The organism is Roseibium sp., from assembly GCF_965229775.1.
Classification (GTDB): Bacteria; Pseudomonadota; Alphaproteobacteria; order Rhizobiales; family Stappiaceae; genus Roseibium.
Window position 1 is genome coordinate 1,475,133 of record NZ_OZ245929.1, and the last position, 57,671, is coordinate 1,532,803.

Below are 57,671 nucleotides of genomic sequence, written 5' to 3' on the forward strand. Positions count from 1 at the left end.
AAACACGCACGAGACGGCGGACCGGCCGCCCGGGACGTGAACCGGTGGCCGTCGAACGCATGCTGCGCCGGGATTCAATTGCCGTCCTGACCGCCACTTCCCACCCTTCTGCCTTTAAGGACCACCAGTTGCTCGGGATGCCGGAGCGCAATATACGGCCCGTCTCTCTCTTGCAAGACACCTCTGACCTCAACACTGTGCCCTTCAAGATCATCGACCATATGGCCGGACCGGCCAAGGGCCGCGTTGAACGTGTTTTCTTCGGAGGACTTGAACGTCACCGTAAGATCGGTTTTCCAGTATCTGCCGAAGTTGAGATAGCGGGTGCTCGCCGTTTTTCCAAGCGAAACTATGCGCCCGCGGGCAATGACGTAGCGCCCGGCGTGACCGGCAAACGTGTCCGGTTCCCATGAGGAAAAGAGTGTCGCACCGGCAACATCTCTCCAATGACCGGACCGTGCGCGCCTTGCCGTGTGTTCGGCGGCGCGCAAACGGTCGGCACACGCTCCGGACGCAGCGCCAGGAGCGAAGAGAGCCTCGCCATGTTCAAGGATCTCCGCCTGAAGCAGCCGCGTTTCATCCCGGTCCCGGCGCACGATCCAGGCGGGCACAAGCCCCCAGCGATCGGGTCCGGCGACGGGCACCGCCAGATAGCTGGCTGCGCCTGTCGTGAGATCGGCCAGGGCTGGCGCGCGGCGCGCGCCGTCCGTCAGGGGGCGCAGGTCGACGGCCAGGTAACGCGCACCGTCAACGCCTTCAAACGTCCCGTCCGAAGCCGCGGCCACCAGAGGCACGCCGCTGGCAATGTCCCCTGCACAGGCGACGAGAATTTCATCGGCATTGCTGGTTCTCTCCGCGCCGGAAGACACGGCCTGCGCCGCGGACGGGCCTCCACCGCAGATAATGCCGGACACCGCCAGGCAAAGACAGCCAGCCACCTGCCTGCCGGTTCTGGTGACCCTGCCTGCTGCGACCGGCCGGGGCAATCGCGAAGCCGCTGCCGAAGCGTCAGGGGCCGTTTCCCCTCGCGGCCGTCCAGTCCGCAAATCGCGCATGCGCCTGTGTTGTTTCTGGAACGCTATTGGCCACAATCCCTTCTGACATCGGGCACAGTCTGCACCCTGCAACGCCTTGCTCCTGTTGCTAAGCACCGAATAAGGCAAGCCCGAGACAAGGACGTGAAACGGCGCCTGCATGCGGCCGTTAACCTGCCTTGTGCGCAACAATGCCGACTTTCGCCCCGGACCATCTCCGGGCTCGCAAAGTCTGTCAAATCATGCTAATCGACCCTCTACCGGCCCCGTAGCTCAGCAGGATAGAGCATCAGATTCCTAATCTGAGGGTCACAGGTTCGAATCCTGTCGGGGTCACCACCAGTTCTGATGTTGTTAAAGAAATTACCCAAGCTTGTATGGGTGTGCGGAAGGTGTGTGAAACTTCTCTTGTGTGGCGCGCAAGTTGGTTTGGCAAATATTCAAAATTTTGTTTGGCTTTCTACTTTCTTCCATTTCCCACGCACATTTCGGTAGCAACAAATTTGGCGCTATCCGATTTAAGTTTCTTGAAAACCACGACTTGTTCGGTGAACAAGTCAACGCATTTCTCGAACTCAGTTGGTCTCAGATAGAGCGCCCCTGCAACCAGTGTAGCACCGGTCAGGATTGAAACCGGAACCAGAAATCTAGTCATTCGATGTTCCCATGGTTTAGCTGCCTCCTAAAAATTTGAGGATCGTATCAAGGATTTTTTCGATACTATCTTTCAAAGCTTCAGCATGATCCTTCAGAGTCTCAGCGGCTTCAGAATCCGTGAGAACTTTTGGAAGAACACTTTTACTAATAGACGCAATATACCCACCGATAGATTTCAACGCAGATCGCCAGATCGGTAAACTTTTCTCTCTCGTTTTGATATTCGGATTGTCTGCCTTCTCCAAACCTTCAGCGATATCTCGATTGTCTTTGTCTATTTCTTCTATCGCCCGATCAGTCAATATGTCCTGGGTATTTGGATCTAGTACAAGTTGTTCAATCTGTATCGACAGTTGGCGCATAATATCAATGTCGGACTCCGATATCCTGATCTCCGGGGCTTGTGGCTTGGGCGTTTTGGCATCCGAGAATTTCTCCAGGAATTTTCGTAACTTCCGAATTGTCATAATGAGAACGGTCAATTCGTCATCGAAACCACGCCATGCTCCCTTATCATCATCATCACGTCTTCGTTGCAGCAATTCGATCAGCCGCTCCCAGGTGTACCAGTTCTCATCTTTCTCTCTGGCACTAAGCAAAGCGCTGTTCGTCGTTGTCAAAACCATCCTGTTGGTCTGAGGTGAATATTCACCCCATAGACCGGGAAGGCTTTCACAATGACGAGCAATTTCCTCGAATATTTTCTGTAATTCCGATGGATCATTGACTTCCGGAATTCCTCCTGGAGGAGTATCGGTAACATCAATCTTTTCACCAGCAAGTATCGCACTGCGCGGACCCGTCGCAGCCAATTGCGATATTATATCTTCCCGAGAAGGAGACCATTCCGACCAATGCTCTGGATGCACCAGATCTTCCGGCAAGAGGACTCCGGTATCACCGTCCATCGTATTGAGCTGTTTCTGGGTGAATTGGATGGCACCGGAGAGGTCAGTTCTGATGTCATCAGAGTCCCCCCTCACCGTCCTAACATTCGCTTCCTTCAGATCCGCACTCCTCAGATCCGCCCACGCCAGATCCGCCCACGCCAGATCCGCGTTCCTCAAATTCGCTTCCCTCAGAAGTGCTCCCTCCAGATTCGCTACTGTCAGATACGCTCCCCTCAGATCCGCTCTCCTCAGATCCGCACTCATCAGATCCACTCGATACAGTTTCGCTTCACTTAGATCCGCACTCATCAGATTCGCTCGATACAGTTTCGCTTCCCTCAGATCCGCCCACGCCAGATTCGCTTTACTTAAATCCGCTCCACTCAGATCCGCTTTCTCCAGTTGCGCTCCCCTCAGTTGCGCTCTCGTCAGATCCGCTCCCCTCAGATCCGCTTTCTCCAGTTTCGCTTCCTTCAGATCCGCACTCGTCAGATCCGCTTTCTCCAGTTTCGCTACTGTCAGATCCGCTCCCCTCAGATTCGCACTCATCAGATCCGCTCGATACAGTTTCGCTTCCCTCAGATCCGCCCACGCCAGATTCGCTTTACTTAAATCCGCCCTCTCCAACCTCGATTTGCTTAGGTTCGCCCCCTTCAGGTTCGCTCTCGTCAGATCCGCTCCACTCAGATCCGGTACAAAAGGATCTTCTTCACGGCGGCGGTTCCACGATTCCACGCCTTCGCGCAGCCACTTTAGATGTTCGGGATTTGCCATTGTGGTCTCAATTATGGTGGAGGGAAATTTGCCTAAAGAGTGTGAGCATCCATCTCGTCTGCGAATGCAGTTTCAGGGGTTTTAACAGTCCGCCGATGCTGCGAAATTCGAACTGCCGTTTGATGCTTTCGGGGAGTTCTTGAGGGCCGCCTTCATGAAGTATGGTGCGATGATGACGAGGCTGGAGCACTTGCTCACGCTGTCGGCGAAAGTCCGGAAAACCTCTTTCCCGGTTTTGACGTCATCAATCGCAATATCGAGAAAGTGGAGATAGCCTTCTGTCCTGGTACTCCCTGAGACGCAGCCCGGCAGCAAAAGCGAAACAGCAAGAAAATGAAAAGTCGGGTCAAGTCAGCACTCCGGATCGTGAAACAGGTCTGTCCCATTATTGCTAACCGCCAACAGCGTCAGCCATTACCCCCGTTTGCGAATCCGAAGTCTCCCGCACTTTCTTTAAAGCTGCCAAATTGAGCTAGACAACCTTATGGCGAGTCGCTCATAAAGCCCTTGCAACTCACGATGAAGCGGGCGCGTTGGTTGCCTGATGCTGCCGGGACGGGCACAGGTTTTGGCGATCAGGCTCGCCGTCCGGACTTCGGTCCGGACCTTTCGTCAAGGTGGCCTACGTAGGAGACGGGTAATGCTGAGCAAGGAAATATTGCAGATACTACGCGTTGAAACCCGAGATGCGTCCTCCCTCGACGCGAACGCCCTTGCAAAGAACTCAGTTGCGCATGTGCTTAACGCGCTCAATTCGGTCGATGCTGATGAAGCCTGCCGAATTGCAAGCAAACATGTGAATGTAAAGTGTCAAAGGCTTGCCATACTACTCATCCGCTATCCATATCCAAACGATGCGCAAAAGCGTGTAATGGAGGACCATCGTTCCGAGGCGCTGGCAGCGATCGATAAGCTAGAGTCTGAATTCGAGCGATGCGGCCCGTCCGGCAAGGTCACTGCACTCGGTATAGACTGACACTTGCTCACTCCTTCGTCTCCACTTCAATCAGGGTGCTCCAGCCTTCTTCCGGAACAACCTTGTGCGTAACGGCCGAGGCGATCCAGAGGTTGCTTTCGATTGTCGCTTCGAAGCCGGACAAAGTCTGATGACCTTCGGAAACTCAGCGTGGATAGATAATCACCGCTCTTCGAACACCATTGCACCGAGGTCTGCTTTATCTGCGGCCTTTAGAGCAAGTTTCCGGCGATTTGCACTTCTGGTATAGATTTCGGTCGCCCTGGGGTCCTTGTGCCGGAGGATCGCCATGATTTTGATCAGTCCCACCTGAGTGCTCCGATTTGATTGATAGTGCATGACTGCGCTTTGGTCTATCCGGATGAGGGTTTCTGGTGCCGGCAGTCGGTAGCCCAAGGCGCTATGTGGCGCTTGGTATTGTGATGTTTCCTCCATTGTTCAATCAGGATTTGTGCTTCCTTCAGGCTATGGAAGGTTTCTCCGCCAAGCAGTTCATCCCGAAAGCGGGCGTTGAAGCTCTCGCAGTATCCGATTTCGACAGCCTTCAAACGCGAGTTCGGCATCCCTCCCGGTATCTGGCGGAAAGACCGCCTCAACGGTGCCATGCACGAGGTAGGAAGCGCCTAGTGCGGTGAATTTGAAGTTCGCATCATTGCTGCAGCAGTCTGCGAAGCGAACTTTAAATTCGTAAACCGCACGGGGCCTTGCCCCCGTCTGCGGAAAGGGCATCCGGCACCGGCCCGAACAGCAGGGCGGCGGCAAGGCAGGACTTCGCAAGTGTGGCACACAGGCCATTGAAACAGTCCATTTTCCCTCTCCTGCTTTATTCATGTTCCATGCCTATACTGCTGTTGTCAGCCGCCCTTCACCCCGGCGACATTGACGTAAAGCGCATAGACCGAGTGGCTCGCAGCCATGAAGAGGCGGCTGTTCGCGCGCCCGCCGAAACACAGGTTTGCACAGCGCTCGGGAAGTGCGATGCGTCCGATCGGCGTGCCGTCCGGTGAAAAGATCATGACCCCGTCAAGATCCGCCGATCCCATTCCCCAGCCGCACCACAGGTTGCCTTCGACATCGACGCGGAAGCCGTCCGGCGTCCCGGGCCCGGCATCGATCAGGATACGTTTGCCCGAGATCGACCTGCCATCCGCCGCAACATCATACTCGAGAATTTTCCGGCTCGGCACGCCGCGGGATTCGACGATGTAGAGCTTGCTCTCATCCGGCGAAAAAGCCAGCCCGTTGGGTCCGAGGATATCATCGGCGACAATCGACGCCTCCCCTGTCTCCGGATCGAGGCGGTAAACATTCTGGCCGAGTTCGGGTTCCGACCTGTGACCTTCGTAATTGCCCAGGATGCCGAAGGGAGGATCGGAGAACCACACTGATCCATCCGATTTCACGACGACATCGTTGGGAGAATTCAGGCGCTTGCCCTCGAAACGGTCGATCAGGACCGTGACCGTGCCGTCATATTCCGTGCGCGTGACCCGCCGGCCACCATGCTCGCACGTGATCAGGCGTCCCTGTCGGTCCCGTGTCTGGCCGTTGGCGAATGTCGACGGCTCGCGATAGGCCGACACCGCCCCGGTGACCTCGTCCCAGCGCAGGATCCGGTTGTTCGGGATATCGCTCCACAGAAGGTAGCGGCCATCGCCGAACCACACAGGCCCTTCATTCCAGCGGCAGCCCGTGGCAAGCCTCTCGACACCGGCAAGCGGCAGTTTCAGTGCGTCGAAACGCGGGTCCAGCGAAATGACGGAGGGATCGGGGTAGCGCGTCGACGGCGTCCAGCCGCCCCCCTGGTTGTTGTCGTTTGACATTCTTTCACACACTCTCGCGCGACGGATGGATCACTTTGCTCAGGTCATCGGCCCCCGGTTGAGCGGAACCGGCCGTTCCTGAGCCACTGACATTCTGCGCAGGACTTGCCACCGCCCGCAACCACGGAGCCTCAAGCGCGTGTTCGGAGAAGCGCATCGGCGCCGCCGCGCGTATCCGGTTCAGTCGCCGGCAAGCTTGAAGCGGCGCGCGACCTGATATATTGGTATATAAAAAAAAGTTTCATATACGGATCACTTGGGAGCCAGACGTCATGAAACCGCTGGAAGGATTGCGTGTCCTCGATTTCGCTCAGTTCCTGGCTGGTCCGATGGCAGCGCTCCGGCTCGCGGACCTTGGGGCGGAGGTAGTCAAGATCGAGCGGCCCGGCGTCGGCGACCTGTGCAGATCGCTGGTGATCTCCGATCAGAAGGTCGGCCCGGACAGCCTGCTGTTTCATACGATCAACAGGAACAAGGCGAGCGTTGCCGCCGACCTGAAGAATCCGGAAGACCTCGCCGGGATCAAGGATCTCCTGAGCACCGCGGATGTGATGATCCACAATTTCCGGCCGGGCGTGATGGAACGGATCGGCCTGGGATGGGAAGATGTCCGCAAAAGCAATCCCAAGCTTGTCTACGGTGCCGTCACCGGTTACGGCACGACCGGCCCCTGGGTCAAGAAACCCGGGCAGGATCTTCTCGTCCAGTCGCTGAGCGGCATGGCATGGCTGTCGGGAAACAGCGACGATCCGCCGGTGCCCGCCGGCTTTGCGGTTCTCGACATCACCTGCGGCAATCACCTGGTCCAGGGCATCATGGCAGCCCTGCTCCGGCGCGAAAAGACCGGCAGGGGCGGTCTTGTCGAGGTCGACCTGATGTCCTCGGCAATCGACATGCAGTTCGAGCTCTTCACGGCCTTCCTCAATGGTGACGGGGCCATGTCGGAACGCAGCGCCGTCGCCAACGCGAACGCTTCCGTCGGTGCGCCTTACGGGATCTACGCCTGCAAGGACGGTTACATCGCCATTGCCATGGCCCCCATCGCGAAACTGGCGGAGCTTCTGGAGTGCCCGGCCCTGGTGCCCTTCTCCGATCCCGGCCGCGCCTTTTCGCAACGGGACGAAATCAAGTCCGTGCTCCGCGATTTTCTGCGAGAGGGCGATGTCGGCGACTGGCTGGAGAGGCTGGAGCCTGCCGACATCTGGTGCGCCCGCGTGCTCGACTGGCCGGAGCTGATCGAAACGGAAGGCTTCGTGGCGCTTGATGCCGTTCAGACCGTCACGGCCCCCGACGGCACAGCGATCAGAACGACCCGCTGCCCGATCCGCATGGACGGACAGGTGATGACATCAAGTGTGGGCGGACCGGCACTTGGCGCGGATACCGCGTTTTATCTGGATTGAGCCTCAGGCAGCGCCGGATTTGGTTTCCGGGGTGAAATTCTCCGGGTGGCGATACTTCACGGTCTGCAGGTGCTCAGCATAGAGCGCCAGTTCGCCCTTGTTCTTGTAGACCTGATAGGACACCTTCACGAGCCCCATCTCTTCGTATTTCGGGCGTTTTTCCAGGTTTGTCCGCACCGTGTAGATCGTGTCTCCGATGAAGACCGGCTTGATGAAACGCAGCTTGTCGTAGCCGTAGGAAAACGTGTTGACGTTGTTGTGCGCCATCAGTCCGAGACCGTAGCTGAACACCATCGCGCCGGCGACCAGACGACGGTTGAACACCCCCTCTTCGGACGCGAAGATCTCGTCGGCGACGTAAGGGTGATTGTCCATGACAAGGCTGTTGAACAGCATTGCCTCTCCTTCGGAAATGGTCCGGCGGATGGAGCGCCACTTGTCGCCAACCACGAAATCCTCGTAGAGCCAGGTTTCCACGTTGAACAGCTTTGCATCGTCGTGCTCGTCGTCATAGCGCAGGTCACTCATGGCTTTCCTCCCTCCAGGATTGACGGATCATTTCGAACGGGTGCCGGCAAGGTATTGGCATGACTACGTTTTTCACCCTTCCCCGCGCATCTGCACCAGGTAGATATGCTCGGCGAACAGGACGGTTTCGTCCCTCTGGTTCAGGACCTCGCATTTTTCAAAGACCTGCCCCATGCCCTCCCGCTTCGGGTCCGGGAACTTCCGGTCGATCGTCAGACGCGTGCGGATCGTGTCGTTGATATGAACCGGCCTTATGAAACGCAGCCGGTCATAGCCGTAGGAAAAAGCGACGGGATTGATGGCGCTCGCCGTCAGTCCGATACCGATGGAAAACACCATGGTGCCGTGGGCGATCCGCTGGCCGAAGTCCTGCTTTGCGCACCATTCGGCATCCATGTGGTGGGGAAAGAAGTCTCCCGTATGCCCGGCATGAACGACAAAGTCCGTTTCCGTGATCGTCCGCCCGAAGGTCTCGCGCACATGCCCGATCTCGTAGTCCTCGTAGTAGATTTCCTGAATGTTCATTGGGGCTTCCTCGCAATCGGCGTGGCGGGCGCGGCGCTGCTTTCATAGGCGGCTTCGACAAGGGCCATCGTGTGCCAGGCATCCTCGACGCTGCTGACCAGGTTTCCTTCCTCTCCGGTGGCGACGCGCTGAAGCTGGCTCATCCGGCTCGTGAACGCATCCGGAAACCAGCTGCCGTCGAGCGCGATGCTCTGCCAGCCCTCACCCGTGTTGATTTCAAGAATGTCCGGCTCTCCCTTCGGATAGTCGAGGTTGACGCCGAGCTGCAGGTAGGCGGCGCCTTTCGTGCCGCAGATCCGGAATTCGCAGGCCTGGTGTTTGCGCCCGAACGCGTGATTGTGGTTGATCGACAGCGCGCACCGGACCCTGTCTCCATAGTCCAGGATTGCGGCGGTGCGGGTCTGGGCAATCCTGGACGAGGGATGTCCCATCGATTTGGCGTGCACGCCCGACGGATTGCCGAGCAGACCGCGGATGAAATCAAGGTAGTGAATCGAATGCAGGCTGATTTCGACGCGCGGCAGCGGTTCGAGAAACTTCCACAGACCCCAGGGCGTATCGAGTGCAAGCCAGGCATCGAAATCGACGATGTCGCCGAGGACACCCTTGGCCACCGCGTCCTGCAGGGCGAGCATCATCGGCGCAAAGCGCAGCTGAAAATTCACCGCGGCCAGAAGATCGCGGTCCCTGCAGATCTTCAGGATTCGCGTCGCACCGGCGAGATCGCTGCCCATCGGCTTCTGGATCAGCACCGCGGAGCCCGGCGGCAGGATGGCGAGAATGTCCGCATGCGCATCGGGCGGTGTCGCAAGATCAAAGACCGCGTCCGCATGGCCGGCCGCTTCCTCCGGGCTTGAAAAGGCGGCGATCCCGTGTGCCTGCGCGACCGCCCGTGCTTTTTCCAGGTCCGGGTCGTAGACCCCCGCGACGGGATATGCGGCATTGGCATAGGCCGGCAGGTGCGCGTCCGTCACGATGGACCCCGCCCCGAAAATGACGATCGGTTTCGGATTGGCCGCCCGTGGCCAATGCTGTTGCAGATCCTCGAACATCTTGTCTCCAGAGCCTTTCGTTGCCTGCATCGGGAGCCGGCCGCACCCGAGTCTGAAAAGGTGCTAGTCCAGGTGGAAGACCTCTTCCATCATGGCCCACCATTCCCCGTCCTTCCGGGTGTCCAGCGGTTTCTGGCAGGGCATGCAGACATCCCACCAGCGCTGCGTTTCCGGGTCGGCGGCCATTTTCGCCGCGTCGGCCGCAAAGTCCTCTCCGTGATATTCCCAGTAACCGAAAAGAACGTTTTCCGGTTCTTTCAGGAAGATCGAATAGTTGCGGATGTTGCAATCGGAGATCATCTTCAGGACACCGGGCCAGACATCCGCGTGCAACCGCTTGTATTCGGAGACCTTTTCCTGCTCCAGGCCGATCATCATTCCCATTCTTTGCATGACACGCTCCTATTGCGAGAAATCGGCATCGAACGGCGTGATCCGGGCCGCGGCCAGTTTGTCCTCGTCCCAGTCGATTCCGAGACCCGGTGTGTTTGACGGAATGGCACTGCCGGCCTCCATGCGCATCGTTGATGCGGTGAGACTGTCGAGTTGCGGGATGTATTCAAGCCAGGGCGCATTGGGGATCGCGCAGACGAGGCTGACATGAAGCTCCATCAGGAAATGCGGGCAGACCGGAACGTTGTGGGCCTCCGCCAGATGGGCAACCTTCATCCAGGGCGTGATGCCGCCGATCCGCGCAACATCGGCCTGGACGATGCCGGCCGCGCCGTTGACCAGGTAATCCTTGAACTGGCTGAGGGAATAGAGGCTTTCCCCCACCGCGATCGGTACGGATGTATGGGCCGCCAGCCGCGCATGCTCCATGACATCGTCCGCCGGCATCGGTTCCTCGAACCAGCCGATATTGAACTCCTCCAGGATCCGGGCCCGGCGGGTCGCCTCCGCGCGCGAAAAGCACTGGTTCGCGTCGACCATGATCTCGTAGGCATCGCCCACCGCCTCGCGCACGGCCTTGAGGCGCGCGCGGTCCTCGCTCAGATGCGGCCTGCCGATCTTGATCTTCGAACCGGCAAATCCCATCGCCTGGGCCGACAGCGCATCGTCCACCAGGGCCTGTGTCTCGATATGAAGCCAGCCGCCTTCGGTCGTGTACATCGGAACGCGGTCCTTCGCCCCGCCGAGCATGCGCCAGAGCGGCAGCCGCGCACGCTTGCAGCGCAGGTCCCAGAGCGCCGTGTCGATCGCCGCAAGCGCGAGAGACGTGATGGCGCCGACCGCCGTCGCATGCGTCGAGAACAGGAGATCGCGCCAGATCCGTTCGATCTCCTCGGCTTCCCGGCCGATCAGCTGCGGCGCGAGTGTGTGGCGCAGCAGCGCCATGACAGCCGGCCCACCCTGGCCGATCGTATAGCTGTAGCCGCGCCCCGAGACACCGTCGGAATCGGTGATCTCGACAAAGGGCGTCTCCTGACTGACGAAGCTCTGTATGGCATCGACCCGCTTCACCTTCGGTTTCAGGTCGGCCATGTAGATGCGGACATTTCTGATCTCGGCCATGTCTTACCTCAGCGACTGCTGGCTATTCGCGTCAAACAGGTGACAGCGGGTCAGGTCCAGTTGAAAGCGCAGCTCTTCACCGTCCGCCACAGGGCGCGGATTCAGCATCTTCGCCTGAACTTCCTTTCCGGCAAGCGATCCGAACAGCAGCGTTTCCGTGCCGAGCGGCTCGGACAGATCCACCTTCATGTCGAACTCGGTGAAGCCGCCTTCCATAGGCATTGCGTGCCCGCTCGGCATCAGATTGTCCGAACGGAACCCGAGAATCACCTCCTGGCCATTCGAGACCTTGCCTGCGAAAGGGTCAGGCACGGCAATCTGCGGACCGCCTTCGATGGCGATCCCGCCGTCCTTGATCACCCCGCCGAGGAGGTTCATCGGTGGCGACCCGATAAACGTTGCGACAAAGGTGTTCGCCGGTGTCTCGAACACCTGAAGAGGCGTTCCGACCTGTTCGATATGGCCATCGCGCATGATCACGATCCGGTCGGCCAGCGTCATCGCTTCCACCTGGTCGTGCGTGACATAGACGATCGTCGATTTGACCTTCTGGTGCAGCTTCTTGATTTCGGTGCGCATCTGCGTGCGCAGCTTCGCGTCGAGGTTCGACAAGGGTTCGTCAAACAGGAACACGTCCGGATGCCGCACGATGGCTCGTCCCATCGCCACTCGCTGACGCTGGCCGCCGGACAGCGCTCCCGGTTTCCGGTCCATGTAGTCCGACAGGCTCAAGATCTGCGCCGCCGCATCGACGGCCCGGTCGATTTCCTCCTGCGGCCGCTTCGCGATCTTGAGCGAGAAGCCGAGGTTTTCGCGCACGGTCATATGCGGATAAAGGGCATAGTTCTGAAACACCATCGAGATGTTGCGGTTGCGCGGCGGCAGATCGTTCACCACCCGCTCGCCGATGGATATTTCGCCGTCCGAGATGGCTTCCAGACCGGCGATCATCCGCAGCGTCGTCGATTTGCCGCATCCCGACGGCCCGACCAGAACGACGAACTCGTTGTCGTCGATCTCCAGGTCGATGCCGTGAACGACCTGCAATGCGCCGTATTTCTTGACAACCTTCCGCAGGTTTACTTTCGCCATTCTGTCTTATCCTTTGACGCCGCCGAAGGTCAGGCCGGCAATAAGGTGTTTCTGGACAAGGAAGGTGAGGATCAGTGCCGGTATGATCATCAGCACCGCGAGCGCGCACATCCCTCCCCAGTTGATGGTGAACTCGCTGGTGAAATCCCGAAGGCCCACCGGCATGGTCTTGGAAAAGGTCGACCGGGTCAGCTGGCTGGCCAGTGCATATTCGTTCCAGCTGGTGAGGAAGGCGAATATGCCGGCCGATGCGACACCTGCACGAGCCACCGGAAACTCCACCTTCCAGAACGCCTGCCAGCGCGTGCACCCGTCGATTTCCGCCGCTTCGGCAAGTTCGACCGGCACCTGGCGGAAAAACCCGTCGATCAGCCAGATCGTGAACGGTACGTTCAGGGCCACATAGACCAGGATCAGTCCCATATGCGTGTCGATCAGCCCCGTCTTCGCCATGACGATGAAGAGCGGCAGGGACAGGGAAACGCCCGGCACCGCCCGCGTCAGCATCAGGCCGATGAAGATGGATGCCTTGCCCTTGAACCGGTAGCGGGCAAAGGCATACCCCCCGGCCATGCCGACCAAGATCGCGATCAGTGTCGAGGTGACCGAAATGATCAGGGAGTTGGTGAAATACTGCAGCACCGGCACGCCGCCCTCGCCGACCGCACCGAACATCGCCCGGTAATTGTCGAGGTTGAGGTCGCCGGGCACCCAGACGGGCGGCTTGGCCATGATCTCGACGGTCGGACGGAAGGAGTTGAGAACCACCCACAGGCCCGGGACGCAGATGATGGCCATAGCGATGAACAGCGTCACGAAGTGCAGCACCTTCAGAAGGCGGGCCCGGATCCGGTATTGAAGATTTTCATTCATGTCTCAGCCCGCCATGCCAAGTTCGCTCCGCGCGGCATTCAGCTTGCGGAAGAAGTAGATGGTGAAGAAGATCGCGAGGAAGATGGAGATGTAGCCCATGGCATTGGCGTAGCCCATCTTGGCATCGACATAGCCGGTCCGGCCGATCAGGGTCCAGAGCAGCTCGGTCCTGCGCGCAGGCCCGCCATTCGTCATGATCTGCACGATATCGTAGGCACGTGCGACGTCGAGTGACCGGATCGCCAGCGCGATGTAGATGAACGGCATGATGTAGGGCAGCGTAATGTGCCGGAAGCTCTGCCAGGGCGTGCAGCCGTCGACCTTCGCCGCCTCGATCGGATCCCGCGGCACCGCGAACAGGCCTGCCAGGATCAGGATCGCGAAGACCGAGGTCGACGACCACATTTCGGCAACCAGGATCGAGAAGAAGGCAAGTTGCCCATCCACCAGCCAGGGGATCGCGACGTTGGAGAGCCCGAGCGACTGCAGGGCGTTGTTCACGAGGCCGACATTGTCGTTGAAGATGAACTTGAACTGGAACCCGACAAGGATCGGCGAGAACATCATCGGGAACATCATGATCGTGCGCAGCGTGCGCTGGCCGTAGGTGACCTTGTTGACGAGCAATGCCAGGCCGAGTCCCATCAGCATTTCAAGGTTGAGGGCAATGGTCAGGAGCAGAATGGTCCTTCCGAACGCGGCCCAGAAATGCGCGCTCTCGATCGCCTTTTCGTAGTTGTAGGTGCCGATCCACTTGTACAGCGTCTCCGGACGCGTCAGCCGGTAGGGCGTGAAACTGGAGTAAAGCGACAGCAGCAGCGGGATCAGAACGACTGCCGAAAGGATGATGATCGCGGGCAGCAGCAGAACGAACCAGGGCGGTGGCCGGAAGCGTGACATTGCTTGCGTCCTTGAAAACAGGGAATTTCAGTGGAACCTGGATGCCGGGCCGGGCCCGGATACGACCGGGGGACGGATCCCCCGGTCAATTGGCGACGTCAGTAGACGCCGTTTTCCTGCATCATCTCATCCACGGCTTCCGATGCGTCGCTCAGTGCGTCGTCGATCGACTTGTCGCCAAGGATGGCGGCCTGCAGCTCGGGATAGATGAGGTTGGTCGCTTCGATCCAGTAGGGTGTCTGAGGCGCCGGGAACGCATGCGAGGCGGCCGCCTGGAAGGCCTTCAGCACCTCGGTCCGGTAGGCGTCGCCCTCAGCCGAGGACACAACGTGGTCCCAGACGGCGGTCCGCGTCGGCAGGGGACCTGCGGAGCTCTCCAGTTTCTGGCTGTCCTCATTGGTCAGCCAGGCAACCAGGGACGCCGCAGCTTCCTTGTTGTCACAGGATTCCGTGACGGAAAAGCCGTGGTGGCCGGACCAGCCGGTGCGCACGCCGGCGGTGCCCGCGGGCTGAACCTTGACGCCGACATCTCCGGCCGCCTTGGAGGAGTCCTCGCCGTTGAAGAAACCGGCCCAACCCGGCCAGTCCAGGTTCAGCGCGATCGTTCCGGACGCAAAGCCCTGGCCGAGATCGTCCCAGAGATAGGAGGTCGTGCCTGGAGGAACGGCACCGGCCTCGTAGAGGTCGACGAACCACTTGAGCGCACGCTTGCCGGCGTCCGAATTGAAGGCAGGCGACCAGTCGTCGTTGAACAGCTGCCCGCCTTCGGCAATGACCAGCTCGTAGAAGCGGCCGACGATCGCCTCGTCCTTGCCGGCATATTGCGTGCCGTAGAAATTCGGCGCGTCGGTGAAGAAGATCGCCTGTTCCTTGTACTCGTCCCAGGTGTCGGGCGGAGCGAGATCCCGGCCGGTTTTCGCCTTGTAGGCCGCTTTGTTGTCCTCATCCTCGTAGACGGACTTCAGGTAATAGAGCGCCGACACGTCGAACTGTGCACGCGGCAGCATCACCAGGGCGTCGCCGATCTTGGAGGCGGCGATGTTGGACGGAACATATTCCCCGATGAAGTCGGATGTCAGGTAGGGCGTCAGATCCGTGTAGAGGCTCGGGTACTGGGACGCGAACGAGGAGTGATTGGAGCCGACGCACCAGCCGAGCGTTCCGGCGGCCAGGTCGGACTTGAATTCCTTGTCGAGTTCAAAGTGGTTTTTCTTTGAAATGACATCGACTTTCGCACCGGTCTTTTCTTCCCACTCACCGATGCGCGCATAGAGCGCCTCGTATTGCTGGCCGCCGATCAGCTTGGCCTGCAGCGTCACGCCGTCGAATTCACCGGCAGCAGCATTGCCGGCGACGGCCACCAGCGCGGTCGCGCACAGCAGCGATTTAAGTCTGTGATTACCCATCTGTTCCTCCCGTTGATCGGCGAAGGTCAGCCCTGCACTTCGCGTCAATAATTCATATATAAACTTGACTTTTATATTTAGTCAACGATTATCTGGAAACGGGAGGACCCTCAACATGCTGTTCGATACACACCTGCATCTCATTTACCGGGACCGGCTGGACTATCCCTGGCTGAGCGACGTCGAAGCGCTGAACCAGGACAGCCGGTTCGACACTTACACGCGCAACGCCGGCCGCCTCGGGATCGAGGGGTGCCTGCACATGGAAGTGGACGTCGCTGAGCAGCTGATTGAAGACGAAACCCGGATGATCGAAGAGTTGATGGCTAAACCGGACAGCCTGTTGCGCGGCGCCATTTCCTCCTGCCGCCCGGAGAATGCCGGCTTTCCGGCCTTCCTAGAACGCGCGGCAAGCAATCCAAACGTCAAGGGTCTGAGGCGCGTGCTTCATGTCGTTCCCGACGAAACGAGCACGACGGCAACCTTCCGCGACAACATCAAGAGCATGGCTGGAACGGGGCTAACCTTCGATCTGTGCGTGTTCCCGCGCCAGCATGGCCTGGCCCTGGAGCTGGTCGACCATTGCCCCGACGTCCAGTTTATCCTCGATCACTGCGGCGTGCCCGACGTCGCCGCCCAGTCGTTCGACCCCTGGCGGTCGGGCATCAAGGCACTGTCCGAGCGGCCGAACGTGGCCGCCAAGATCTCCGGAGTGATTGCCTATGGCGATCCGGACACGTGGACCCTTGAGGACATCAGACCCTATGTCGATGAAACCGTCGAAGACTTCGGCACCGACCGGATTGTCTGGGGATCCGACAGCCCCGTCTGCAACCTCGGAGGCGGTCTCGCGATCTGGGTGGCTGCCACGCACAACCTGACAGCAGGCTGGTCTGAAGATGAAAGAAATGCGCTTTACCGCAACAACGCTTGCAGGCTGTGGCAGCTCTAGGGTACGGACTCATAAATGAAGCCGATTTGGCGGCAGAAATGGCAAAACCTCGCGAGGAAGCGTGTGCAGAGCGGGCTTTATGCCCGGTCAAGCGCGGTGACGCTGCGAGGTGAAGCCATTTCTGCCGTCCTTCGGATTTGGCCGTTTTGGCCATCTGCTGCGTCGCGAAAGGCTTGAAAATGAACCACATTTCCCGCGCTTTCGCTCCTCGCAGTTGGTCAAAACGATCCAAACCAAATTCTCTTCATTTATGGGTCCGTACCCTAGGGCACACAGGGCCTTTGAACGAGAAACGAGGGATGCCCCGTGCCTGAGAAAGTCAAGGACAGAAACGAAGGCGGCGACGCCGACGCGAACCTGAAATACAGCGCGCCTGCTCTGTCGAAGGGGCTCGACATTCTGGAACTTCTGGCCGAGCAGTCGCAGGGACTGAAAAAAGCGGAAATCGCGCAGGCGCTCAACCGCTCGATAAGCGAGATCTACCGCATGCTGGCCGTTCTCCAGAGCCGCGGCTACGTGATGCTGGACACCGCAAGCGAGCGCTACTCCCTGACCATGCGCATGTTCGAGCTGTCCCATCGCTTTCCGCCGACGAAGCGCCTGACGGCCGTGGCCGGTGAAATCATGGAAGAAACGGCGATCCGGCTGAACCAGTCCGTTCACCTGGCGATCCTCAACGGCTCCGAAATTCTTGTCATCGCGCAGGTCGATCCGCCGGGAAACAACATCACCTCGGTGCGTCTCGGCGCGCGTGTCCCGATGGTGTTCACGTCATCGGGCGCTTGCCTGAGCTATCAGATGACGCGCGAAAAGCGGGCGCAGATGTGTTCGAAGAACCCCAATTTCACACAAGAAGCGCTGGACGTGTTTGAAGACACGGTGCGGCAGGCTGCCGAAACGGGCGTCTGCCAGAGCCCGTCGGCGATCATTCAGGGGGTCCACAACGTCTCCGTTCCGATTATCGGATTTGGCGGCGAGGTCGCCGCCTCGCTGACGGTGCCTTTTGTCCGGCGCCTCATCAAGTCCAGCGATCCCGACATCGACGCGTGCAAGAAAGTGCTGATCGATGCCGGCAACGAGATATCGAAAAAGATCGGCGCAGGCGCGGCCGGTTAGGTTCGGGAAAACAGGAAAGACAAGGCATGACCGGCGCGATCGCCCTCAAAGGAATGACATGGTCAGACCCGCGCGGCTACGACCCGCTGATAGCGGCGACCGCCGAATTCGAAGCGGCGAACCCCGGTGTGACGATCACCTGGGACAAGAGATCGCTGCAGGGATTTGAAAGCACACCTGTCGATGAACTCGCCGCCGAGTACGATCTCATGATCATCGACCATCCCCATGTGGGGGCCGCTGCCCGCGAGGGCTGCCTGCTGGCGCTTGACGCGAGCATTCCGGAAGAGGACCTCACCGCGATTGCCAATGAAACCGTCGGCAAGAGCTATGCGAGCTACACGATCGACGGCCATCAATGGGCCCTGCCCGTCGATGCCGCCACGCAGGTGCAGGCGCACCGGCCCGATCTCGGCGGTCGGGCCGCGACCTGGGCAGATGTGAAGGAGGCGGCGCTGCAGGGTGCCGTCATCCTGCCGATGCGCCCGCCGCACTGCCTGATGTGCATCTATACGCTCGCCGCCAATATCGGCCATCCGTGCGGATCGGACCGGGAGCGCCTGTTGCCGGGCGACGTTGCAAGAACCGTTTTTTCACAGCTCAAGGCCGTGACCGATCACATCGATCCGGACTGCTTCAAGATGGACCCGATCGCCGCGATGGACCGGCTGGCTGAAGACAGCTCCCTGCGGCTGGCGCCGCTCACCTACCTTTACAAGGGCTATGCCAACCGGGGGTACCGCGCGCATCGCATCGCCTTTACCGATATTCCGGTGCTCGGATCCTTCGGTCCGGTCGGTTCCGCGCTCGGCGGAACCGGTCTGGCGGTTTCCAGCAGGACCCGGCAGCCGGAGCTCTGCAGCCGGTTCGTCGCCTGGGTCGCCGGCGCTGACTGCCAGTCCGGCATTTATGCGCGGGCGAACGGCCAGCCCGGCAATGCGGTTGCCTGGGGAAGCGCCGAGGTGAACGAACCTGTGCTCAACGCCTACTGGAACACCAGACTGACACACGAGGCCGCGTGGCTGAGACCGCGGCATGACGGCTACATGGCCTTTCAGCAGGAAGGCTCGGAGATCGTTAACGCGGCGCTAACCGGCGAAACCGGTATCGACGTGGCTATCGCGGCGCTTGACGCCGCCTTCGCCGCGAGTTTCCGGGAGGGTGCCTGACATGAGAGACGCCCCTTTGAAGGGCCTGAAGATCCTCGATTTCAGCCAGTTCCTTGCCGGTCCTTATGCAACCCTCCGCCTTGCCGACCTCGGCGCGGATGTGATCAAGATCGAGCGCAGCGGCAAGGGCGATCTCTCCCGCTATCTCTACGTGTCCGATGTCCTGATTGACGGGGAGAGCACCATTTTCCACGCCATCAACCGGGGCAAACGCTCCCTCGCGCTCGATCTCAAGTCGGAAGCGGACCGGCAGAAGGTGTGGGAACTGATCGACGAGGCCGATGTCGTCGTGCAGAACTTCCGGCCCGGCGTCATCGAGCGGCTTGGCTTCGGCCCAAAGGACGTCAGGGAACGGAACCCGCGCATCGTTTATGGCTCCGTTTCCGGCTATGGCACCGACAATGACTGGTCCGCCTTGCCCGGCCAGGATCTGCTGGCACAGGCGCGCAGCGGTGTCATGTGGCTGACGGGGGCGGAACAGCACGGACCCGTGGCCATCGGTCTGCCGGTCGCCGACGTGCTGGCCGGCGCGGCCCTGGCGCAGGGGATCCTGGCGCTGCTGGTCCGGCGCGGGATCACCGGCGAAGGCGGTGTTGTCGAAACGAGCCTGATCGAAGCCATCACCGATCTGCAGTTCGAATTGCTGTCGACATTTCTGAACGACGGGCGGCAGACGCCGACCCGTCCGCGCAACAACCCCGCCCATGCCTATCTCGCCGCTCCCTATGGCGTCTATCAGACGGCCGACGGCTATATGGCAATCGCCATGAATGACCTTCAGGCGCTCTTCCGATGCCTTGGGATCTCCGCGTCTCTTGAGGGTCTGGACCCGTTCGAGGACCGTGATGTGATCGCGCGGCTGCTTGCCGAACAGGTCGCCACACAGCCGACGCAGGCGTGGCTGGACAAGATGGACGACGCAGATCTGTGGGCGGCTCCCGTCATGGACTGGCACCAGCTGGTCAACTCCGGGATACTCCAGGAACTCGGCATGATCGGAGAAACACGGCGCGGAGACGAAAGCTTCAATACCCTGCTGTCGCCCCTGCGCATTGATGGCAGCCGCCCGGCGGCGCAGGGACCTGCGCCCTATCTGGGCGAAGAACCGCTTTCCTGGACTTCACCAGCTGACTGACGCAACAGCCCGGCAGCCGGCAGGCCTGGCCGGGGCCTTGACAGGCGGCGTGCGGATAACGGTATCTAGGTACGGGCCCTGGTTTCCTGTGCTCATCCGCTCTCGGAAAGAATATTCTTGAAATGACGAAACACGCAAAATCCGTGAAGAAGGCGGCTGACAAACCGGCCGCGGCATCAAAGGGAGCACAGGGGAGCCTGACGCAAAACCCGCATCAGGTGACCGAAAAGCGGGAAAAGAAGCTCGAACTCGCCATCGGACGGGAAGTGCGCGAGCACCGCAAGCAACTCGGCATCACGGTGGCGGACCTCGCCTCTGCGACCGGGCTTTCGCTCGGCATGCTGTCGAAACTCGAAAACGGCATGATTTCGCCGTCCCTCTCCACCCTGCAGTCCGTTGCCGGTGCCCTGGGGATCCCGATCACCGATCTCTTCAAACGCTACGAGGAACCGCGCAACGCCGTTTTCGTCAAGTCGGGAGAAGGCGTCGAAATCGAGCGCAGGGGAACCCGTGCGGGACACCAGTACAATCTTCTGGGACACATCGAGAGCAACACCAGCGGCGTCATCGTCGAGCCCTATGTGATCAGCCTGACGGAGGAATCGGATGTCTTTCCGACCTTCCAGCATCTGGGCACGGAACTGATCTACATGCTGCAGGGCAAGGTCATCTACCGGCATGGAGACCTGACCTACGAAATGGAAGCGGGCGACAGTCTTTTCTTCGACGCCGATGCACCACACGGTCCCGAAGTCCTTGTTGACCTGCCGATCCGCTACCTGTCCGTCATTTCCTATCCGCAAAAGACCACCTGATCACGCCCATGCCGGTGTGAGCTTCAGATGAGAATATTCCTTTCAGGAAAAATTTATTCTTCATAGTTGAACCACTGGCATTGGCCTGATAACGTCCGTCCGAATTCGAAACGGAGGTTTTGCACGCAATGTGCGGCATTGTTGGATTGTTTCTGAAAGACAAGGCCCTCGAGCCGGAACTCGGGCGGCTGTTGTCGGAGATGCTCGTCACGATGACGGGGCGCGGACCGGACAGCGCCGGCATCGCGATATACACACACGGCGTCGAAAACCGGGGCAAGATCACCATTCAGTCGCAGACCCCGGAAACCGACTTCGGCACTCTTGAGGCGGACCTTTCCGGAGCACTTGGAACAGGCGTCGGCGTCGAGGTCAAATCCACCCATGCGGTCATCACGCTTCCTGAAGACAGGGTGCCCGATGCGCGCGCTACCGTGAAACGCCTGAGGCCCGATGTCACCGTCATGAGTGCCGGTTTGACTGTCGAGATCTTCAAGGAAGTCGGTTTGCCGAAGGACGTGGCAGATCGTTTTGACATTGCCGGGATGTCGGGAAGCCACGGCATCGGTCACACCCGGATGGCCACGGAATCGGCTGTCACCACGAACGGCGCGCACCCGTTCTCCACCGGTCCGGATCAATGCCTGGTGCATAACGGGTCGCTCTCCAATCACAACAATCTGCGCCGCGAGCTCATCCGGGCCGGGCAGACGTTCGAGACCGAAAATGACAGCGAGGTCGCGGCCGCTTACCTGTCGCACAAGCTTCAAAATGGCAGCTCGCTCGGTGAAGCGCTGGAAAGCGGGCTCAGCGATCTGGACGGGTTCTACACCTTCGTGGTCGGAACCCGGTCCGGCTTCGGCGTCGTGCGCGATCCGATTGCCTGCAAGCCCGCCGTCATGGCGGAGACAGACCAGTACGTTGCCTTCGGCTCCGAATACTGCGCGCTTGCGGACTTGCCGGGCATCGAGACAGCCAGGATCTGGGAACCCGAACCGGCAACCGTCTATTTCTGGGAGCATTGACCGTGCGCACATTCGATCTGTCGGCCCAGCCGCTTCGCGAGCTCAACCAGGCCCTTCACACCATAGATGACGGCAGCAACGACACCGCGTTTGAAGTCCTGAACCCGCGCGGCAGTCACGCCGTTGCGGTCGGCATCGATGCGCCGGTCAATGTCGATGTGCGCGGAAGCGTCGGGTACTACTGTGCGGGCATGAATGCCGAAGCCACCGTGACCGTGCATGGCAATGCCGGCCCGGGCGTTGCCGAGAACATGATGTCCGGGACGGTGATCGTCAAAGGCGACGCCAGCCAGTATGCGGGTGCGACCGGGCATGGCGGTCTGCTCGTCGTCGAAGGCAACGCATCATCGCGTTGCGGGATCTCCATGAAAGGCATCGACATCGTCGTGAAGGGCAGTATCGGCCACATGTCCGCGTTCATGGCCCAGGCGGGCAACCTTGTCGTCCTGGGCGACGCCGGCGACGCGCTCGGAGATTCGCTCTACGAGGCGTCACTGTTCGTGCGCGGCTCCGTCAAGAGCCTGGGTGCAGACTGCATCGCCAAGGAGATGCGGCCCGAACACATCGAGCGCCTGAGCGGCCTGCTCGAGAAGGCGGGCATCAGCGACGTGAAGCCGGAAGAATTCACACGCTACGGCTCCGCACGTAAACTCTACAATTTCGACATCGACAATGCGGACGCGTACTGAGGGGCCAGCCATGTCAACCAACAAGCCGATCACGACCCCGCGCCCGTCCGCGACCTTTGACGACTACACGCTATCCGAAATCCGCCGCGCTGCCGCGACCGGGATCTACGACATCCGAGGCGGCGGCGCGAAGCGCAAGGTTCCGCATTTCGACGACCTGCTTTTTCTCGGCGCGTCCATGTCGCGCTATCCGCTGGAAGGCTACCGCGAGACCTGCAACACCAATGTGGTGCTCGGGACGCGCTTCGCGAAGAAGCCGATCGAGCTCAAGATCCCGATCACGATCGCGGGCATGAGCTTCGGCTCCCTGTCCGGCCCCGCGAAGGAGGCCCTCGGACGCGGCGCAACGCTGGCCGGCACCTCCACGACGACCGGCGACGGCGGCATGACCGAGGAAGAGCGCGGCCATTCCGAACTGCTCGTCTACCAGTATCTGCCCTCAAGATACGGCATGAACCCGCGCGATCTCAGGCGCGCCGATGCGATCGAGGTCGTTGTCGGCCAGGGCGCGAAGCCCGGCGGCGGCGGCATGCTTCTGGGCCAGAAGATATCCGACCGTGTCGCGGAAATGCGCACCCTGCCGACGGGGATCGATCAGCGGTCGGCCTGCCGGCATCCGGACTGGACCGGTCCGGACGATCTGGAAATCAAGATCCACGAACTTCGCGAAATCACTGACTGGCAAAAGCCGATCTACGTCAAGATCGGCGGTGCGCGGCCTTACTACGATACGGCCCTTGCGGTGAAGGCCGGGGCGGATGTCGTCGTTCTGGACGGCATGCAGGGCGGCACCGCGGCCACCCAGGAAGTCTTCATCGAACATGTCGGCCAGCCGACGCTCGCCTGTATCCGTCCGGCGGTACAGGCGCTTCAGGACCTCGGCATGCACCGGGAAGTCCAGCTTGTCATTTCGGGAGGCATCCGCAACGGTGCGGACGTGGCCAAGGCGCTGGCGCTCGGCGCGGACGCGGTCTCGATCGGATCGGCCGCGCTGGTTGCCATCGGCGACAACGACCCGCGCTGGGAGGAGGACTACCGGAAACTCGGCACAACGGCCGGGGCCTATGACGACTGGCACGAAGGCCAGGACCCCGCAGGCATTTCCACGCAGGACCCTGACCTGATGAAGCGGGTCGATCCGGTTGCCGCGGGACGGCGTCTTGCCAATTATCTGAAGGTGATGACTCTGGAGACCCAGACAATCGCGCGCGCCTGCGGCAAGAACCATGTCCATAACCTGGAACCGGAAGATCTGTGCGCCCTGACGATTGAATCGGCGGCGATGGCGGGCGTACCGCTGGCGGGCACCGACTGGATCCCGGGCAAGAAGACCTTCTAGATCAACGAAAGACCATAAGAAAATACACCTTTCCAATCGGGAACGAGGAGTATCCATGAGCATCGATCTATCTCAGTTTGCGAAGGAGAATGGGGTCAAGTACTTCATGATCTCCTTCACCGACCTCTTCGGCTACCAGCGTGCCAAGCTGGTTCCCGCTGCCGCCATTGCCGACATGCAGGCGGAAGGCGCAGGCTTCGCGGGATTTGCGACGTGGCTGGACATGACACCGGCGAACTCGGATCTGTTCGCGATCCCCGATGCTTCCTCGGTCATCCAGCTTCCCTGGAAGAAGGACGTCGCCTGGGTCGCGGCAGATTGCGTCATGGACGATGCAGAGGTCGAGCAGGCGCCGCGCAACACGCTCAAGCGGCTGGTCGCAAGAGCGGGGACGCAAGGCCTCAGGGTCAAGACCGGCGTCGAGGCAGAATACTTCCTGATCCTGCCCGATGGATCGGAAATCTCCGATCCGCTGGATACGGCGGAAAAGCCCTGTTACGACCAGCAGGCCGTCATGCGCAGATACGATGTCATTTCCGAGATCTGCGACTACATGCTGGAACTCGGATGGGGCCCCTACCAGAACGACCACGAAGATGCCAACGGCCAGTTCGAGATGAACTGGGAATTCGACGACGCCCTGAAAACGGCCGACAAGCACTCCTTCTTCAAGTTCATGGTGAAATCCGTTGCCGAAAAACACGGGCTCCGGGCAACCTTCATGCCCAAACCGTTCAAGCATCTGACCGGCAACGGCTGCCACTGCCACGTCTCGGTCTGGAACGAGGCCGGCACGGCGAACGCCTTTGCCGATGACACCATGGAACTCGGCCTTTCCGCCGATGGTCTGCATTTCCTCGGTGGCATCATGGCGCATGCGGAAAGCCTCGCCGCGATCACCAATCCGGTGGTGAATTCCTACAAGCGGATCAACGCGCCGCGCACCACGTCGGGCGCCACGTGGGCACCGAACACGATCACCTGGACGGGCAACAACCGCACGCACATGGTTCGCGTACCCGGCCCCGGCCGGTTCGAACTGCGACTGCCGGACGGAGCGGCAAATCCCTACCTGCTTCAGGCTGTCGTGATCGCCGCCGGTCTCAACGGACTGGAGAACAAGTCCGACCCGGGCCAGCGCCATGACATCGACATGTATGCCGAAGGACATCTGGTCAAGGATGCCCCGCGCCTGCCGCTCAACCTGCTCGACGCGCTGCGTGCCTATGACGGCGACGCAGTCCTGAAGGCCGCGATGGGCGAGGACTTCTCGGCTGCCTATCTCAAGCTGAAGCAGAACGAGTGGAATTCCTATGCTTCGCATCTGACCGAGTGGGAGCGGCAGAACACGCTGGATATCTGAGTGAAGGCTGGCGATCCCGGCGCCGGCGTTTGACGGCGGCGCTCAGCTCAACGCGGTCACTTCGCTGATGAATTCCCCGGCCGCCTGCTTGCGGCGGTCGCGCGGCGTTATGCCGAAATGGTTCCGGAACACCTTGCCGAAATGGCTCTGGTTGGAAAAGCCGGTGGCGAGCGCCACCTCCATGAAGCTCAGCCTGGTCTTGCGAATGAGTTCATCCGCCTTCTTCAGACGCAGTCTCATGTAGACCTGCATCATCGGACAGCCGAATTGCTGGTCGAACCGGCGTTGCAACTGGCGCGGCCCACTGCCGCTGAGCATCGCGATCTGTTCGAGCGACAGGGGATCCGCGATGTGCGTTTCCATCAGTTCGACGGCGGCATCGACACTGGCATGAAACGCCTGCCTGCTGTCCGCGAATTCCAGGCGCTGCGGATCCTCCGCGCTGCGAATGCCGGTGTGGATGAACCAGTCGCTGACCGACTTGGCGAGCTCTGCACCGTGATCGGACCGGATGATGGCATGCATCATGTCGAGCGGTGCAACACCACCTGCGCAGGTGTACCGGTCCCGATCGATCACGAACAGTCTGCGTTCCATCAGGAACCTGTCGCTCAAGGCCTGCAGTTCCTCGTAGTACTCCCAGTGAACAGTGAAGCGCCGGTTCTGCATCACGCCGGCCTTTGCAAGAAAAACGGCGCCACCGGAGATCCCACCAAGCGGCACCCCGTGAACGCTCAAGGCACGCAGGTGAGACAAGAGTGCGCTTCCGGGCTGCGCCAGCGGGTCGCCACCGGCAACCACGAACAGGATATCGAGGTCACCGGTCGCGCTTGACAGCGGCTCGGTCTCGAAGGCTCCGCCGCAAGACGACGCGATCCAACCGCCTTCCTGCGAAAACAGGCGCGTACGGTAAAGGCTCCTGCCGCTCAGGAGATTGGCGGCCCGCAACGGCTCGATCGCGGATGTTGCCGGCATGAGCGCATACCCGCCGACAAGGACAAACCCGATAGCTTTCTCATTCCAGCCGATCATCGTCTTTCCTGCAAACCATTTGTGCGCGTCATTATTTGCATAGAATATGACATATTTGGGAGATTTTTGTTTTTACATTCCGGCACACTTCGCTGAAATGAAAGCGAGGAAGCGGTGTCCTATTCAGGTTTCAGGGTCATTCGGGAAGCGCTGACGGGTCACAAGGGCTGGAAACCTGCCTGGCGCGACCCGGACCCGCAATCCGGCTACGACATTGTCATCATTGGCGGCGGCGGGCACGGTCTTGCCACGGCGCATTACCTTGCCAAGGTCTATGGAAAGACGCGCATCGCCGTCCTGGAAAAGGGCTGGATCGGCGGCGGCAATGTCGGCCGGAACACAACCATTATCCGCGCCAATTACCTGCTTCCGGGCAATGAGCGCTTCTACAAGTTCTCGCTGGATCTCTGGGAAGGTCTGGAACAGGACCTCAACTACAATGCCATGGTCAGCCAGCGCGGCATCATGAACCTGTTTCACACCGACGGGCAGCGCGACGCCTACCGCCGGCGCGGCAACGCGATGATCCTGCACGGCACCGATGCGGAGCTTCTGGACGCTGAAGCGGTCCGGCGCGAAGCGCCGTTCCTGGACTTCGACAATGCACGGTTTCCGATCAAGGGGGCTCTCATGCACCGCAGCGGCGGCACGGTCCGGCATGATGCCGTGGCGTGGGGCTACGCCCGCTCCGCGGACAGGCACGGGGTCGACATCATCCAGAATTGCGAAGTCACCGGCTTCCGGATCGAGGACGGCAGGGTAACCGGCCTCGACACAACGCGCGGGTTCATCGGAGCACGAAAGGTCGGCGTTGCGGTCGCGGGCTCTTCCGGCCGGGTGATGGCACAGGCCGGCCTGCGTCTCCCGATTGAAAGCCACGTGCTGCAGGCCTTCGTCTCGGAGGGTTTGAAGCCGTTGATACCGGGTGTCATCACGTTCGGTGCGGGGCACTTCTATGTCAGCCAGTCGGACAAGGGCGGCCTGGTTTTCGGCGGTGACATCGACGGCTACAATTCCTATGCCCAGCGCGGCAATCTTCCCGTTGTCGAAGATGTCTGCGAGGGCGGCATGGCGATCATGCCGATGATCGGGCGGGTGCGCCTGTTGCGCCAGTGGGGCGGCGTCATGGACATGTCCATGGACGGCTCTCCGATCATCGACCGCACATCAATCGAAGGTCTCTATTTCAATGGCGGCTGGTGCTACGGCGGCTTCAAGGCAACCCCGGCCTCCGGCTTCACTTTCGCGCATCTTCTGGCAACGGACCAGCCGCATGAATGCGCGACAGCATTCCGTTTCGACCGGTTCGAAAAGGGCCTGATGATCGATGAAAAAGGGGTCGGCGCCCAGCCGAACCTCCATTGAGGGAAGGAACCCTGCCATGATCACGGAAGCGGCGCGTAACTTGATCGAAACATGGCGCCTTGGATTTGTCGCCACTGCCGACGCCGATGGGCAGGTGAACCTGTCACCGAAGGGGACGTTCATCGTCGTTGATCATGAGACGATCGCCTTTGCCGAAATGCGGTCTCCGAACACGGTGCGCAACATCCGGGTCCGGCCCGGGGTGGAGGTCAATTTCGTCGACATCCTGTCGCGCAAGGGCATTCGGCTGCGCGGGACCGCACGCCTGGAAAGCAAGGGCTCGGCAACCTTCGAGCGCTTGCTCCCGCACTTCTCAGCGCTTTGGCCGGATCTGACCGGAATGTTCAATGCGGTTGTCCTGATCGAGGTCGCCGCCTGCAAGCCGCTCCTGTCACCGATTTACGAACAAGGGGCCTCTGAAGCCGAGCTCAGAGCCCTGTGGAAGCAGAAAATTCAGGACATGCCCGCATGATCATTCCACATCCGCTCCTGGGTCCGAGAGATGCAGAGGAATTCGTCTATCTCGGCGACGCCTCGCTTCTGGACCGTCCGGACTGGCAGGCCGAAAACGCAGACGCTGCCTTTTTCACCTACCAGTATCTGCGCGACAATCCGGCCGGAGCCCATCGTGAACTCTGGTTCCATGAACAGGGCGACCGCTCCTGGCTTGTCGTCACGCGGGATACCACGACACATGAGATCCTGGATGTTGCATTTGCCAGCAACCTCGCCTTGGAAAAGGCGGGCAGCCGATGAGCCAGATCAACCGTCTCCAGAACGGCCTGCTGGACCGCGCCGCGGCAATCTCTTTTCGCTTCGACGACAGGACCTATACCGGCTTCAAGGGCGACACGCTTGCTTCGGCGCTCTTGGCGAACAACGTCAAGCTCGTCGGCAGAAGCTTCAAGTATCACCGCCCGCGCGGGATCCTGACCAGCGGGTCGGAGGAACCGAATGCGCTTGTGGAACTGCGTGAAGGCGCGCTGCGGGAACCCAACACGCGTGCGACCACCGCAGAGCTCTTCGACGGACTTGTCGCGAAAAGCCAGAACAGGTGGCCTTCGCTTGCCTTCGACTTGATGGGTGTCAACGACCTCTTCTCAAGTTTTCTGACGGCCGGCTTCTACTACAAGACCTTCATGTGGCCGAAGGCGTTCTGGGAAAAGCTCTATGAACCGGCCATCCGCCGCGCTGCCGGCCTTGGCGCGGCGAGCGGCGAGGCGGACCCGGATATCTATGACAAGGGGGCTCTTCACTGCGACATCCTGATCGCAGGCGCAGGACCCGCAGGCCTTGCAGCTGCGCTCACGGCGGGCCGCTCGGGTGCACGGGTGATCCTCGCCGACGAGGATTTTGAATTTGGCGGACGGCTGAATGCAGAAACCTACGAGGTTGACGGGCAGCCCGGTTCCGAGTGGCTGAAACCGGCACTGGACGAACTGCAGAGCCTGAAGAATGTCCGCCTCATGAAACGGACAACGGTGTTCGGTGCCTTTGATCACGGCATACATGGCGCTTTGGAAAGGGTCAGCGATCACCTGGCCGATCCGGACGCCGCCCTGCCGCGCCAGATCCTGTGGCGGATCTACGCAAGGCAGATGATCTTGTGCGCGGGCGCCACCGAACGGCCGATCGCCTTTGAAAACAACGACAGGCCCGGCATCATGCTGGCGGGCGCCATCCGGGCCTATGCCAACCGCTGGGCCGTTGCAGCCGACATGCAGACCGCGATCTTCACGAATAATGACGACGGCCACCGCACGGCGCTGGACCTGATCGCAAAAGGACTGGATGTGAAAGCCGTGATCGATGTCCGGCCGGAGGCGCCCAAATTCGGTGACTACGAGTTGCTGGCCGGAGCAAAGGTCATCGACGCCTCCGGGCGGCGCGCCTTGTCGGAGGTCACCGTCCGCCTCGCAGACGGGACCATCCGGACGTTCGCGTGCGGAGCCCTTGGTGTTTCGGGCGGCTGGAATCCGGCTGTCTCCCTGACCTCGCACAAACGCGGCCGCCCGGTCTGGAACCCTGACATTTCCGCATTCGTGCCGCCGGAATTCCTGCCGGCCGGACTGCAGGTCGCAGGGGCTGCCAACGGCGCGTTCGCAACAGCAGATGCTTTCCGGGAGGGCGCGCACGCATCCGGCAATGCGCTTCGGAATCTCGGCATGACCGCCGCTGCGTTTGCCATACCCGCATGCGAAGACAGTCCAGTATCCGTGTCCCCCTTCTGGCACACTGGCGAGGGCAAGGGACGCGCCTGGATCGATTTCCAGAACGACGTGACGGTCAAGGATATCCGCCTGTCGCATCAGGAAGGTTTCCGGTCGGTGGAGCACCTGAAGCGCTACACCACGCTCGGAATGGCAACCGATCAGGGCAAGACAGCCAATGTCGCCGGCCTCGCCCTCATGGCGGAACTGATCGGCAGGACCATCGAGGAAACCGGCACGACGATCTACCGGCCGCCCTATACGCCCGTTGCGATCGGCGCGCTGGCGGGCCGGTCCAGGGGCAAACACTTCCGGCCGGTGCGCACCACACCAAGTCACGACTGGGCCACCGAACAGGGCGCAATCTTCACAGAAGCAGGCCTGTGGCTGCGTGCGCAGTGGTTCCCCCGCGAAGGCGAGACGCACTGGCGCGACAGCGTCGACAGGGAGGTGCTGGCGGTCCGCAGGTCTGTGGGTGTCTGCGACGTGACCACGCTCGGCAAGGTCGATGTTCAGGGCCGCGACGCGGCAACGTTCCTGAACAGGGTCTATTGCAACGGTTTCGCCAAGCTGCCCGTCGGCAAGGTGCGGTACGGACTGATGCTGCGCGAGGACGGTCTCGCGATGGACGACGGCACGGCAGCGCGCCTCGCCGAAGATCATTTTGTCGTCACCACGACGACGGCCAACGCGGTTAGCGTCTACCGTCACATGGAATTCGTCCGCCAGTGCCTGTGCCCGCAGCTGGATGTACAGCTGATTTCAACCACCGAGGCCTGGGCACAATATGCCGTGGCCGGCCCGAATTCACGCAACCTGCTTGCCAAGATCGTCGACCCGGAATTCGATATTTCCAACGAGGCCTTTCCGTTCATGGCCTGCGCGGATCTCACGGTCTGCGGCGGCACCAGGGCACGCCTGTTCCGGATCTCCTTTTCCGGTGAGCTGGCCTATGAAATTGCCGTTCCCGCCCGCTATGGCGACAGCCTCATGCGGGTCCTGATGGCGGCCGGCGAGGAGTTCGATGTCACGCCCTATGGCACTGAGGCCCTCGGCGTCTTGCGGATCGAGAAAGGCCACGCGACGGCCAATGAACTGAACGGCCAGACCTCGGCTGCCCATCTCGGACTGGGCCGAATGGTGTCCCGGAAGAAGGACAGCATCGGCACCGTCCTGTCCGGACGCGATGGACTTTCCGACGAAAACGGCCTGCGCCTCGTCGGCCTGATCGCATCTGAAAAAGACACGTCCATCCCGGCGGGCGGGCATCTGTTCAACGATGGTGCCGAGCACGATCCCGCGAGCGACCAGGGCTGGGTGACTTCGGCCTGTTATTCCCCGCACATGGAAAGGCCGATCGCGCTGGCATTCCTGGAACGGGGCGACACGCGCCACGGGGAGAAGATCGTCGTTGCCAACCCGATTGAAGGCATGACGATGCGCGCGCAGGTCGTCAGCCCCCACTTCATCGATCCGGAAGGAGAGCGTCTGCGTGCCTGACTACAAACTGACCCAATCCGTACCGGGTTCGAAAACGGGTGAGACCCGTTTCACTCTCAAGGATTTCAAATTGGGCGTCGAGCCCGGCCTCGCACTTGCTTCGGTTGCCGTGAGAACCGGCAAGGAAGACGCGGCAGCGGCGCGCCTTTCGGATATCCTCGGAACGGATCTGCCGCCACCCGGTAAATTTCGGCAAGGTGCAGACCACACCGCCTTCTGGATCGGCAGGGACCAGTGGATGATTGCCGCTGACCACGAAACCCGTGAGCATCTCGCCTCCGGACTGAAATCGGTTCTTCAGGACACTGCGTCGGTCACCGAGCAGAATGACGGCTGGGTATGCCTGGATGTGTCCGGACCGGACCTTTCCGGCGTCTTCGAACGCCTGATGCACGCGGACACCGCACTGCTCTCCGAGGGCGCCGCCCTCAGAACCGCCATCGAACACATCGGTTGTTTCATTCTCTGTCTGGAGACGGACACGCACTATCGCCTGTTCGCCGGGCGCTCCTTTGGCGGATCTCTCTTCCAAGTCTTGCGCGAAGGCCTCCGCTCCACCGTTGCCCTTCGGGCGTGAGCGCAAGCCGGGCCGGTTTGCACGTCAAAGATGGAAATCCCGCGCACGGTCGGGACGATCGATCGCGTCCGTGCGGTCCTGATCGCCTCCCTGAAACCGGCTAGCACAGAAAGTTGGAATTGCCGGCGGCAACTTGGTAAAAGCGGACAGCTTTTTCACGAAGCGGATTTCCCGGACAGGCAAATGACGTGTTTTGCAGCGGCAGCTTCGCAAGACACCACTGGAGGAGCACTGAGGAAGATGCGTGTACTTGTGACCGGCGCAGCCGGCATGGTGGGACGGAAACTTGTTGCAAGACTTGCCGAAAATCCGGCTTTGTTCGGCACCGAGGTTGAAAGCCTCACCCTTGCCGATGTCATTGAACCAACAGTGCCGGCACCGCTTCAGGCAATCTCGACCACCCGGACGGTGGACCTTGCCAGGCAGGAAGACGCGGTGTCGCTCGTTGCCGGCAGACCGGATCTCGTCTTCCACCTGGCCGCAATCGTCTCGGGCGAAGCGGAGGTCGAGTTCGACAAGGGCTACGCCATCAACATGGACGGAACGCGCTACCTGTTCGAAGCCATTCGCAGCGAAGCCGCCCGGGAGCCCTATTGCCCGCGTTTTGTGTTCGCGTCCTCGATCGCCGTCTTCGGCGAGCCGTTTCCCGACAGGATCGGCGATGACTTCTTTACAACGCCCTTGACCAGCTATGGCACGCAAAAGGCGATCTGCGAACTGCTCCTGGCCGACTATTCCCGCAAGGGTTTCCTGGACGGGATCGGCATCCGTCTCCCGACAATCTGCATCCGGCCCGGAAAACCGAACAAGGCTGCCTCGGGGTTCTTCTCCAACATCCTGCGCGAGCCTCTCGTCGGCCAGGAAGCCGTTCTGCCCGTTGAAGACGACGTCCGCCACTGGTTTGCCAGTCCGCGCGCCGCTGTCGGCTTTTGTGCGCATGCAGCTTGTCTCGACACATCGCAGCTGGGGGTGCGGCGCAACCTGACCATGCCGGGACTGTCGGCCCTTGTCGGTGAACAGATCGAGGCCCTGCGCCGCGTTGCCGGCGCGAAAGCCGCGAACCTTATCCGCCGGGAACCGGACCCGGACATCCGGAAAATCGTCTCCGGTTGGCCAAGGAACTTTGATGCGCAACGTGCACTGGCACTTGGCTTCGAGGCGGAAGCGAGTTTCGACGACATCATCAAGATCCATATCGAAGACGAACTGGAAGGCGTAATCCCATGACCGAGACTTCAACGAGCACTGCCGACAGGATCGCCCTCGTGACCGGCGGCGGCACAGGTGTCGGCAAGGCGGTCGCCAAGGGTCTCAGCGCGGCAGGCTGGCATGTGGTCATCACGGGCCGGCGCGATCAGGTTCTGGCTTCTGCGGCGGAAGGCCTGGAGCGCGAGACAGGAAACAAGGTTTCCTGGATGACATGCGACGTCGGCGACCCCGGATCGGTCAGTGCACTTTTTGAAAAGCTGCGCGCCGAATTCGGACGGCTGGACCTCCTCGTCAACAATGCCGGCATCGGCAATTCCCCCGTTCCGCTGGAGGAGATCAGCTTCGAGGAATGGAGCAACGTGGTCGCGGCGAACCTGACGGGCGCGTTTCTCTGCACGCAGCAGGCTTTCAAGCTCATGAAGGCGCAGGAGCCCGGTGGCGGACGCATCATCAACAACGGCTCGATTTCGGCGACGACGCCCCGGCCGAATTCAGCGCCTTACACCTCGACAAAACACGCCATTACCGGGCTGACCAAATCGACGTCTCTGGATGGACGCGCATTCAACATTGCCTGCGGCCAGATCGACATCGGCAATGCGGCCAGCGACATGACGGCAAAGATGAGCGGTGGTGTTCCCCAGGCAAACGGCGAACTGGCGCCGGAACCGACTATGGATCCGGCCCATGTCGCCGACGCCGTGGTCTATATGGCCAGCCTGCCGCTCGACGCCAATGTGCTCACCCTGACCGTGATGGCGACGAACATGCCCTTCGTGGGACGCGGTTAGCGCAATTTCCGAAACAGCGCCGCCGGCAGAGCGCCGGCGGCAATTGAAATCAGCCCTTGGCCGCATCTGGCAGCAGGTCTGCGGGCAGGTTCTGATAGCAGACCGGCCGCAGCCAGCGGCGGATTGCCATCGTGCCGACGGACGTCGCGCCAAAGTTGGTCGAAGCCGGGTAGGGTCCGCCATGAACCATGGCTTCGGCGACTTCCACTCCGGTCGGGAAGCCATTGGCCAGGATCCGGCCCGCGCGGCGCTCCAGGATCGGCATGAGCGACTTCGCCAGGGGCGCGTCGCTTTCGTCCATTTGCAGCGTGGCCGTCAGCTGTCCTTCGAAACAGCGCGCAACCGACCGCATTTCCGCGTCGTCCCGAACCGTGACGATCACACCGGCGGGTCCGAAAACCTCTTCCTGCAAGTCGCGGTTTCCGACAAAGGTCTCGGCACTGGCCCGGTAGACGGCGGGCGTTGCACCCCGGTTGTCGCTGACCGAGCTGAGCAGCGTTTCGACGCCGGCAACGGCGCCGATCCGGCCTTGTCCGTCGCGGCAGGCGCTTGCGATCCCGTCGGTCAGCATGGTTTGCGTGCCCACCGCCTGTAGCGCTGTGACGGCGCTTTCCGCGAAGCTGTCAGCCTGCTCTCCGGCATGAACGACGACGACGCCGGGATTGGTGCAAAACTGTCCGACGCCCATTGTGAGTGACCCTGCCCAGCCTTCTCCGATCGCCTCTGCGCGCGACGCCATGGCGCCCGGCAAAAGGAAAACCGGGTTGACGCTGCCGAGTTCACCGAAAAAGGGAATCGGCTCCGGCCGCGCGGCACACAGATCGAAAAGCGCGCGCCCGCCCCTCAGGGACCCGGTAAAGCCGACCGCCTTGATCAGCGGGTGCTGCACGACGCCCTGACCCAGCGCGAGCGTGGTGCCCTGCAGGAAGCCGAACGTGCCCCCCGGAAGCCCGCAGGCTTTCACCGCGGCATCGATGGCCTGTGCAACCAGTTCGCCCGTGCCGGGATGGGCCGGATGTCCCTTGACGACGATCGGGCAACCGGCGGCAAAGGCCGATGCCGTGTCGCCGCCTGCCGTGGAGAATGCCAGCGGAAAATTGGACGCGCCGAAAACGGCAACCGGTCCGATCGGTCTTTGCACCAGGAAGAGTTCGGGACGCGGCAGCGGCTGACGGTCCGGCAGCGCGCCGTCGTGGCGCCTGTCCAGGTAGTCCCCTTTCAGGATCGTCTCGGCGAACAACCGCAACTGCCCGGTCGTGCGGCCGCGCTCGCCTTCGAGACGGGCGGCAGGCAAAGCCGTTTCCTGACCGCCGATCTCGGTCAGCTCCGCGCCCCGCGCCTCGATTTCGTCTGCGATCTTGTTCAGGAAAGCAGCTCTTTCCTGATCGCTCGTGGTGCTGAATACCTCGAAAGCCTCGTCCGCGGCACGGCACGCGCGGTCGACGTCTTCAACCGACGCCTCTGAAAAACTGTTTGGAGCTCCGTCGGCCGGCTGCGACTGAAACGTCGCTTCGCCCGAGACCCATTCGCCGTTGATGAGATTCTTGCCCGTTACCATGCCGCTTGTCCCCTAGATTAGATTGCGTTTTGACAGGTTGCGCATCAGTGCGCTTGTTCCGAACGACCATTCCGGGCACTCGGTCGAGAGCCGGACAGTGTTGCGCAGCGTGCCGAGCTGCGCACATGAAATGCTGACGATATCGCCGAGCTTGTGGGTGAAACCCTCGCCGGGGGCGTCACGATCCTCGGTCGGCGCGAACAGCGTTCCCAGGAACAGCAGGAACCCGTCGGGATACTGGTGGTGCCGCCCGCGTGTCTGACCGACCAGGTCGAGCGGGTCCCGGCTGATCTCCGTCATGGTGGAGTGACCGGACAGCTCGAATCCGTCCGTGCCCGATACTTTCAGATCCAATTCGAGACGGCGCACATCGTCGATCGAAAAGGTGGCATCGAACAGCCGGATCGCGGGACCGATGGATGTGGACGCATTGTTGTCCTTGGCCTTGCCCAGCAACAGCGCAGAGCGGCCCTCCACATCACGCAGATTGACGTCGTTTCCGAGCGTCGCCCCCTTGACCGTTCCGGAACTGTCGACCGCCAGCACCACTTCCGGCTCCGGGTTGTTCCAGTTGGACACCGGGTGCAGGCCGACCGAAGCCCCGTAGCCGACGGCGGACGTCGGCTGCGCCTTGGTGAAGACTTCCGCGTCCGGTCCGATACCGACTTCCAGATACTGCGACCAGACGTCCTCCGCAATCAGCGCTTCCTTGAGCTGTGCCGCTTTTTCGGACCCGGGGGTCACTGACCTGAGGCTGTCTCCGATGATCGCATGACAGCGCGCGCGAATGGTTTCCGCTTTCGCCGGGTCCCCCTTCGCCTTCTCCTCGATCACCCGTTCCAGCATCGAGAACGCGAAGGTGACGCCACAGGCCTTGATCGCCTGAAGATCGGCCGGAGCGAGCAGCCAGGGCCGCGCCGGATGGGGACTCTCGACCGAATTGGCCGCGATTTCATCAAATGTCCCGATCGCGACACCATCAGCATCGGAGACCCAGCCGGCAGGGTCTTCGAGTTCGAGCAGATCCCGCATCGTGGGCACCGCTGCACAGGTAATGTCGATCAGGGTATCGCCGCGCAACACGCAAAGACTGGGGCCGGACAGGTCCGGCCGCCAGACCCGGAATACGAAAATCCCGTCGCCCGGCAGGTTCAGTTGAGAGGTCATGATGATATCGTGTCCACTTCTGCAGGATGGCTGGCGCTCATTAACCAGACGCCAAGCGCATCAATCAAGGGGCTTTTTTGCGAATTCAGATCGGCGAGGATGCTTAGGTGGTGCGCTCCGCGCACGATGAGATGCCCCGCCCCGGCGCTTTCGGACATCGCAAGGGATTGCCCTTGGAACTCGTCGGTCTCATCTCCGCCGACAACACAAAGGAGCGGCGTGCCGATCGAGGCACCGATCAGACTGTGCGAGCGGATCTCTTCATCGGTCAGCCTGATTTCATCCTGCAGGAAAGATTTGGCGACGGGTGCTAGATCGTAGACGCCGCTGATCGCGACAACACCGGCGAGCCGGTCGGTCAACCCGGCCCTGAGCGCGATACTCACCGCCAGATGCGCGCCAGCAGAGTGTCCGACCAGCAGGAATCGCGTGTCACCGGAATAGAGTTCTGCAAGTCGGCCGAGGGCGGAACCCGCATCGCTGACAAGGTCGTTCAAGCGAAATTCGGGCATCAGCCGGTATTCGGCATTCGCGCATGTGTTTCCCAGCGAAGACAGACCGGTCAGCACGCACCGATGATCTTCTGCGCTCAAACTGCGCCAATAACCTCCGTGAATGAAGACCGGCACGACACGGCTTTGAACAGGGCCGCACTCCGTGGTCTCGATCCACTGCCGGTCATGCGCGCCGTAGGCGAAGCGTTCGAATGACAGCGACCGCGCTGCCGCGCGGCTCGCGGCGTCCCGCCACCGGAGCCATTCGTCAAAGTCCTCCAGAACGTCGGAGAACCGGAACTGCTGATTCCACAAGCCGCGCTCGTTCAAGTCGTTCATTCCGGTTTCTCCGCATGCGAACAAAGAAGATCCGCCGCTTTGGCCAGCTTTGAACGAAGCTCGTTTCCGGTCACGTCCCGGGTGCCCGGCAGCAAAACACCCACGATGCACCGCCGGTCTTGGCGTTGCGAGACAGTGGAGATCACGGCGCGCTGTGCCGCGACCGCCTCGAATTGATGAACAAGAGAAACCTCGGCGAGCCTCTCGGCATCGAAGGAAGGCGGGATCAACAGGTTGTAGTGCCGCTGCGGCGTCACGAAAGTGATACCGCGTCCGCTGGAAAACGGACCGATCGCGCATGCCCCATCGCTCAGGACGGCGAGGAAGGCTGTCAGCCGGGTCGATTGCCGCAGTTGGATGAGCACAGGCTCGGCCACAAGCGCAAATTCACCAAAACCGAGCGCGGACAGCCCGGTCGCCAGTGTCGACGGACCACGCAGATACGCCCCGCCGGTCGACCTGCCCAACAGACCTTCACTCTCCGCGATGGCAACGGCTCTGTACCCCGATGTCGTGGCCAGCCCGACCGAACGCGCAAGGGGAAGAGGTCCGGAGACGACCTTCTGGAGCGGTTGCTCAACGAGCCCTTCGAAGATATCGATGGCCTTGTCGTAAGGTGTGTCGGCCTTATCCATGTCGCGACCCTTGCCTGTTCTCCCCGTCCGACCGCAATCCGCGCAGGCTCGGCCCCTGGGACAGGATTGCCGTTCCGGGCAGGTCCCAGCCCACGTGCCGTTCCGCCCAGGTATCCGCGCGGACGCTTGCCGTCTCCATACCACGCGGAAGAACGATGGGAACCGGCACTTCCACCCTGCGCGGTACGGATTTGCCGGAAAGGATATCCAGCGCCACCTCGACAACCCTGGCCCCCATCGCCGCCGGGTAGTCGAGCGCGACGAACGGAACCTTGTGATAGAGCGCGAGCTTGTACATCTGGTTGAGATCTCCCCCTGTGTGGGCGGGCACGGCAAGGTCGTTCTCGATGAAGAACTTCAGGGACCCTACCCCCTGCAGACCGCTGTCGCACCAGATGCCATCCGGGGTGTTGGCTCCCTGTTCGAACAGACGCTGTACCGCATTGCGGCCACCCTCCTCTGTCCAGTCCGTGTAGGTCACCGCTTCGATCTGGATACCGGGAAATTCGGAAAAGCCGGCGAACGCCGCCGATTGGCGCCGCATTGCCGGGCTGGCGCCTTCCAGACCGGACAGCATCCAGATACGGCCGGCACCCTTCAGCCTTTCCGCCAGCCACACCGCGCTGATGCGCCCGATACGCCGATCCGAGGCCGTCACGAATGAGACCAAGGATGAGGGATCGCGCGGGCGGCGGTCGACCGCGACAACCGGAAGCCCCGCATCTGCAACATCCTTCAATTTACGGTCCAGCAAGGGGGAATGGGCGTTGGTCGTGCTGACCAGGAGCAGATCAAGCCCGCTTTCGACAAGTTCGTCTATCTGATGCACCTGTACCCGGGCATCATCGCCGGCCTCCCTGACCAGAAAGGTTTCGATGCGGTCCGCGTGCAGCCGTTCCGCATAGCGCATGCTTTCAAACATTGCCCTGCGCCACTCGTTGGAAAGCGATGCGTTGGCAAAGCCGATACGGAATGGAGCCGGCCTTTTGTAGCCATGCGTGGAGACCGTTTCGAACAGGCGCGCATCCCATTCGGTGACGGCGTGAGGGGAATCCGCAGCTGTTTTGTCCAGTGGCAGCGCTGCGGTGCTGCCCGGCAGCGCGGTGTCAACGGACTCAAGCGGAACATAGGCAAGTCCGGCGGCCTTTGGCCCCAGCCTGAGCGACCCGTGATCGACCCTTTCAAGCCAGCCCCGCAAGGTCAGGGCTCTCAAAAGCCCGAACCCGGTCGACCGGCCCATGCCGACGGCGTTCAGGATCTCATGCGTGGGCCTCGGACTGTTCAGGTGATCGAAACAGCCCAGGATCCGGGCAATTCGGATGAGGTTGGATCTTGGAGTTTCGCCGCCTGGCACGCGCTTTCCCTCAGCCTCGTATCAACGTCGTGACCGCCGCATGTAAACAGCCGCCGCCAGCAAGATCAAACTCCCCTTGATGACGAGTTGCAACTCTATGGACAGACCGAGGATAACGACGATGTTGAAGAGCGAGACAAGCACGAGCGTTGCCAGCAGAACCCCTGGAACACTTCCCTTGCCGCCGCTCAGCGCCGCGCCGCCGATGACGGCCGCGGCGATGCTGTCGAGTTCGTAGCCGCGCCCGGTCCAGTTGTCGACGATCCCGACATATCCGACCAGAACAAGACCGGCCAATCCGGCGAGCACGCCTGAAATCATGAAGGCGCTGACCACGAGCAGCCGGGTCGGCGCACCGGTCATGTAGGCCGCATCCGGATTGTCGCCGTAAAGTTTCAGGCGCCGCCCGTAAACCGTGTATTCCAGGAGCCAGTGCGCGGCGAAAGCAACAATTGCCAGCAGGATCAGCGCGACGGGAATGCCGAACAGATCACCCGTCGCAAGCCAGCGGAATGTTTCCGGCAAGGTGCCGCCGGGCGCGCCGCCCGTATAGGCAAACCGGATCCCCTGCAGCACGATCATCGTGGCAAGCGTTGCCAGGAAGGGGGTCACGCCGCGATAGGCGACAAGATACCCGTTGATGCCGCCGATCAGCGCGCCGAGCAGAATGCCGACGGCAAAGATCACGACCGTGTTGTCATTCAACCCGATGGAAAGAACCGCCACGGTGGCCATGATGGAAGCGACCGACAGATCCAGGCCGCGCACGATGATGACGATCATCTGCCCGATCACCACAAAGCCGAGTGGTGCGGCCTGAAGCAGGATGTCGCTCAGGTTGGCCGGGCTCAGGAACCTTGGCGACAGGGCCGTCGTGACCGCCCAGATGACGACCAGGAACCCGGTGAGCAGAAGCAGTTCCCGGTTCTGCTGCGCCCGGACCGTGTCGCTGTTTTTTTCGAAAAGCGCCGTCATGCTCATTTGCTTTTTCTCCCGACGAAGATGGAAACGGCGGCGATGATGATCAGTCCTTCCGCGATCCACTGGTAGAAGCTGGAAACGTTCATGAAATTCAGGACATTGGCGAGCAGCGCCAGAACGATCACGGCAAGCAGGGTTCCCAGAACCCCACCGCGGCCGCCGACCAGCAACGTTCCGCCGACAATGACCGGCGTGATCGATTTGAGGTCGAAACCGACGCCGGCTCTCGGATCGCCCACGCCGAAGCGGCCGCAGATGTAGATCGCGGTGACCGCGGCGAGGAACCCGGAAAGGGCATAGACGATCAGCTTTGTCGACTTGACCGGAACGCCCGATATCGACGCAGCCTGTTCGTTATCGCCGATCGCGTAGATCCTGAGCCCGAGGCGGCTTTTCCAAAGCAGGAAGCCGGCCAGTACATAAAGAAAGAGCGTGAAAATCGTGCCATAGGGGATCATGCCGATACGCCCGTAGACGAGGTCTTCAAAGAACAGGGGGACGGATCCCGTCGGCTGGCGCGTGATCAGCAGTGCCAGCCCCGAAAGGATGGTCGACGTTCCGAGGGTCACGATCAGCGGATGGATGCCCACAAACGTGACGATCCCGCCATTCACCGCGCCGATAAATACGCCGAGGCTGAGAACAACGGCGATCGCGGCCGCAAAGCTGGCGGGGTCTTCACCTGCGATCGAGGCAAACACGACCGTGAGAAGGCCAAGTGCTCCGGCATAGGACAGATCGATCCCGCCGGAAAGAATGACGATGGTCTGCGCAAGTGCGACGATCGCCAGGGCGACCATCTGATCCTGGACATTGGCGAAGTTGAGAGGCGTGGCGAACCGGTCGGAACTGTACATTCCGACAAGAACAACCAGGCCTATAAGCGCCAGCACAACCAGATGCACCGGCTGCGCGCGCGTCATGCGAATAACATCATCCATTGGAGGCAACTCCGTGGTGGCTCGGGGTTTCGGCCGCCGCGACGCTCATGATCGCTTCTTCCGATATCTCCTGAGACGTCAGTTCCGCGGCCAGCTCTCCATCGCGCATGACGAAGACCCGGTCGCAAAGCCCGACAATTTCAATCAGTTCCGATGAGATCGCGAGGATCGCCATACCTTCGTCGGCCAGGTGCCGGAGCATCTTGTAGATCTCGGACTTGGCGCCGACATCAACCCCGCGTGTCGGTTCGTCGAGAATGAGGACCTTGGGCCTGTTTTCCAGGAGGCGCGCAATCAGAACCTTCTGCTGGTTGCCGCCCGAAAGGGCCGAGATTGGCAGACCGACATTGTCGACCACGACGCCAAAGCGTTCCTTCATGACTCGGGCCCGGGCTTCCTCGTGTCCGATGGCGACACGTGCGGGATGAACCCCGTGTCCGGGCGTGGTCGCGGCGAAGTTGCGCGCGACCGAGCTGTTCAAGAACAACCCGTCGTCCTTCCGACTTTCGGTGAGCATGAGTATGCCGGCATCGATACTGTTTGAAGGAGACCGGTAATCCAGCGGCTCGCCTTCGATCAGGACGCACCCGTTCGCGGCTTCTGCGCCATAGATGGCAAGCGCAAGCTCCGTCCGGCCGGACCCCACCAGTCCGGCCAGTCCGAGAATTTCACCCGCTCTCACCTCGAAGCTGACCGGTGGCAGACCTTCGGCGACGACGAGATCCCTGATCTCCAGCATTGGGGCTCCGGTTTCGGCACCTTGAGCTCTTTCCGGGAAAAGGTTCCCAAGCTCTCGCCCGACCATCGCCGCGATAACCGTATCATGCGTGTATTCGGCAACCGGCCCCTGTGATGTGACCACACCGTCCTTGATCACCGTGATGTCGGTACAGATCTCGAAGATCTCGTCCAGCCGGTGCGACACGTACACGATGCCGAGGCCCCGTGCTCGCAGCTCGTTGATGATCTTGAAGAGATGCCGGGTCTCGTTCTGCGACAGCACGGCCGTCGGTTCGTCAAGGATGAGAACGCTGGCATCCGATCGAAGCGCCTTCGCGATTTCGACCATCTGCTTGTCCGCGACGCTCAGATCATCAACGAGGGATCTGGCGGACAGATGGATCCCGAGCTTGTCCAGCAGAACCTCTGCCTGGGCAACCAGAGCCTTGCGGTCGATCAGGCCGAACCGGGTCCGTGGTTCGGCATCGAGAAAAATGTTCTCGGCGACACTGAGTGCGCCGATTGTGGAAAATTCCTGGTGGACAACGGCAATACCTGCATCAAGGCTCGCCCTCGGGCTGGACCAGTCTTCCTGTTTTCCGTTGAATTCGACGTGACCGGATGTCGGGTGATAGAGACCCGTCAGCAACTTGATGAGGGTCGATTTTCCCGCCCCGTTCTCACCGCATAGCGCCACCGACGTGCCCGCGTGAACCTCGAATTCAATACCTTTCAGAACTTCGTTCGGCCCGAATGACTTTGACAGCGCACGCGCGGCCAGTACCGGCTCAGACATGACCTGGTCTCCTCCCGATCCACCGTGACCGGGCGGCCGAAGCCGCCCCGATCTTCCCTTACCGGGCGGCCGAGGCCGCCCGGTGCGGAGCCTATTTCGGATAATTAGCGGTGAAGGTTGCCGGATCGTAGTCCGCGCCGACGCCCGACGACATGATGACCGATCCCGGTTTGTCCATCAGCGCATAGTCGGCGGTGAAAACATCGGCCTTCACCGACGGGGTCTCGTGACCTTCCGAAACGACCACCTGCTGGTTCACCTCGATCCGGCGGGGAATGCCCTTGCCGTCAAGCACATCGAACAGGACTTCGAACCCCTCGGCCCCCATCGCCGGCGGATAATCGATACCGATCATCGGAACATCGTTCTGCACCGAGAGCTGATACATGGCGTTGAAGTCGCCACCCGTGTGCGGCGGGATCTTTCCGGCTTCGTACCCTGCAGCAAGAAACGCTTCGATGGACCCGGAGCCCTGCAGACCGCTGTCAGCCCAGACACCTGCAATCTCGTCGCCGTATTTCTGGATCAGGGCGGACATGATGGTCTTGCCGTTCGCGGGCGACCAGGATGTGTATTGCGTTTCCAGAACCTCGATCCCGGGGAACTGGTTGAACACTTCCATTGCCGCCTTGATCCGGTTTTCCGCAGGCGAGGCGCCGGCCAGTCCGCCAAGCATGACAACCTTGCCTTCGCCGCCGAGCTTCTCCGCGAGCCACTGGGCGGAAATGCGGCCCAGCGCCTGGTCGGACGCGGTCACGAACGTGATGTAGTTCTCGTCGGACGAGACCTGGCGGTCGACCAGAACCACCGGGATGCCCTGCCGTTTGGCCCGGCGGACCGCCGGATCGAGCGCCTCGGCGGTTGCCGGGCTGATCAACAGAATATCAACGCCCTGGGCGATGAGATCCTGAACGTCGGCCGCCTGTTTTGACGGATCGTCATTCGCGTCCGTGATGATGAAACGCTCGATCTTGTCGGCGTGCCGCTCGGCTGCTGCCTCGATGCCGTGAAGCATGGCAACACGCCAGGGGTTTGAAATGGACGCATTAGAGAACCCGATGACATAGGGCCCCTCCTTCTTGAATTCCGCGGCATCGAAGATGTCCACGGACCCCGGGTTCCAGAGGAACGTTCTCGGGACACCGTCATAGTCGGCCAGAGCCGCACTTGCAGACAGGCAAAGGGATGCGGCCGCAGCCACAATTGTTCTGATACGCATTTTCTCCTCCATAATAATGCGTTCGTGGATAGGGATTTTCGGAAGTGTTTACTCGGCGGCCTGAATCAGGCCCGGAGTTCGCTGCCCGCTCTCACGCGGATCTTTCCAGGCAACGCCGTCCTTCATGATCATGGCCAGGTTGTCCTGTTTCTGGAGCAGCGAGACGTCCTGCACCACGTCACCGCGCACCAGCAGGAGATCCGCCAGGTAGCCCTCCTTGACGAGGCCCAGTTCGTCGCTCCGGCCCATGAGCTCTGCGCCGACATGTGTGGCGCAACGCAACGCCTCGACGGGCGAATACCCGAAATAGCGGACGAAATGCTCGATATCGCGGGCGTTCTGCCCCATCGGCGTGACGGAAAACCCGTAATCACCGCCAACCACGACCCGGACCCCGCGCTTGCGTATTTCGTGATAGGTCGCGCAAGTCGCTTCGAATTTGCGGAACAGCCCCATGCTTTCGGCCACCTCCCGGGTGAGGCCAACGACATCGCCTTCGCGCGTGCTGTTATGAACGAGCCCGAATGCGGGACCGACGAAGATGCGGTCCTTGGCGCCTTCGAGCATGTCGAGAGCCTCTTCATCGGCAAAATCGCAGTGGTAGATGCAATCCACACCGTGGCGCACTGCCATCTTGACGCTCTGGGATGACCTGGCATGAGCGGCCACCATCTTGTCGAAGGCATGGGCAACTTTCACGAAAGCCGCAAGCTCATCGTCTTCCGTCGGCGTGATTTCAGCCCGCGCATGGCTGACGAATTCGTCCCCCGAGATGTTGATTTTCATGACGTCGACACCGTCGCGCACGCATTCGCGGGCCACGCGCCGCATTTCATCCGGCCCGTCTGCAACCAGGCCGAAGCTCTCCTGGTAGATGTGCCGGTTGCGCTCGTCACCGAGGCCGGCCGTTGTCGTGACTTCAGGGCTGCCGGCCATCATGCGCGGACCGTCAATCAGGCCTTCATTGATCGCATCCCGCGCCGTCACACCCAGCATCGGCTTGGCGGAGGCCGCTTCGAAGATGGACGTAAATCCGTGGCTGAGCAGGAGTCTCAGGTTCTGCGCCGTCAGCAGCATGTGCTTTTCCGGACACAGCTGCCCCAGCTCGGTCGGTTCGGATATTCCGGTGAAGCTCGGATGGCAATGGCCTTCGACCATGCCCGGCATAAGCGTCATACCGGTTCCGTCGATCGTGTTGTCCGAAAGGCCGGACGGCATTTCCGTGCCCTCGATAACCTTTTCTATCCGGTTTCCCTCGACCACGACGGTTCCCGGAACGGCGACGTCCGCGACGCCGTTCCAAATCATGGCGCCCTTAATGACGGTTTGTGTCATTTGATCCTCCCAAGTCACTCCGGCGAGGTCTTGCTGCCGGTGCGTTGCGGGGGAGGATGTCAGACTTCAGTTCGACAACAAGACAGGTTGTCGCACCATTTGTCCATATATTGGACTATTCTGAAATATGGATAAGTATTTCTACTTTTGTCGCAGAAACTGCCCTCACCATCGTCATTTTCGACAGGCATTCAGTGGGATTTGGACAAGACTGGACGAAGAAGCCGGAGTGCTCGGCCTCCAACGGAACAGCAAGGGAATAAAAAACGGAAGACTTTGGAAAACGTCAGGAGCCGCCGCTGATCGCCGCTTCCGAGCCGGCAGCCGTGACCACGTCGCTGTCGCCCGGCGTCAGATAGCGTTCCTGCGCGTTCACCGCCGTCTGTCCGTCTGTCGGCAGGTTGGTGTTGTAGGCCTGTCGCGGGAAGGGCTGCACGGTGTGAATGCCCATATTGGCCTGCATAGCGCTGCCTGCGCCGACCGTCACCGTGTCCCGGTGGCTCATGTAGTCGGCGCACCCGCCGAGAAGGAGCACTGCCGCGAGAGCCGCAAGCCGATCAGTTCTTGGAGTAAACATAACCATCCTCGAGTTCCAGATCGACGATATGGCCGTATGGTCCGATGAGACCATCGCCTTCCTTGTACTTGCGCAGCATGTCCTTGTTCACTTCCAGCAGGCCGAGCGCGAACATCTCGACGTCATTCGTGGGCCGCGTGTTGTCGAGCGGCGATGCCAGCGGTTCGTCCGGGCGCGCCGGCCGGACCAGCCGGGGCGTCACCACGATGACCAGGTCCGTCTCGCGCTTCTGGAAGCTTGTGGACCGGAAGAGCACGCCGAGAACAGGCACCTGGCCCAGCCAGGGCAGCTGGCTGATGTCGCGGGTATCGACATTCTCCAGGAGGCCCGCGATGGAAAAGCTCTGTCCGTCCTTCAGTTCGATCACCGCTTCCGCGCGCCGCGACGTGAAGCCGGGATTGCCGTTCACGTTGATCGAGTTGTCGATATCGCTGACTTCGGTCATGACGCGCAGATTGATGCGGCTGGCGTCAAGCACCGTCGGCACGAATTCCAGACGGACCCCGAACGGCCGGTAGTCTGTTGACGAGGCAACACCGCCCGCATTCGAAACCGCCGTCTGGATCGGCACTTCACCGCCGACATGGAAGCGGGCGGTCTCGCCGCTGATCGTCGTGAGGTTGGGTTGCGCCAGCCGGCGCACGAGGCCCTTGCCTTCAAGTGCGTCGATAATCGTGTCGATCCGGATTCCCGCGGTCTCCAGGACCTTGCCGATCAGGGTGCCGAAGGGCAGTGCCCCCTGCTGCGCGACGCTGGCGCCGGTGCCCAGGAGTGCGACAAGACCGCCGTCTTCATTGGTTCCGACCTGGACGCGCGAGCCGCTTGTACTCACGTTTCCATTGTCCGACCGGCCGACCCAGTTCACGCCGAGATCGCGGCCGATCGAACGGCTGGCCTCCAGGACGCGCACTTCCAGCGCCACCTGCTGCGGACTGCGCACGCTCAGCGCATTGATGACGGGCGCTTCGGAAAACTGCTGCGCGACTTCCAGGACCTTTGTCAGTTCCACGGCATTGTTCACCGAACCGCTCAGCCGGATCTTGTTCCCTATATTGGAAACGGAAACGAGAGAGGTCGGCGCAACGGCCCGGATTGCGCGAACGACATCGTCGAAATTCAGCTGCACCCGGACTTCGATAACCCCGAGCAGCGTTTTCGAGGCGTCGTAGATCGAAATGTTGGTCAGTCCAGGCGCCTTGCCCTGAATGTACAGAACCTGTTCGGAGAGCGGCACGATATCGGCCGTCTCCGGATTGCCGACCACGAGATCGGAGAACTTGCGATTGGTTCTCACGGTGCGCGTCGTTCCGGGCTGCATGACAACCTTGGAGACGCTGCCGCCGTTGACGACCAGCGTCATCTCGTCGACTTGCGCCTTGGCCGTGCCCGGAGCCGCGATGCTCATGCCGACTATCGCGATCACCATTGTCAATAGGGACGATATCTTCACGTCAGGTCTCGTCTTCAGAATTCGCAGTTTTAAACACTGCCGACGTGAATTTTGCTTCCGAACCCTAGCAAAAATACCTAAGATATTGAAAGAGTCCCCGCCGACTGACAATCAATACTAAGTTGCCGACGATTAACGGCTGGTGAAAAAAAACTTAAAACTGAAAGTGATCACGCAGAAACTTCATTAATCGAGATTTCAGACATGATTTTATCTTGACGATTGAAGCTTTGACCTCAGGAATTCAACCGCAATACACCTAAAAATTGAAGAACTAATCGTATCTGGCAACAAACCAGGTTTGAACCCGCGCGACGCGACCATTGCAATGAGGGGTGCTGGTGTGAAGGAATGTCAGGTTTTGGCTCAAAGTCACCGCTTGGGGCACAGTCGGCTGTACCCGTAAGGGCCTCACCGCTTTTCGTAGCGCACCTTGCCGTCGGCAGTGACCACGCGCCGGAACAGGGCCGATCCCTGGGCTGATTCCTGGACCGGAGCCGGCGGGCGCGCGAAGCTGACGCGCGGTGTGCCGCGCGCGCTCTCGAACCGGTTGACACTTTGTGCCGACAGGGCCGGTGAGAACATTGCGGTCGCCGTCGACGAATGGAAGAAGTCGATATCCGCGTCGACCCTGGTCTTCAGGTTGTCGACAGGAATGTCGGAGTCGCCGCGCTCGATCCGCATCAGCCTGACGCCTGACTGGATCTGGCTGAGCCGCTGGTCCATCTTCGCAAGGCGGCTTTGAACGCCGGTATTCATCAGCGCGACATTGCCTGAAATCCGTTTTTCGAATTCCTGGAGCCCGTCAAGCTGGCGGCGGATCTGATTGAGTTCCGCCGTCGCCGACCAGGAGAAAAACAGGCCGACAAACAACAGGATCGTCACCGCGACGGAGACGGCATTGAGCGCGACGAGGATGCGGATATTGCGTTGCAGGAAGGCTGCGACCGGTGAGGGATCCTTGCCTGCCGCAGGTGCCTTGACCGCTCCGTTGGAGCCTTCGTTCGCTTCGCCTGTCATCTTGGGCCCGTTCACGTCGCCGCGCTCCCTCACTAACCGCGATTGGCAAAGGAGGTGCTGTTGCGCAGCAGTTCCAGGTTGTTGGCAGTCGTCTGGTTGCTCGGGTCGATGTCATAGGCCTTCAGAAAATATCGCCTTGCCGACACCAGATTGCCGCGCAACATGTAGGAGTAGCCGACATTGTTCAGGTACTCCGGCCGGTTCGGTATCATCCGTGCAAGACGTTTGTAGCCGATGTCGGCATTGTCGAACCGTCCGATCATGTCAGCAGACGCCGAATAGCCGATCCACGCGACCGGGTCTTTCGGATACACTTCGACGGCCCGCTTGTAGATGGCATAGGCCTGACCGTAGTTCTTTTCCTTGAACTGCACCCTGGCAAGCTGCAGGAGCTCGTCATCAGGGTAGTAGGCAACCTTTGAGAGATCGTCATTCGAAGCGGCACTGTCGCCGAAGGTCGACAGGTTTGCCAGGTCTCCGGACTGGCAACCTGCCAGCAAAAACACCGATACCGCAAAAGCAGAAGACTGTTTACGCAACCACATTGTCTCTTACCACGCCGCTTATACTCTGACGGGGTCAATCCACTGCGGCAGCATTACTACGCAGTATTCACAGTATCCCCCGCCGCTACTCTGTCGGTCTGCATTGAAGTTAGAGGGATTGTGAAAATTATTGGTTAAGAGCACCGAATTACATTTCGTAAAAATTTGCCCTTCACCGATAAGCTTCCGCTAAGCAACTCCCGCGCGCAGGCACGCGGCCGCGCGCCGGCTTCGACAACGAACAAAAGCGAATGGAAAACGTCAGCCGGCCTTGGGCTTGCGCCGCTGCGCGGCAAGCTCTTTGGTATAGGCGCACAGCTGTTCGAGACTTTCTGCAGCCGCGACGGCGTCCCGCTCCTTGAGCGCACTCAGAAGCGCATCGTGATAGTCCGCGATCCGCTCGCGGTCGCGCAGGCGGTAGACAAGCATGTTCATCAGCGGCTGCATCGCCTCGAACGCGGCCGACAGCTGAAAGGCCAGCAGCGGATTGCCGGTCGACTGCGCGATGGTGGAATGGAACGTCACGTCGGATGCGCAGAATTCCTCATCGCTCGTCAGGGGATCCCGCTGCCGGTTTGTCTCCGCGCGCATGGCCGTCAGGTCGTCCTCCGCGCACTTGTCGGCGGCGAGCGGCAGGGCCGCGGCTTCCAGCGAAAACCGGGCCTCGATCGCATCTTCGAGCGGAATGTCATTCATGCCGATCAGCAGACGCGTGGTCGTCACGAGATTGTCCTGCGCCTCCGACCAGGTCATGCGATTGACGAATGCGCCACCGGACGAGCCGCGCTCGCTCCGGATAAGGTTCTGCGCCGCCAGGCGTTTGAGCGCTTCGCGGACCGTTGAACGGGAAACACCGAACCTGTCGGCCAGGTCGGCTTCGCTCGGCAGGCGTTCTTCGCCCGCCAGCCGGCCTTCAAGAATGGCGTCACGAATGGCATTGGCGATCTGGACCGAAAGTCCCTGTTTCTGAATCGTGTCGAATTCAATCGCCAAAACGCCCTCGCATGCCCTCAAGATGAAACGCAGACAACCTAGTTGCACCTCTCCAAACGGTCAATTGCAAAAAAACAAATGTCAGACAATTAAATGTTTGACTTTTAAATGATGGAAGCGCAGCGTAGCGCAACAAAAAATGGGAGGAGCGGGTGAAGGCATTGTCACGTCTTCTGCCCGGCCACGGGACACTGTGGCTGATGTTTTTCGGCGGCGTGCTTGCGGCATGGGCTTTGCTCGTTGCCACGCATGTGCCCGTTGCCGTGCCGCATCCCACCGCTGAATACGGGCTCGCCTACCTGATTTCACTGTGCACCCGGAGCGTCGCCGATGCCGGATTCGTGTCCGTGGCGGCCATGTGGTCCCTCATGTCGCTTGCCATGATGGCACCGACGGCATTTCCCGCGTTCAAGACCTATTCCGACATGACCTACACGGACTCGGCCAGCGGAACCTCGCTTGCGGTTCTCGTCGCCGGCTATCTTCTGGTCTGGATCGGATTCGCGGTTCCCGCGGCCTATGTGCAGGTGCAGCTGGCGGATCTTCATCTTCTGGATGGCGCCGGCAAGTCGACATCCGCTCCGCTCAATGCGCTGCTGCTCGTTCTTGCAGGCGCCTACCAGTTCAGCCGGCTGAAGAACGCCTGCCTTTCGGCCTGCCGGAATCCGATGACATTCTTTTTCAGCCACTGGCAGCCCGGACACACGGGCGCATTGCGCCTCGGCCTGCGCCTCGGTGCCGTCTGCCTTGGCTGCTGCTGGGCTTTGATGCTGCTCGCCTTTGTCGCCGGGACCATGAACCTGGCTTTCATGGGCCTCGCCATGGTGTTGATGACACTGGAAAAGCTGCCGCAGATCGGCAATCGCATCAGCGCACCGCTGGGCGTCTTTCTCATCATTTCCGGGACGATGGTCGGCGTCCTGGCACTTATCGATCTATTGAACGGAGGAATCTGATGTCCGGATGGGCCATACGCGGTGAATTGATATTGAACTGCAACTGCACGGTTTTCTGCCCCTGCGTTGTTTCGCTTGGAAAGCACCCGCCAACGGAGGGTTACTGTCAAACCTGGGGTGGTGTGCGTATCGACGAAGGCCACTACATGGGGGAAGACCTCTCCGGCCTGAATATCGGGCTTCTCATCGAGATCCCCGGCCTGATGGCCCGGGGCAACTGGAAAGCAGCGGTTTTTATTGACGATCGGGCGAGCGACGTCGCGTATGAGGGCCTCGTGAAGATCTTCTCCGGACAGGCGAAGGGCACGACGGGCCTCTTCAAGGTCCTCGTCAGCGAGTTTCTTGGCGCTGAGCGCGCGCCTGTCTCCTACACGAATGAAGGCAAGACCCGTCGCCTGGTCGTCGGCAAGGCCATCAAGGGTGAAGTCGTTCCCGTTCCGGGCGCCAGCCCGGACGAAGACGTGGTCATCTCGAACACCGAATACTGGATGGGCCCCGACATCACCGTCGCCACGGCCACCCAGGGCCGCGTTCGTGCCTATGGGCGGGTCTGGGATTTCGACGGCCGCAGCGCCGAGATCTGTCAGATCGACTGGTCAGGTCCTGCCGCCGAGCAGGCTGCGTAGGGAGGTTCCGGCATGCAGGTCCCGGCTCTTTCGATTTCCCGCCGCACGCGCAACACGCCGTTTTCGCGCCGGGTGCAGGCAGCAGGTGTCAAGGCCTACACGGTCTACAATCACATGCTGCTTCCGACGGTCTTCAATTCCGTCGAAGAGGATTACCATCACCTGAAATCCAAGGTTCAGGTCTGGGATGTGTCATGCGAACGGCAGGTCGAACTCTGGGGACCGGATGCCGCGCGGCTTGCACAGATGCTGACCCCGCGCGACCTGTCCAACATGGTCGAAGGGCAGTGCTACTACACGCCCATGGTCGACGAGACCGGCGGCATGCTCAACGACCCGGTCACGACGAAGCTCGCCGAAGACAAGTTCTGGGTTTCAGTGGCCGACAGTGACCTGCTGTTCTGGATCAAGGGACTGGCGCATGCGCTGCGGCTGGAAGTCGATGTCGACGAACCGGACGTCTCGCCGCTGGCCATTCAGGGCCCCAAGGCGGAAGATCTCGTTGCCAGGGTCTTCGGCGAGAAGATCCGGTCGATCCGCTTTTTCCGCTACGATTATGTCGACTTCCAGGGTCACAAGCTGGTGCTCGCCCGGTCCGGCTATTCGAAACAGGACGGATTTGAGCTCTATGTCGACGGAACGCATCTCGGCGAACCCATCTGGGACGCCCTGATGGCCGCCGGAGAGGACATGGATGTCCGTGCAGGCTGTCCCAACCTGATCGAGCGGATCGAAGGACAGCTGCTCTCCTACGGCAACGACATGACCCGCAACAACACGCCGCATGAATGCGGGCTCGGCAAGTTCTGTCAGACGCAACAGGCCATCGGCTGCATTGGCCGCGACGCCTTGCTGCGTGTTGCCGTTGAAGGTCCGGTGCGGCAGATCCGCAGCATCGCCATCGACGGTGATCCGGTCCCGTCCTGCGACGACCTGTGGCCGGTGATCGCCGGCGGCAAACAGGTCGGCACCGTCAGCTCCGCGGCCTACTCACCGGACTTTCGCACCAATGTCGCGATCGGCATGGTCAGGATGACCCACTGGGACGACGGCACCAAGGTCCAGGTGGACACGCCGCACGGCATGCGCTCGGCAACGGTCTGGGAAACGGCATTCACCAATCAGGGGGGGTAGCGATGAAAGAACATTACGAAGCGCTCCCGCGGCAGACGGCCAACCATGTGCCGCTGTCTCCCCTGTCGTTCCTGGAACGCACGGCGGCGATCTTCCCGGAAAAGACCGCGCTGGTCTACAACGACCTGCGCCTCACCTGGCGCGAGGTACATGAGCGGGTGCGCCGCCTGGCCTCGAGCCTGAAGGACATGGGCATCGGCCCGGGCGACACGGTCTCCGTTCTGGCCGCCAACACGCCGGAGCTCTTCGAGCTTCACTACGCCGTCCCGCTGACGGGGGCGGTGCTCAACACGATCAATATCCGTCTCGAAGCCGAAACCGTCGCCTACATCTTCGATCACGGCGATGCCCGGCTGGTGATCGCCGACACGGCCTTTTCCGGCGTCGTCAAGGCCGCTTTCGCGCTGAACGGCAAGAGCCTGCCGGTCGTCGACATCGTCGATCCCCATGCGCCGGGCGGCGACAGGCTGGGCACGGAAACCTATGCCGGCCTGATCGAGAAGGGCGATCCCGCCTTCGCATGGGCCGGTCCGGACGACGAATGGCAGGCCCTGGCGCTCAACTACACCTCGGGAACCTCCGGACGCCCCAAGGGTGTGGTTTACCACCATCGCGGCGCCTATCTCATGGCCATGGGAACGCCGGTCGCCTGGGAGCTCCCGCGGCACCCGGTCTATCTCTACACCGTGCCGATGTTCCACTGTAACGGCTGGTGCCACGCCTGGGCCATGACACTGATGGCCGGAACAATCGTGTGCATCCGCCAGGTCAGCGGCAAGGCCGTATTCGACCTGATCGACCGCTTCGGGATCACCCATCTCGGCGGCGCACCGATCGTGTTGTCCATGCTGGTCAACACCCCGGAAGATGACAGGCGGCCGCTTTCCGCACCCGTCAAGATCATGACGGCGGGCGCACCACCCCCGGCGGCCGTGCTGGCGGCAACGAAGGCGCTCGGCTTCGAAGTCATGCAGGTCTACGGACTGACGGAAACCTACGGCCACGTCGTTCAGTGCCTGTGGCGCGAGGAATGGGAAGACCTGTCCGCCGACGAGCAGGCGGAGTTGCAATCCTGGCAAGGGGTCGGCTTTCCGATGACGGAAACGGTGGATGTCGTCGACCGGGACACCGGCGAACCGGTTCCGATGGACGGCGAGACGCAGGGCGAGATCGTCATTCGCGGCAACACCGTCATGAAGGGCTACTACAAGAACGAGGCGGCAACGTCCGAAGCCTTCTCCGGCGGCCACTTCAAGTCGGGCGATGCGGCCGTGCGCCATCCCAACGGTTATGTCCAGATCCGAGACAGGCTGAAGGACGTCATCATCTCAGGCGGCGAAAACATTTCCTCCGTCGAAGTGGAGGGCGTTCTGCACCGGCATCCCGATGTCGTGCTTGCGGCGGTCGTCGCCCTGCCGGACGGTACATGGGGCGAAGTGCCGTGCGCCTTTGTCGAATTGAAGGACGGCAGCACCTTGACGGAAGATGAACTGATCGACTTCTGCCGCGCGCATATGGCCGGTTTCAAGAGACCGAAAAAGATCGTCTTCACCGAATTGCCGAAAACGGCGACCGGCAAGATACAGAAGTTTGTTCTGCGCGAGGACGCCAGGACGATGACGGAAAACACCAGCTAACAGGGCAGTTTGACCATGACTTTCAAAGCACTCCTCGTTGAAAAGAACGACGAAGGCAAGACCTCCGCGTCGGTTCAGGAGCTTGACGACAGCCGCTTGCCGGAAGGCGATGTCACCGTCGCCGTCGAATACTCCACGCTGAACTACAAGGACGGTCTGTGTGTCGGTCCGGGTGGCGGTTTGGTGCGCAACTACCCCCACGTGCCCGGCATTGACTTTGCTGGCACGGTCCTGGAATCCTCGGACGACTGGTACAAGCCTGGCGACAAGTTGGTCCTCACCGGCTGGCGTGTCGGTGAGGTCTGGTGGGGCGGCTACGCCCAGAAGGCCTCCGTGAAGGGCGAATGGCTCGTGCCGCTGCCCGAAGGCATCTCGACCCGCAACGCCATGGCCGTCGGCACGGCGGGCTTCACGGCCATGCTCGCCGTCATGGCCCTGGAAGACCACGGCCTGAAACCGGGCGACGGACCCGTTCTGGTGACCGGTGCGGCCGGCGGCGTCGGCTCGGTCGCGACCGCCATTCTCGCCAATCTCGGTTATGAAGTCGCCGCCGTGACGGGCCGCGAAAGCACCTGGGACTACCTGAAGTCCCTGGGCGCCAGCACCATCGTTCCGCGCGACGACGTCAATGAAACCGTCAAGCGTCCGCTGGAAGCCGAAACATGGGCCGGATGCGTGGACGCGGTCGGCGGTGCCATGCTGGCCCGCGTGCTCGGCCAGATGAAATACGGCGCGTCTGTCGCAGCTGTCGGCCTGGCAGGCGGCGCGGCGCTACCGGCAACCGTCATTCCGTTCCTTCTGCGCGGCGTCAACCTGCTCGGCATCGACAGCGTCATGAAGCCCTACGATGCCCGCCTCAAGGCGTGGGAGCGGCTGGCAAATGATCTGCCAATGGACAAGCTGGAAGCCATGATCCAGCCGGCCACGCTCGAAGATCTGCCCGGGCTTGGCGCCGATATCCTGAAAGGCCAGGTCAAGGGCCGCGTCGTCGTCGACGTCAACGCCTGACGCGGACCGGGCCTTCATCCGGTTCAACCCTCCTACCGAGACGCACGCTTGCGTGCGTCTCGAAGAATCGGCCGCCTAGTGGTTCCCATCCCGGTTTGTCGCACAAGCGGCAAGACCGGGACCCTGCAATCCATGCGGCGCGCATAAGAGAACAACGGCCGGACAGGAGGTTACTGGATCCCTGCCTTCGCAGGGATGACAAGAAAAAGAGCCTCGTCCTTCCGGAAAGACGGCGAGACACAGCAACACCCTCCATCGTCTCCCCGGGCGAACATCGTGAGACCCGGGACCGGGGAGCCCCCACGCACCGATGGGCAACCGAAAAACCGCCGGGTCGGTACCTCCCCGGTCCCGGCGCGTACTCCGCTCAGTCGGGGTGAAAAATCAGAGAGATCCGTCATTCCGGACAAGTGCAGCGTCAGCTGCGCGCTGATCCGGAATCCAGACATAATGCGCGCTGAAAGCGTGGCCTCTTGCACAAAAGAAAGATCCGGGTTCGCTCCGCTCACGCTCATATCTGGATTCCGGATCAGCGTTCGGCTCAGCCTCACTTGTCCGGAATGACAAACGGGGAGACGGACCAACACCCTCCATCGTCTCCCCGGGCGAACATCGTGAGACCCGGGGCCGGAGAGCCCCGACGTGCCGACGGGCAACCGAAAAACCGCCGGGTCAGTACCTGCCCGGTCCCGGCGCGAACTCCGGTCAGTCGGGGTGAAAAAAACCGAGCGCCCGTCATTCCGGACAAGTGCAGCGTCAGCTGCGCGCTGATCCGGAATCCAGACATAATGCGCGCTGAAAGCGCGGCCTCTTGCGCAAAAGAAAGATCCGAGTCCGCTCCGCTCACGCTGATTTCTGGATTCCGGATCAGCGTTCGGCTCAGCCTCACTTGTCCGGAATGACAAACGGGGAGACGGACCAACACCCTCCATCGTCTCCCTGGGCGAACATCGTGAGACCCGGGACCGGGGAGCCCCGGCGTGCCGACGAGCAACCGGAACTGGTGCCGCAGACCGAATTTCACCGCAGCTCCGCTTTCAGGAAATCGATCATGACCCGGACCTTTCGCGGCAGGAAGGCCTTGCTCGGATAGAGGATCCAGGCGGCCGTGTCGAAATCGGTTGCCGCGCAATCATGCGCCGGAAAGAGATCAACAAGACGGCCGTCCTTGAGATCGTCCCGGATCAGCCAGTTGGCCAGGAGCGCAACACCCATGCCGAGGCGGGCGGCCTCGCGCAGGGAGAGCGCGCTCGCGATCACCGTCTTGCCCGCAACATCGACTTCGAAGGGCCCGCTGTCCTCGCTCCGGAACTTCCAGCTGTTGCGGAATCCCGGCAGCGCGAAACACAGGCAATTGTGATCGGCAAGATCCCGCGGCGTACCGACCGGACCATGCTTTTCAAGATAAGCGGGCGACGCCACCACACGGTAGTGCGACGAAAACAGCCGGGTGGAAATCAGATCCCCCTTCGGAGCAGCCGCCAGCCGGACCGCCAGGTCGAGCCCTTCCGCAAGCAGGTCCATGTTGTAGTCGGACGGGTAGAGCTCGACCGACAGATCCGGATAACGCTCCTGGAACAGCGGCAGGACCGGCATGATACCCTCCTGCGCGAAGGCGACGGACGCTGTCATCTTCAGCGTGCCTTTCGGCAACGCGCCCTGCGACGCCGCTTCCTCCGCCGCCGTTTCAAGCTCTTCCAGCAGCGGCGCGATCCTTTGCAGATAGCGCCCGCCCTCTTCCGTCAGCGCCAGTTTCCGCGTGCTGCGCTGGAAGATCCGGACGCCGAGGTCCTTTTCCGCATTGGCAACGATCCGCGACACGCTGGAGGCATCGACATCCAGGGCTCGGGCGGCCCCGGCGATGCTGCCGATATCCCGCACGAGAAGCAATGTCTTGAGAGATTGAATGTCCATTCGTGCATTTTACGCACGATTCTGCTGCGTGCTATCGTGTTTTTCTTGCACCAGCGCAGAAATAGCTTTGGGCCTGCCACAAAGGAGACCTCCAATGACACTGCTCTTGCGCATCAATTCCAGCTCCCGCCGGACCGGCTCGCATTCTGCTGCCGTGGCTGATCATTTCGAAACCTGCTTCCGGGAGAAGCATCCCGGCTGCCGGGTCATCTCCCGGCAGGTGGCCGATGGCTCGATCCCGATCATCAGCCAGAAGACGATCGAAGGCTTTTATACGCCGGCGGAACAAATGACCGGCGACCTGAAGGCCGCGACCGAACTGTCCGACACGCTGATCGGTGAACTGCAGGAAGCCGACACGCTTCTGATCACCGCCCCGATCTACAATTTCAGTGTCCCGGCCGCTCTCAAGGCCTGGATCGACCAGATCGTCCGGATGGGCCATACTTTTTCCTATCAGGACGGCGCTTTCGCGGGGCTCGCCAGAACCCGCCGCGCCGTGGTCATCTGCGCCTATGGCGCGGAAGGTTATCTTGA

55 protein-coding genes, 1 tRNA gene and 1 pseudogene (2 of these 57 cut by a window edge) are annotated in these 57,671 nt (G+C 61.0%); 25 read left to right on the plus strand and 32 right to left on the minus strand.

Annotated elements, in window-relative coordinates; genetic code table 11:
* Positions 1-61, minus strand: partial view of a M48 family metalloprotease gene (locus ACO07N_RS06585; RefSeq protein ID WP_421980258.1) — the 5' end (the start) only. It extends 1,421 nt beyond the left edge of the window; the window shows 61 of its 1,482 coding nt (coding positions 1-61); its start codon is at positions 59-61; its stop codon lies beyond the left edge, outside the window.
* Between the two features lie 13 nt (positions 62-74).
* The gene (locus ACO07N_RS06590) at positions 75-938 is read right to left on the minus strand and encodes a hypothetical protein (RefSeq protein ID WP_421980259.1); all 864 of its coding nucleotides are present in this window, start codon (positions 936-938) and stop codon (positions 75-77) included.
* Positions 939-1,296: 358 nt separating this feature from the next.
* Here ACO07N_RS06590 and ACO07N_RS06595 point away from each other — a divergent pair.
* A tRNA-Arg gene (locus ACO07N_RS06595) sits at positions 1,297-1,373 on the plus strand.
* A 332-nt stretch (positions 1,374-1,705) separates the two neighbouring features.
* Here the strand turns inward: ACO07N_RS06595 and ACO07N_RS06600 are convergent.
* Positions 1,706-3,355 carry a pentapeptide repeat-containing protein gene (locus tag ACO07N_RS06600; protein WP_421980260.1) on the minus strand — a complete coding sequence of 550 codons (1,650 nt, stop codon included), beginning with the start codon at positions 3,353-3,355 and terminating at the stop codon, positions 1,706-1,708.
* A gap of 640 nt (positions 3,356-3,995) precedes the next feature.
* On the opposite strand from ACO07N_RS06600, the gene ACO07N_RS06605 reads away from it, so the two are divergent.
* On the plus strand, positions 3,996-4,331 hold the full coding sequence (locus ACO07N_RS06605; RefSeq protein ID WP_421980261.1) for a hypothetical protein: 336 nt from the start codon (positions 3,996-3,998) through the stop codon (positions 4,329-4,331).
* Positions 4,332-4,493: 162 nt separating this feature from the next.
* Here the strand turns inward: ACO07N_RS06605 and ACO07N_RS06610 are convergent, their stop codons facing one another.
* From ACO07N_RS06610 to ACO07N_RS06620, 3 genes and pseudogenes are all read right to left on the minus strand, one after another.
* On the minus strand, positions 4,494-4,640 hold the full coding sequence (locus ACO07N_RS06610; protein WP_421984513.1) for a hypothetical protein: 147 nt from the start codon (positions 4,638-4,640) through the stop codon (positions 4,494-4,496).
* A gap of 51 nt (positions 4,641-4,691) precedes the next feature.
* Positions 4,692-4,867: pseudogene (locus tag ACO07N_RS06615) on the minus strand (integrase core domain-containing protein); the annotation flags it as partial.
* Between the two features lie 318 nt (positions 4,868-5,185).
* Positions 5,186-6,154 (minus strand): SMP-30/gluconolactonase/LRE family protein, encoded by a 969-nt coding sequence (locus ACO07N_RS06620; protein WP_421980262.1) that lies wholly within the window; start codon positions 6,152-6,154, stop codon positions 5,186-5,188.
* 251 nt (positions 6,155-6,405) lie between these two features.
* Here ACO07N_RS06620 and ACO07N_RS06625 point away from each other — a divergent pair, with 251 nt between their 5' ends.
* The gene (locus tag ACO07N_RS06625) at positions 6,406-7,557 is read left to right on the plus strand and encodes a CaiB/BaiF CoA transferase family protein (protein ID WP_421984388.1); all 1,152 of its coding nucleotides are present in this window, start codon (positions 6,406-6,408) and stop codon (positions 7,555-7,557) included.
* 3 nt (positions 7,558-7,560) lie between these two features.
* Here ACO07N_RS06625 and ACO07N_RS06630 read toward each other — a convergent pair whose 3' ends face one another.
* The 9 genes from ACO07N_RS06630 to ACO07N_RS06670 form a co-directional block, all read right to left on the minus strand.
* Positions 7,561-8,085 carry a MaoC family dehydratase gene (locus ACO07N_RS06630; protein ID WP_421980263.1) on the minus strand — a complete coding sequence of 175 codons (525 nt, stop codon included), beginning with the start codon at positions 8,083-8,085 and terminating at the stop codon, positions 7,561-7,563.
* Positions 8,086-8,157: 72 nt separating this feature from the next.
* Positions 8,158-8,610, minus strand: a complete 453-nt coding sequence (locus ACO07N_RS06635; RefSeq protein WP_421980264.1) for a MaoC family dehydratase — start codon at positions 8,608-8,610, stop codon at positions 8,158-8,160.
* Positions 8,607-9,662 carry a Gfo/Idh/MocA family protein gene (locus ACO07N_RS06640; protein WP_421980265.1) on the minus strand — a complete coding sequence of 352 codons (1,056 nt, stop codon included), beginning with the start codon at positions 9,660-9,662 and terminating at the stop codon, positions 8,607-8,609. The genes ACO07N_RS06635 and ACO07N_RS06640 overlap by 4 nt, the downstream gene beginning before the upstream one ends.
* A 63-nt stretch (positions 9,663-9,725) precedes the next feature.
* Entirely contained in the window at positions 9,726-10,055 is a 330-nt protein-coding gene (locus ACO07N_RS06645; protein WP_421980266.1) for an L-rhamnose mutarotase, read from the minus strand.
* Positions 10,056-10,064: 9 nt separating this feature from the next.
* Positions 10,065-11,177 (minus strand): mandelate racemase/muconate lactonizing enzyme family protein, encoded by a 1,113-nt coding sequence (locus tag ACO07N_RS06650; protein ID WP_421980267.1) that lies wholly within the window; start codon positions 11,175-11,177, stop codon positions 10,065-10,067.
* A gap of 3 nt (positions 11,178-11,180) precedes the next feature.
* Entirely contained in the window at positions 11,181-12,269 is a 1,089-nt protein-coding gene (locus ACO07N_RS06655) for an ABC transporter ATP-binding protein (RefSeq protein ID WP_421980268.1), read from the minus strand.
* 6 nt (positions 12,270-12,275) lie between these two features.
* A complete protein-coding gene (locus ACO07N_RS06660) occupies positions 12,276-13,142 on the minus strand; it encodes a carbohydrate ABC transporter permease (RefSeq protein ID WP_421980269.1) in 867 nt (288 codons plus the stop codon).
* A 3-nt stretch (positions 13,143-13,145) separates the two neighbouring features.
* A complete protein-coding gene (locus ACO07N_RS06665; protein ID WP_319384663.1) occupies positions 13,146-14,042 on the minus strand; it encodes a sugar ABC transporter permease in 897 nt (298 codons plus the stop codon).
* Positions 14,043-14,140: 98 nt separating this feature from the next.
* A complete protein-coding gene (locus ACO07N_RS06670; protein ID WP_421980270.1) occupies positions 14,141-15,448 on the minus strand; it encodes an ABC transporter substrate-binding protein in 1,308 nt (435 codons plus the stop codon).
* A 115-nt stretch (positions 15,449-15,563) separates the two neighbouring features.
* On the opposite strand from ACO07N_RS06670, the gene ACO07N_RS06675 reads away from it, so the two are divergent.
* The 9 genes from ACO07N_RS06675 to glnT all read left to right on the plus strand — a co-directional run bounded on the left by ACO07N_RS06675 (position 15,564) and on the right by glnT (position 25,051).
* Positions 15,564-16,400, plus strand: coding sequence for an amidohydrolase family protein (locus ACO07N_RS06675; protein WP_421980271.1), 837 nt, complete (start codon positions 15,564-15,566; stop codon positions 16,398-16,400).
* A gap of 306 nt (positions 16,401-16,706) precedes the next feature.
* Positions 16,707-17,516, plus strand: a complete 810-nt coding sequence (locus ACO07N_RS06680; RefSeq protein WP_421980272.1) for an IclR family transcriptional regulator — start codon at positions 16,707-16,709, stop codon at positions 17,514-17,516.
* Between the two features lie 26 nt (positions 17,517-17,542).
* Positions 17,543-18,685 (plus strand): extracellular solute-binding protein, encoded by a 1,143-nt coding sequence (locus tag ACO07N_RS06685; protein ID WP_421980273.1) that lies wholly within the window; start codon positions 17,543-17,545, stop codon positions 18,683-18,685.
* The gene (locus ACO07N_RS06690; protein WP_421980274.1) at positions 18,678-19,820 is read left to right on the plus strand and encodes a CaiB/BaiF CoA transferase family protein; all 1,143 of its coding nucleotides are present in this window, start codon (positions 18,678-18,680) and stop codon (positions 19,818-19,820) included. Before ACO07N_RS06685 ends, ACO07N_RS06690 begins: the two co-directional genes overlap by 8 nt.
* 122 nt (positions 19,821-19,942) lie before the next feature.
* Positions 19,943-20,635 (plus strand): helix-turn-helix domain-containing protein, encoded by a 693-nt coding sequence (locus tag ACO07N_RS06695; RefSeq protein ID WP_421980275.1) that lies wholly within the window; start codon positions 19,943-19,945, stop codon positions 20,633-20,635.
* Between the two features lie 128 nt (positions 20,636-20,763).
* Complete coding sequence (locus ACO07N_RS06700; protein ID WP_421980276.1) at positions 20,764-21,660, plus strand: class II glutamine amidotransferase; 897 nt, start codon at positions 20,764-20,766, stop codon at positions 21,658-21,660.
* Between the two features lie 2 nt (positions 21,661-21,662).
* Positions 21,663-22,349 (plus strand): protein GlxC, encoded by a 687-nt coding sequence (locus tag ACO07N_RS06705; RefSeq protein WP_421980277.1) that lies wholly within the window; start codon positions 21,663-21,665, stop codon positions 22,347-22,349.
* Positions 22,350-22,359: 10 nt separating this feature from the next.
* A complete protein-coding gene (locus tag ACO07N_RS06710; RefSeq protein WP_421980278.1) occupies positions 22,360-23,688 on the plus strand; it encodes an FMN-binding glutamate synthase family protein in 1,329 nt (442 codons plus the stop codon).
* A 55-nt stretch (positions 23,689-23,743) separates the two neighbouring features.
* Positions 23,744-25,051, plus strand: coding sequence for a type III glutamate--ammonia ligase (gene glnT / locus ACO07N_RS06715; protein ID WP_421980279.1), 1,308 nt, complete (start codon positions 23,744-23,746; stop codon positions 25,049-25,051).
* A 42-nt stretch (positions 25,052-25,093) separates the two neighbouring features.
* Here the strand turns inward: glnT and ACO07N_RS06720 are convergent, their stop codons facing one another.
* Positions 25,094-26,083 carry a GlxA family transcriptional regulator gene (locus ACO07N_RS06720; RefSeq protein WP_421980280.1) on the minus strand — a complete coding sequence of 330 codons (990 nt, stop codon included), beginning with the start codon at positions 26,081-26,083 and terminating at the stop codon, positions 25,094-25,096.
* A gap of 114 nt (positions 26,084-26,197) precedes the next feature.
* On the opposite strand from ACO07N_RS06720, the gene ACO07N_RS06725 reads away from it, so the two are divergent.
* The 7 genes from ACO07N_RS06725 (at position 26,198) to ACO07N_RS06755 (ending at position 33,735) form a co-directional block, all read left to right on the plus strand.
* On the plus strand, positions 26,198-27,448 hold the full coding sequence (locus tag ACO07N_RS06725) for a sarcosine oxidase subunit beta family protein (protein WP_421980281.1): 1,251 nt from the start codon (positions 26,198-26,200) through the stop codon (positions 27,446-27,448).
* 16 nt (positions 27,449-27,464) lie between these two features.
* Complete coding sequence (locus ACO07N_RS06730) at positions 27,465-27,920, plus strand: pyridoxamine 5'-phosphate oxidase family protein (RefSeq protein ID WP_421980282.1); 456 nt, start codon at positions 27,465-27,467, stop codon at positions 27,918-27,920.
* A complete protein-coding gene (locus ACO07N_RS06735) occupies positions 27,917-28,204 on the plus strand; it encodes a sarcosine oxidase subunit delta (protein WP_421980283.1) in 288 nt (95 codons plus the stop codon). Before ACO07N_RS06730 ends, ACO07N_RS06735 begins: the two co-directional genes overlap by 4 nt.
* Positions 28,201-31,158 carry a sarcosine oxidase subunit alpha family protein gene (locus tag ACO07N_RS06740; protein WP_421980284.1) on the plus strand — a complete coding sequence of 986 codons (2,958 nt, stop codon included), beginning with the start codon at positions 28,201-28,203 and terminating at the stop codon, positions 31,156-31,158. Before ACO07N_RS06735 ends, ACO07N_RS06740 begins: the two co-directional genes overlap by 4 nt.
* Positions 31,151-31,735, plus strand: coding sequence for a sarcosine oxidase subunit gamma (locus tag ACO07N_RS06745; RefSeq protein ID WP_421980285.1), 585 nt, complete (start codon positions 31,151-31,153; stop codon positions 31,733-31,735). Before ACO07N_RS06740 ends, ACO07N_RS06745 begins: the two co-directional genes overlap by 8 nt.
* Positions 31,736-31,975: 240 nt before the next feature.
* Positions 31,976-32,962 carry a D-erythronate dehydrogenase gene (gene denD, locus ACO07N_RS06750; protein ID WP_421980286.1) on the plus strand — a complete coding sequence of 329 codons (987 nt, stop codon included), beginning with the start codon at positions 31,976-31,978 and terminating at the stop codon, positions 32,960-32,962.
* A complete protein-coding gene (locus ACO07N_RS06755) occupies positions 32,959-33,735 on the plus strand; it encodes an SDR family oxidoreductase (RefSeq protein WP_421980287.1) in 777 nt (258 codons plus the stop codon). The genes denD and ACO07N_RS06755 overlap by 4 nt, the downstream gene beginning before the upstream one ends.
* Positions 33,736-33,784: 49 nt before the next feature.
* Here the strand turns inward: ACO07N_RS06755 and ACO07N_RS06760 are convergent, their stop codons facing one another.
* The 15 genes from ACO07N_RS06760 to ACO07N_RS06830 form a co-directional block, all read right to left on the minus strand.
* Positions 33,785-35,293, minus strand: coding sequence for an aldehyde dehydrogenase (NADP(+)) (locus tag ACO07N_RS06760; protein WP_421980288.1), 1,509 nt, complete (start codon positions 35,291-35,293; stop codon positions 33,785-33,787).
* Between the two features lie 12 nt (positions 35,294-35,305).
* Positions 35,306-36,460 carry a fumarylacetoacetate hydrolase family protein gene (locus ACO07N_RS06765; RefSeq protein ID WP_421980289.1) on the minus strand — a complete coding sequence of 385 codons (1,155 nt, stop codon included), beginning with the start codon at positions 36,458-36,460 and terminating at the stop codon, positions 35,306-35,308.
* Positions 36,457-37,293, minus strand: coding sequence for an alpha/beta hydrolase (locus tag ACO07N_RS06770; protein WP_421980290.1), 837 nt, complete (start codon positions 37,291-37,293; stop codon positions 36,457-36,459). The genes ACO07N_RS06765 and ACO07N_RS06770 overlap by 4 nt, the downstream gene beginning before the upstream one ends.
* Positions 37,290-37,928 carry a hypothetical protein gene (locus ACO07N_RS06775; RefSeq protein WP_421980291.1) on the minus strand — a complete coding sequence of 213 codons (639 nt, stop codon included), beginning with the start codon at positions 37,926-37,928 and terminating at the stop codon, positions 37,290-37,292. The genes ACO07N_RS06770 and ACO07N_RS06775 overlap by 4 nt, the downstream gene beginning before the upstream one ends.
* Positions 37,921-39,282, minus strand: coding sequence for a substrate-binding domain-containing protein (locus ACO07N_RS06780; RefSeq protein ID WP_421980292.1), 1,362 nt, complete (start codon positions 39,280-39,282; stop codon positions 37,921-37,923). The genes ACO07N_RS06775 and ACO07N_RS06780 overlap by 8 nt, the downstream gene beginning before the upstream one ends.
* Positions 39,283-39,303: 21 nt before the next feature.
* Positions 39,304-40,263, minus strand: coding sequence for an ABC transporter permease (locus ACO07N_RS06785; protein ID WP_421980293.1), 960 nt, complete (start codon positions 40,261-40,263; stop codon positions 39,304-39,306).
* Entirely contained in the window at positions 40,260-41,204 is a 945-nt protein-coding gene (locus tag ACO07N_RS06790) for an ABC transporter permease (RefSeq protein ID WP_421980294.1), read from the minus strand. The genes ACO07N_RS06785 and ACO07N_RS06790 overlap by 4 nt, the downstream gene beginning before the upstream one ends.
* Positions 41,197-42,720 (minus strand): sugar ABC transporter ATP-binding protein, encoded by a 1,524-nt coding sequence (locus ACO07N_RS06795; RefSeq protein WP_421980295.1) that lies wholly within the window; start codon positions 42,718-42,720, stop codon positions 41,197-41,199. The genes ACO07N_RS06790 and ACO07N_RS06795 overlap by 8 nt, the downstream gene beginning before the upstream one ends.
* A 91-nt stretch (positions 42,721-42,811) precedes the next feature.
* Positions 42,812-43,939: a substrate-binding domain-containing protein gene (locus tag ACO07N_RS06800; protein WP_421980296.1), complete on the minus strand. Its 1,128-nt coding sequence runs from the start codon at positions 43,937-43,939 to the stop codon at positions 42,812-42,814.
* Positions 43,940-43,987: 48 nt separating this feature from the next.
* Positions 43,988-45,274: an amidohydrolase family protein gene (locus ACO07N_RS06805; RefSeq protein ID WP_421980297.1), complete on the minus strand. Its 1,287-nt coding sequence runs from the start codon at positions 45,272-45,274 to the stop codon at positions 43,988-43,990.
* A gap of 286 nt (positions 45,275-45,560) precedes the next feature.
* Positions 45,561-45,851, minus strand: coding sequence for a hypothetical protein (locus ACO07N_RS06810; RefSeq protein ID WP_421980298.1), 291 nt, complete (start codon positions 45,849-45,851; stop codon positions 45,561-45,563).
* Positions 45,832-47,277 carry a type II and III secretion system protein family protein gene (locus ACO07N_RS06815; RefSeq protein WP_421984389.1) on the minus strand — a complete coding sequence of 482 codons (1,446 nt, stop codon included), beginning with the start codon at positions 47,275-47,277 and terminating at the stop codon, positions 45,832-45,834. The genes ACO07N_RS06810 and ACO07N_RS06815 overlap by 20 nt, the downstream gene beginning before the upstream one ends.
* Before the next feature lie 435 nt (positions 47,278-47,712).
* Positions 47,713-48,336, minus strand: coding sequence for a hypothetical protein (locus ACO07N_RS06820; RefSeq protein ID WP_421980299.1), 624 nt, complete (start codon positions 48,334-48,336; stop codon positions 47,713-47,715).
* Positions 48,337-48,353: 17 nt separating this feature from the next.
* Positions 48,354-48,866, minus strand: coding sequence for a tetratricopeptide repeat protein (locus tag ACO07N_RS06825; RefSeq protein ID WP_421980300.1), 513 nt, complete (start codon positions 48,864-48,866; stop codon positions 48,354-48,356).
* A gap of 261 nt (positions 48,867-49,127) precedes the next feature.
* Entirely contained in the window at positions 49,128-49,859 is a 732-nt protein-coding gene (locus ACO07N_RS06830) for a FadR/GntR family transcriptional regulator (RefSeq protein WP_421980301.1), read from the minus strand.
* Positions 49,860-50,011: 152 nt separating this feature from the next.
* Here ACO07N_RS06830 and ACO07N_RS06835 point away from each other — a divergent pair, with 152 nt between their 5' ends.
* From ACO07N_RS06835 to acuI, 5 genes are read left to right on the plus strand one after another with little or no spacing between them, the layout of a single operon-like run.
* Positions 50,012-50,815, plus strand: coding sequence for a DUF2182 domain-containing protein (locus ACO07N_RS06835; protein WP_421980302.1), 804 nt, complete (start codon positions 50,012-50,014; stop codon positions 50,813-50,815).
* The gene (locus tag ACO07N_RS06840) at positions 50,815-51,441 is read left to right on the plus strand and encodes a DUF1326 domain-containing protein (protein ID WP_421980303.1); all 627 of its coding nucleotides are present in this window, start codon (positions 50,815-50,817) and stop codon (positions 51,439-51,441) included. The genes ACO07N_RS06835 and ACO07N_RS06840 overlap by 1 nt, the downstream gene beginning before the upstream one ends.
* A 12-nt stretch (positions 51,442-51,453) precedes the next feature.
* Entirely contained in the window at positions 51,454-52,575 is a 1,122-nt protein-coding gene (locus ACO07N_RS06845; RefSeq protein WP_421980304.1) for a dimethylsulfoniopropionate demethylase, read from the plus strand.
* 2 nt (positions 52,576-52,577) lie between these two features.
* Positions 52,578-54,212 (plus strand): AMP-binding protein, encoded by a 1,635-nt coding sequence (locus ACO07N_RS06850; RefSeq protein ID WP_421980305.1) that lies wholly within the window; start codon positions 52,578-52,580, stop codon positions 54,210-54,212.
* A gap of 15 nt (positions 54,213-54,227) precedes the next feature.
* Complete coding sequence (acuI, locus tag ACO07N_RS06855) at positions 54,228-55,220, plus strand: acryloyl-CoA reductase (RefSeq protein WP_421980306.1); 993 nt, start codon at positions 54,228-54,230, stop codon at positions 55,218-55,220.
* A 1,020-nt stretch (positions 55,221-56,240) separates the two neighbouring features.
* Here the strand turns inward: acuI and ACO07N_RS06860 are convergent.
* A complete protein-coding gene (locus ACO07N_RS06860; protein WP_421980307.1) occupies positions 56,241-57,134 on the minus strand; it encodes a LysR family transcriptional regulator in 894 nt (297 codons plus the stop codon).
* A gap of 94 nt (positions 57,135-57,228) precedes the next feature.
* On the opposite strand from ACO07N_RS06860, the gene ACO07N_RS06865 reads away from it, so the two are divergent.
* Positions 57,229-57,671: the 5' portion of an FMN-dependent NADH-azoreductase gene (locus ACO07N_RS06865; protein WP_421980308.1), read on the plus strand. 172 nt of this gene lie beyond the right edge of the window; 443 of the gene's 615 nt are visible here — the first part of the coding sequence; its start codon is at positions 57,229-57,231; its stop codon lies beyond the right edge, outside the window.

Coding starts and splice junctions, on each gene's coding strand:
- ACO07N_RS06600 (WP_421980260.1), bottom strand. CDS start 3,355: ATGGCAAATCCCGAACATCTAAAGTGGCTGCGCGAAGGCGTGGAATCG.
- ACO07N_RS06605 (WP_421980261.1), top strand. CDS start 3,996: ATGCTGAGCAAGGAAATATTGCAGATACTACGCGTTGAAACCCGAGAT.
- ACO07N_RS06620 (WP_421980262.1), bottom strand. CDS start 6,154: ATGTCAAACGACAACAACCAGGGGGGCGGCTGGACGCCGTCGACGCGC.
- ACO07N_RS06630 (WP_421980263.1), bottom strand. CDS start 8,085: ATGAGTGACCTGCGCTATGACGACGAGCACGACGATGCAAAGCTGTTC.
- ACO07N_RS06635 (WP_421980264.1), bottom strand. CDS start 8,610: ATGAACATTCAGGAAATCTACTACGAGGACTACGAGATCGGGCATGTG.
- ACO07N_RS06640 (WP_421980265.1), bottom strand. CDS start 9,662: ATGTTCGAGGATCTGCAACAGCATTGGCCACGGGCGGCCAATCCGAAA.
- ACO07N_RS06645 (WP_421980266.1), bottom strand. CDS start 10,055: ATGCAAAGAATGGGAATGATGATCGGCCTGGAGCAGGAAAAGGTCTCC.
- ACO07N_RS06650 (WP_421980267.1), bottom strand. CDS start 11,177: ATGGCCGAGATCAGAAATGTCCGCATCTACATGGCCGACCTGAAACCG.
- ACO07N_RS06655 (WP_421980268.1), bottom strand. CDS start 12,269: ATGGCGAAAGTAAACCTGCGGAAGGTTGTCAAGAAATACGGCGCATTG.
- ACO07N_RS06660 (WP_421980269.1), bottom strand. CDS start 13,142: ATGAATGAAAATCTTCAATACCGGATCCGGGCCCGCCTTCTGAAGGTG.
- ACO07N_RS06665 (WP_319384663.1), bottom strand. CDS start 14,042: ATGTCACGCTTCCGGCCACCGCCCTGGTTCGTTCTGCTGCTGCCCGCG.
- ACO07N_RS06670 (WP_421980270.1), bottom strand. CDS start 15,448: ATGGGTAATCACAGACTTAAATCGCTGCTGTGCGCGACCGCGCTGGTG.
- ACO07N_RS06675 (WP_421980271.1), top strand. CDS start 15,564: ATGCTGTTCGATACACACCTGCATCTCATTTACCGGGACCGGCTGGAC.
- ACO07N_RS06685 (WP_421980273.1), top strand. CDS start 17,543: ATGACCGGCGCGATCGCCCTCAAAGGAATGACATGGTCAGACCCGCGC.
- ACO07N_RS06695 (WP_421980275.1), top strand. CDS start 19,943: ATGACGAAACACGCAAAATCCGTGAAGAAGGCGGCTGACAAACCGGCC.
- ACO07N_RS06700 (WP_421980276.1), top strand. CDS start 20,764: ATGTGCGGCATTGTTGGATTGTTTCTGAAAGACAAGGCCCTCGAGCCG.
- ACO07N_RS06710 (WP_421980278.1), top strand. CDS start 22,360: ATGTCAACCAACAAGCCGATCACGACCCCGCGCCCGTCCGCGACCTTT.
- glnT (WP_421980279.1), top strand. CDS start 23,744: ATGAGCATCGATCTATCTCAGTTTGCGAAGGAGAATGGGGTCAAGTAC.
- ACO07N_RS06720 (WP_421980280.1), bottom strand. CDS start 26,083: ATGATCGGCTGGAATGAGAAAGCTATCGGGTTTGTCCTTGTCGGCGGG.
- ACO07N_RS06730 (WP_421980282.1), top strand. CDS start 27,465: ATGATCACGGAAGCGGCGCGTAACTTGATCGAAACATGGCGCCTTGGA.
- ACO07N_RS06735 (WP_421980283.1), top strand. CDS start 27,917: ATGATCATTCCACATCCGCTCCTGGGTCCGAGAGATGCAGAGGAATTC.
- ACO07N_RS06740 (WP_421980284.1), top strand. CDS start 28,201: ATGAGCCAGATCAACCGTCTCCAGAACGGCCTGCTGGACCGCGCCGCG.
- denD (WP_421980286.1), top strand. CDS start 31,976: ATGCGTGTACTTGTGACCGGCGCAGCCGGCATGGTGGGACGGAAACTT.
- ACO07N_RS06755 (WP_421980287.1), top strand. CDS start 32,959: ATGACCGAGACTTCAACGAGCACTGCCGACAGGATCGCCCTCGTGACC.
- ACO07N_RS06760 (WP_421980288.1), bottom strand. CDS start 35,293: ATGGTAACGGGCAAGAATCTCATCAACGGCGAATGGGTCTCGGGCGAA.
- ACO07N_RS06765 (WP_421980289.1), bottom strand. CDS start 36,460: ATGACCTCTCAACTGAACCTGCCGGGCGACGGGATTTTCGTATTCCGG.
- ACO07N_RS06770 (WP_421980290.1), bottom strand. CDS start 37,293: ATGAACGACTTGAACGAGCGCGGCTTGTGGAATCAGCAGTTCCGGTTC.
- ACO07N_RS06775 (WP_421980291.1), bottom strand. CDS start 37,928: ATGGATAAGGCCGACACACCTTACGACAAGGCCATCGATATCTTCGAA.
- ACO07N_RS06785 (WP_421980293.1), bottom strand. CDS start 40,263: ATGAGCATGACGGCGCTTTTCGAAAAAAACAGCGACACGGTCCGGGCG.
- ACO07N_RS06790 (WP_421980294.1), bottom strand. CDS start 41,204: ATGGATGATGTTATTCGCATGACGCGCGCGCAGCCGGTGCATCTGGTT.
- ACO07N_RS06795 (WP_421980295.1), bottom strand. CDS start 42,720: ATGTCTGAGCCGGTACTGGCCGCGCGTGCGCTGTCAAAGTCATTCGGG.
- ACO07N_RS06800 (WP_421980296.1), bottom strand. CDS start 43,939: ATGCGTATCAGAACAATTGTGGCTGCGGCCGCATCCCTTTGCCTGTCT.
- ACO07N_RS06805 (WP_421980297.1), bottom strand. CDS start 45,274: ATGACACAAACCGTCATTAAGGGCGCCATGATTTGGAACGGCGTCGCG.
- ACO07N_RS06810 (WP_421980298.1), bottom strand. CDS start 45,851: ATGTTTACTCCAAGAACTGATCGGCTTGCGGCTCTCGCGGCAGTGCTC.
- ACO07N_RS06815 (WP_421984389.1), bottom strand. CDS start 47,277: ATGGTGATCGCGATAGTCGGCATGAGCATCGCGGCTCCGGGCACGGCC.
- ACO07N_RS06825 (WP_421980300.1), bottom strand. CDS start 48,866: ATGTGGTTGCGTAAACAGTCTTCTGCTTTTGCGGTATCGGTGTTTTTG.
- ACO07N_RS06840 (WP_421980303.1), top strand. CDS start 50,815: ATGTCCGGATGGGCCATACGCGGTGAATTGATATTGAACTGCAACTGC.
- ACO07N_RS06845 (WP_421980304.1), top strand. CDS start 51,454: ATGCAGGTCCCGGCTCTTTCGATTTCCCGCCGCACGCGCAACACGCCG.
- ACO07N_RS06850 (WP_421980305.1), top strand. CDS start 52,578: ATGAAAGAACATTACGAAGCGCTCCCGCGGCAGACGGCCAACCATGTG.
- acuI (WP_421980306.1), top strand. CDS start 54,228: ATGACTTTCAAAGCACTCCTCGTTGAAAAGAACGACGAAGGCAAGACC.
- ACO07N_RS06860 (WP_421980307.1), bottom strand. CDS start 57,134: ATGGACATTCAATCTCTCAAGACATTGCTTCTCGTGCGGGATATCGGC.